The sequence below is a fragment of the Nostoc sp. PA-18-2419 genome (genome assembly GCF_005869855.1).
Lineage (GTDB): Bacteria > Cyanobacteriota > Cyanobacteriia > Cyanobacteriales > Nostocaceae > Nostoc.
Window position 1 is genome coordinate 173,014 of sequence record NZ_SZNH01000006.1, and the last position, 57,671, is coordinate 230,684.

Sequence of the window (57,671 nt, forward strand, 5' to 3'; positions counted from 1 at the left end):
ATACATTAAGTTTTATTTTTTGTGTCTAAATAGAAACAAAAATCTATTAATAAACTGCGATTAACTTATATTGTTTTCTTGTGTGGATGACAGTTCTTCAGCTAGGTTTTTCTGGAGTGCTTCCAATACTGCAATCGGGTCAGCTGGTTCCTGCATCAATTGGGCTTCAGAATCATGCCGATTTACTACATTAGGTAAATCGGTACGCAGTTCTTCTAATAAAGCAATAATCTTGGCAATTTTTTGCTCGGAGAGCAGGTTAAGCTGTAGCATTAATTGCGCTCGCTGTTCGGCAAAGTTTTCTTGGCGAGTTTGTCGCACTAGGACTCCGGTTGAAATCACCAATGCAGCTGCATCTAAGCCTTGACCTGACCAGCTAAATGAGGGCAGGTTGAATGGTAAAAAGCGATCAAAAAAACTGCTAAAAATCCAGATAGCCAGTATGACTAGCAAACTATAGAGAAATGTTGATCGCCCAAAGAATGTTGCGATCGCTTCTAGTATCCGTTGGTGGGTGGGAATATCTCGAACTTCCTGGCTATGAAGCGAACTAACCGCTTCAATATTTTTTGTAATTGGGTCTGGTAATGGAGCCGTGAAAACTTGATTTCGAGAAGTTTTGAAGTTGAATTTGTTAGCACGTTTGATGTATTTGTTAGCTGTATCGTCTGTGTTGTCCGTCATACAACAACTCCTGAATCTAGATGTTACTCGATTATTGCTTATATCCTGAAAAATTAATTATACAGGAGGTAGTAGATAGGACTTGAAACTACGTAAACTGGATTACCGTAGGTCTAGTCTGCCCAAGGCATCGCTCTTCAGGAAAAACTTTTTGGTTTACTTTATTAAGTGTCATTAGTTATTAGTTATTTTCACAAAGGACAAATGAGCAATATATTTAGGGAATTCGTCCAAAAAATAGGCAGTGGTAACCACACAGGCGAGAATTTAACTCGCGCCCAAGCAGCCACCGCTACTAAAATGATGCTGCTGGGTGAAGCTACACCAGCGCAAATTGGAGCGTTTTTGATTGCTCATCGAATCAAGCGTCCTACAGGGGAAGAGTTAGCGGGAATGTTGGATGCCTATGATCAACTCGGCCCAAAACTGCAACCAATCGTCTGTGAGCAGCCAGCGATCATTCTGGGCATCCCTTACGATGGTAGAACGCGCACTGCACCAATTAGTCCAGTAACAGCTTTATTACTCGCCGCAGCTGGACAACCAGTAGTAATGCACGGTAGCGATCGCTTACCAACTAAGTACGGATTACCTTTAATAGATATTTGGCAGGGTTTGGGAGTCGATTGGACTGTCCTACCCCTAGCAAAAACCCAGCAAGTATTTGCACAAACAAGAATCGGCTTTATTTATCTACCTCAGCATTTCCCCTTGACTACAAGTATTTGGGAGTACCGCGACCAACTTGGCAAACGTCCTCCTTTGGCGACAATGGAGTTAATTTGGTGTCCTTATGCCGGAAATGCTCACCTAATTGCTGGGTTTGTCCATCCACCGACTGAAGGGATGTTTCAGACAGCTTTAGGGTTGCGAGGAGTAACAAAATTTACATTAGTGAAAGGATTGGAAGGCAGCTGCGACTTACCACGCGATCGCACTGCAATCATCAGCTTATCTTCATCGCCAGCATCCCCAGAGATAGAACGATTGCACCTCGTACCGCGTGATTACGGCATTACTACCAAGAATGTACCCCTTGGAACTACTGAACAACTGGTGACAGATATTCAGGAAGTTTTAGCAGGTAAACCAGGAGAATTAATGCAAACCGCCTTGTGGAATGGCGGATTTTACCTATGGCGTAGTGGCATTTGCACTAATATGTCAGAAGCTTTAACTAAAGCAGAAGAATTAATAGCCAATGGTGCAGTAGCAGCTAAACTCCAAGAACTCAGCCAGTTAGTAAATTCGCTCTCAGCAGCATTTATGTCAGTGTAAACAGTTTAGTTATAAGTATGAATTTTCTTATTTCAAGGTGTCAACATAATTCGTAATTAATTACGAATTACGAATTACTGTCTTGGCAGCTCCTGCCGTGTCCTCGTCCCTTGCGGGTCTCATAGAGAGCGTCATTACGTAGCTTGCTTCTCGCCGGAGGCGAGTATTACGAATTACGAATTAGGAATTACTTACTTAGTGATTCCTCCAAAATAGATTTTTGTTGTAACCAATCTTGACCGACTTGAATGCTGATATCCGAGGCAAGGTTGCCAGTACTTTCTACACGTACTTCTCCAAATCCCAAAGTATTACGAATTGATTCAGCACTGTCACCATCTCCTTGTTGAGCGACGATATGAGTTACCTCTAAAGGTTCACCCCATGCCTTAGCTATATAGATATTGTGATAACCAAATTTTTCCAAAGCTCTAATTAATGGTTGCAGGTTAGAGCGATCGCCACCTGTACTATCTTGAATTGCTACACGTAAGGAACCTGGGTCAGTTACCTGTGGTTGTTGTTGCTCCTCTGATTCCAGACCAAAATGTGCAGCCATGAGTTTGGCAATACCATTTTTGTTAGGTAACCAATAGCTTGCATTAAACTCATTCTTCTCGCTAAAGCGACCCGGGAGCATTAACATTTGCATGTTGGAGCGATTTGTCCGCACTCCGAAACCCAATAGTGCCAATAACTCCTCAACCGTCAAGTTAGTGTCAATGTGTTCTTTGACTACATCAAGAACTTTAGGTAATTGAGCTACAGTAGCCGGATTGAGAGTCTGATCCATCAAAGCACGGATAACCATTTGCTGTCGCTGAATCCGACCAATATCTCCGAGTTCGTCATGTCGAAAACGAAGCAATTGTAGTGCCTGATCGCCGCCAAGATGTTGCTTACCTGCTTTCAAATTGATATATAAATGCTGAGAATCATCTTGGTACTTCATATCTTTGGGGACATACACTGTTACGCCACCTAAAGCATCGATTAGCTTCGCAACTCCCAAAACGTTAATTCGGACATAGCGATCAATTCCCACTCCACCTAAGAGGTTACTGACAGTTTTAGCAGTTAAAGCTGGCCCACCATCAACATTGGCAGCATTAATTTTTTTAACTCCATACCCCTCTATTTCTGTGCGAGTATCTCTGGGAATCGAGAGCATAATTATTTTTTTCGTCTCTGGATCAAATTTGAGCAAGAGCATCACATCAGAAAGACCATCAAAAGAGTTGACTTGGGGTAAGTATTTGAGATTTTTAGTTTCTTCAGGGGGATTTTGGATATCTGGTGGTAGTACACTCATTCCCATAATTAATAGATTAACCGGGCGAGTTAATTCGGAAAATCGTAGCACACCTCCAGAGATGCGATCGCCATCAAACACTGCTTCATCCTGTGGACTTAGCTGGGCTTGCTGCAAAGGCGTACTAGTTAAAGACACCGCCAACAAAGCCCCTGCTGTTGCTGACACCATCGCAATCCCACTCATACCTACCCAAAACCACAGCCAACGTCCAGATTTGGAGTTGCGAGAAATTTTTTTAATCGATTTTGAGGCTTTTCCCGATTGGTTTTCTTCCGCCGAACTTCTTTGAATGGTCACAGACTTCCTCACACTTATTCACTAATCAAATTCGGTAAATTTGCAGACGAAAAATATGCAGACAAATCAACCCATAATACCTAACTCTTAATTATTAGTGCTAACATTTTTAATGTAGTGTCAACCACAACACTTATAGCAGCATTTTTCCTTCTTTTGGGTAAATCTGGAAATGTTTTTCTGAAGTATGGCAATAATAAACTAGATTTGACTAGATAGTACTAATAAATTAATTTTAATTTTCCCAAAAGTAAGTAAAAATACTGTTAAAAGACATTCAAAAAATTTAAGATAAGTACTTGCCAACTACCCGTTCTGCGAAAGTAGTAAACCCTGGTAAACGCCCAGATTTGTTATGTATCAAGCGGAAAATCAACCAGACACTCACTAAAAAATAACCTGATGTGAGAAAGCTATTGAGGATAAATAAACGTAGCGTAAAAAAATCTGAAGTTGCTGCTCCAGTAACCAATAATAAATATCCTAATAGCCAAGTAAGTGCCAAAGTAATAGACAAACGACTAACAGCAAGTTGTTCCCGACTACCCTGGCGGCGATAGAGAGTCCACAGAGATGGGAAAAAACCGATAATCGGAACTAAGTATAGGAGTAACTCTGTTTTCGGGATTGAGGATTGGGAGTGTTGACTGATGAGTGTTGAGTGAGGAGTTATTCGCTCCTCTGCCCTTTTGCCTGCTTCATCTCTCCCAGTCCCCAGTCTCCAGTCCCCAGTTCCCATTTCGCCATCCCCAGTCTCTTTTGGTTGATAATTCTCCATTGGGCTTAGTTTAACTCCTAAACTAGAAGGATGAATAAGACTCGTATAGTTAGAGATAATAAACTGTAAAGAAAGATTTAATCTTGTTCTATTCCGCAATCAGCTGAAAATGCAGACACGTAAGCTACTTGACTGGTGGCAGACATTTACACCAATAGCGCGAATCGGGGCGATCGCGTTATTCGTTCCGCTGCTAGTTCTCAATGGTTGGGCAATTTCGGTGTTTTTTAATTATTTCCATTCTCTGATAGTCATTTTAGTCGGAGCCTCGGTGCTAGCATTTCTACTCAACTACCCCGTAAGTTGGATGGAGCATCAAGGTGCTAAACGAGAGCAAGTTGCTATTTTAGTATTTCTCTTGGCTTTATCGATTTTATTGGCATTGGGTGTGACACTTTTTCCTCTAGCCCTCACCCAAGCTCAGCAACTAGTGGCTCGCTTACCAGAGTTAATTGACTCTGGACGCTCTCAGCTAATGATTCTAAACGAAAAAGCTGATACTTTCGGCTTACCCATAAATCTCGATGCTTTGGTAGTGCAAATCAATGATCGCGTCAAGGGACAATTGCAAGCGATCGCCGGACAAGTCTTAAATCTAGCTGTAGTCACATTTACTAGTCTGCTAGATTTTCTCTTGACGATGGTTTTGACTTTTTATCTTTTACAGCATGGAGGTGAACTGTGGCAAAGTTTAGTGGAATGGCTACCTACTAAATTTCGAGACCCTTTCTCTAAAACCGTGCGCTTGAGCTTCCAAAATTTCTTCATCACCCAGTTGATTTTATCTACCTGCATGGCCTCAGCCTTGATTCCGAGTTTTTTGTGGCTGAAAGTACCATTTGGTTTGCTATTTGGCCTGACTATTGGCATCATGGCTCTCGTGCCTTTTGGTGGTTCTGTAGGCATCATCCTAACTACACTATTGGTGGCGCTGCAAGATTTCTCAATGGGTGTGAAAGTTTTGATCGCAGCAGTAATCGTACAACAAATTCTCGAAAATTTAATTGCTCCCCGAATTTTAGGTAGCTTTACTGGTTTAAACCCAGTTTGGGTATTAATTTCAGTCTTGACAGGAGCAAGAATTGGCGGACTTTTGGGTGTAATTGTGGCAGTACCCACAGCTGTTGTGATTAAGACTGCTTTGGGTGCGCTGCGTCCCGGAGGGCTGAGTGGTGAAACTGAAGAGGGTGCTAATGGGGAGATAACTGCACCGATTACTGCAAACGACCCCCCGAAAGCCGATGCCAAAAACACTCTCAGCATTTCGGAAGCGACATCACCTTAGTAGTGCTGCGCGTAATTCGTAATACTCGCCTGTGCATGATAAGCAAGCTACGTAATTTGTACGTATAGCAGGAGGCAGGAGGCAGTTCCCGTAGCGTGTCGAAGACAAGGCAGCTATGCTGGAGGTAAAACTATTACTATTCCTCGCTTTCACCCTTGTCATTATGTCTTAAAGAATGTGACTACGGCTATAATTACTATACTGCAAGCGTTTCATGATTTGGAATGAGTAATTTCTTTACGCGCCCGCTGCATTAGTCCAGCAAGGCAAAAGTAAAAAGCAAAGTTTAATTTTCAATTTTGCCTTGGTTACTGTGGCTCAACAATTGAACCCATAAATAAAATACTTCCTGTTTGATTATCCCTAATAGCACAAAAGAATGGACGGTCAACAATCATTCGGAATGGTTTTGGTTCCTGTCTGAAAGCTGTTGCTACTATTCCCACTGAGGTAGCCGCAGCCGCTTCAGTGCCCTCTTCATTCACTTCGACAAAAGTTTTATGCTTAACTTGGCTAATGGCAAAGTTTTTACCCATACCAGAAAAATTAGCTTTGTTGCTGAAAGCCTCCTCCATACCTAAAGCTTTCAAAGCACTGTTAAGTGTAACATCATATTCGGTTTTGAAGCGGGGTAAGCGAATAAATCCTTTTTGTTTGTTGAACTGAGTCATCCATTTTTCCCAGTTCTCAAGATTTAAGTTTTGAGAGAAGGCTTTGAGGTTAGAATTTTGTTTGGGTAGGAAGATATAAAAACTGATTTTCCCATCTTTGCCATAAGGTAAACTCACTGCTTGAAATTGTTCGTTTTCATAGTATTTGTATTCACCGTCTTGTGACATCATTGGGTATTGTTTTTGCCTGCCAGATGCGATGTTAAAAGGGTATTCGGCAGTTTTATTTTTGTCAAAAGCGTTACTCCAATTACCTTTAAAATATATGGCATTTATCAGAAACAACACTTGATTTGGGTCGATTTGTCCGACTATTTTATTGATTTTTCCATCTGTATTATCTTTGACCCAATTATTAATCGTGTTGACTGCTGTGGCATCTTGAAAGTTTAAATTGCTTACCTTGGCTTGATAGAAATCTTCTGCTCTTTTGAGAAACTCGGACTGAAATTTTATATCTTGATTTGCCCAAAGGGAGTTAGCAATCTTGAGTTGGACTTTCGGATCTTGATTGTCTAAAAGCTGCTTTAATATTGTTGCGTAAGCAGAGTTGATCTCTGACAAATTCATACCCTGTAATTCCAGAGTTTTTGCCATTGCTTGTTGAGTCGAACCGCTAGCGCCATTGTAGGTCATTGCTAAGGCGATCGCTACACTCGAAGGTGAGAGAAAAATATTTTTTTCTCCACCATCACTTTTATTAACTTCTGAAAAAAGCTTGAAGCTAAACTTATTGTTAGACTCAAGGATTTTAGTATCAGTATTGACTGTTTTTTTTTCCAATGGAGTTTCTGACTGAGGTAAACTAGATTGAGCAAGGGCACTTTTATTACTATCGATTTGAGAACACCCTAAAACACCGAAGATAACAACACTTGCAGCCGCTAGAACATAACGTCTACCGAGACTAACTCCGTAACGCCTTTGCAGAAAATTTTCTTTTACACCACTAAATTTTTGCCGATTCATTCTGCTACCTCACTTGCCAAAGATTGTTAATCTGTGTCTCAGGATTGACGTAAAACCGTGTCAATGATTAACTATTGCACCTGCTCTAATAGAAAAATGGCACTGTTACAGTTTTTGTAACAGCAAGTGAGTGGGCGTTAACTGATGAATGTTAAATATTAACCGTCAACAGTCATCAGTCAACATTTATTTTAATTAATAGGCACACTCCACCAAGCTAAAGCATAGGATTGAGTTGCTTCATTTAACTTTTGACGAAACTGAACGCGGATTTTGTAATTTCCAGTAGCAGCAACGGGACAAAAAATATGTTGTACACTATCGATTTGGCTAATTGAAGAACAAACAGCGCTGATATTTGAGTTTTGAGCTTCAGCTTTTATTAAGTAAAGGTTGAGGTTATTTAAACCGCGATCGCGAAAATTTTCACCCACATCATACTGCTGATTTTTATTGCGATCGTTAAGTTCTACCAATCGATCCCAACTCAGGGTAATAGCCACAAAACTACCCTGCTTTAACGGTTTTGCTAACGTATAATCAACAGAGCTTCCAACAATGATTGTGCGATAATCCCAACCAATAGGCGGCACAGCAGCTGATGGCTGCCATTGACCAGCATTAAATTGCTGATAAGCTCGAAATACATTTAAATGACCCGCTCCCATTTGGGCATCCAAAGGAATTTTTGGATCTTGATAAGCATCAGAAGCTAGCCAGTCTTGATTTTGTTTATCAATAAGCGTCCGAGTCATTCCCAAGCGCAAACCATCACCACTATCTTGGATTTTGTCTGCTGAATTGAGCAATACAGCTTTCATTACTTGATGATGGCGAGAATCTGTACTCCAATGCGGTTGTTTTGTGCGTATTTGTCGATCGCCGAGTTCCTGCAACAAAGCAACACTCGCGGTAACTTGAGGTGCTGCAAAACTTGTGCCGGTGACTTTATTCGATTTGCCATCAGGATTAAGTAAAGTAATGTTATTACCAGGAGCAACTATACTGATAGCGCGACGCCCATCAAGATCGAATTCCCTGCCGGCTAGTCGCCCACTCACTCCTTGATTAGCACCAGCCAGATTAGCAACATCTACTTTGTTAAAAATTCCCCCCCTGCGGGATGAGAAAGCGACGTTCATGCCGTTAAAGTTGTCTGTAGGAATAGGAATACCACCTTTTCCCTGGTTGCCAGCGATCGCATACAGAACATCATGAACGCGACTAGACCAGTCAACACATAAAGTTAATAAAGCATTGCCGTCTAAAGTAGCTTCTGGTCGAGGATCGCGGCTTAAAGGTTCACCAAAGCTAAAGTTAATTGCACGGACATCGCCACCATTTTGCAGAGCGATGTGCTGGGCTGATAAGCACTCTTCCGCCTGACCCATGTTTCTAGTTGAACCAACAGCAGACGAGTAAAGTCGCGCCCCCGGAGCAACTCCCGGTATGCCCTTGTCATGACTCACCATCACACCAGCAACATTGTAAGCATGGGGGTCAACACCGCTATTTGACTTAGCTGGACCATTGCGTAAGAAGACTGCTGCTAAAGATATGGCACGGTTTTTAGACACTGCTTTATCCCAGCCAAACATTCCTGGGCGGCCAATTTCTACCTGACCAATAGCAATCTTGCGACCGATTAAATTATAAGGAGTTTGGTGTAGTTTCAGAGCGTCAATACCGTTAGTTCCCAAGGGAGATTCTAAAACAGAAGCAATTACTGGCGCACTCAAACACGAAGCACTCAATCCCCAAATTATCCAGGTTAGTTTTTTAGTCATTTGTTATTTGTCATTTGTCATTTGTCATTTGTCATTGGACATCGCAGTGCTGTTAGCGGTAGCGTGACGTTTAGTCCGTTAGGAGTCATTATTCTCTCTGTCCCCGTGCGTCTCCACCTCCCCACTTCCCAACACCTAAAAAAGCTGGGATCAAAGTTATAATATCTGGCTCAATATTTAGTTACAATGTTTACAGACGAGGACGCTTGAAAACCCACTAGCCATGACCCAAAACCTATCTCAAAAGCCCATTGTAATTGCTCCATCTATCCTATCAGCCGATTTTAGTCGTCTGGGTGACGAAATTCGCGCCATAGATGAGGCTGGAGCAGATTGGATTCATGTTGATGTAATGGATGGTCGTTTTGTACCTAATATTACGATAGGTCCTCTGATTGTGGAGGCGATTCGTCCGATTACAACCAAGCCTCTGGATGTCCATTTAATGATTGTGGAGCCAGAAAAGTATGTAGAGGATTTTGCTAAGGCGGGTGCAGATCATATCACCGTACATTGCGAACATAATGCTTCTCCACACTTGCACCGCACCTTAGGGCAAATTAAAGAGCTTGGTAAAACAGCTGGAGTTGTACTTAATCCTGGTAGCCCTCTAGAACTAATTGAATATGTTTTAGATTTGTGCGATTTAGTACTAATTATGAGTGTTAACCCTGGTTTTGGTGGTCAAAGCTTTATCCCTGGTGTCTTACCCAAAATCCGCAAGCTACGTCAAATGTGCGATGAACGCGGTCTTGACCCTTGGATTGAAGTGGATGGAGGTCTCAAGGCAAATAATACCTGGCAAGTTTTGGAAGCAGGAGCCAATGCGGTGGTTGCTGGTTCAGCTGTGTTTAATGCCAATGATTATGCAGAGGCTATTACAGCAATTCGTAACAGCAAACGTCCTATTCCGGAATTAGCCAAAGTTTAATTCATTTTTGCATTGACAATACCCATAAAAATAGGTTGGGCAATCAATTTGCTCAACCTATTTTATTTTTTATAGAAAACTGGAAGTTATTCATTTTTTTAACTTCCAGTAATTACTATATAAATTGAAAGTTTATAAACTAGAGATAATCCAGGCTGGGAGGACTTAGGATTACAATAGTCGAAAGAGAAGCGTATAAGCTACTAGTTATACTAGCCACAACAAGAATTTTACCGTAACTTTTCTATTTCCATTCTTGGTGTTGATGCTAAGCGTTTGCTTTATTAACTAAAGCAACATCAACCACAATATAGAAAGCTTTATCAGCACTATTTCCACCGCCTGCAGTTCGATGAAAGTTGTATAAAGTTTGGTTTGGGGGAAGCCACCTCTCCAAATTCTCTTTGCTTTGACTTTCTCGGAAAAAGAACCACCAGTAGCAACGGTTGGTTGCATCGTTGGTCTTGGCTGAGGAATTATCTATTACATGAAATGCTGATTACTTTAATAATCAGTTTGATATATTTCATGTTAATAAATAATTATTGATTTTATTTTTTAAATTAACTTGCTTGCCAATACCTCTATTTCGGCTGAAGTTGTTATTTTGATTTTATCAATATTATCAGTATATATTTGCCATTTTGGCAGATTTATGAAAAATCTGCCATGCATTAAAGAATAGCATGGCAGTATTTTATAGCAATCCTTGCAGGAGAAAGTGAAAAATATCAGTGGTGGCTGTTGACTGTTAATAGGAGCTAGTACAGCAGAGCGGAAATGAACCAACCATTTTAAATGTCTGAAACCCATGCAAACAGCTAATTACGAATTCCTATCTTCGCAGCTCCCGCCGTGTCCTCTCCCAAGGGGAGATGCTTTAGCGCAACGAGCGTCATTACGTAGCTTGCTTCTTACCGGAGGCGAGTATTACGAATTACGTTAGCGAAGCGTTAGCGATAGCGACGGAGGAGCGTCGGAACGAGCGTCATTACGAATTACGCCTTACGGTACTAGTGGGTTGCGTATTTTCCAAGAGTTCTTTGCTTTTACCGTTCCTGTATGGTAAAAACTGGCTTTCACCAGCCAACAGCAGTAATATTTCACAAAAATTTAGGACTGCTATAGAGGCTCAATCAACTCTCAGGTAAAATCCCTTGATGCAAAATATTTTTTAATTGAATGTACAGTTTATCAAACAAATACCAAGGTATTTTTACTTTTATTTATGATTCAATTGATTGGTATTCGTTAATTTATTGCGCCAATCTCCGATCTAAATTTCCATTACAGATTTCTGTTTTTTGCTTTCCAACTACTTCTAGATAAGCTCTCTCTTTAATTTTAGTTAAGCAACTTGATGATACATTCTTTTCAGATATGGAATCATTGGGCTGTTTGAGCAGTTTTAGGTTTTCACTTTGCTGTTGGTTTATCCTGCTCGCTTGAGAATTTTCTTTGAGCAACCGATTATAAGTACGATATGGAATGTAATGAAGTGGATTATAACCAGCAAATCGCAGCATTAAAACACATGCCCAGGAATACTTTCCGGCAAGAATTGCTTCAACTACTTTATCAAATTGTTGAGGCTTCATTGCCTTATCTAAGTTACTACTAATACTAGCAATGTCTTGATTCATAGTCTTTAGGTCTCTTGGGTGAAGTAAAGTAGTTTGGTTTATGCGATTGTTGGTATTTTAATTGAGGCTAACAAACTGCATTGGCCTTTTTACAGCTGTTTAATCACTTTGGGGAAATAATTATAAGAGGACAACCTTAGATATTGACGATGAATAACAATCCATTAACACGTGCAAAGATAAATTTCCCAAATTATGATTGGCTCTCACAGCTTTGAAGTCTCAATGTAGCTATTAGTAGATACAGTTTTGTCCTCTTAACCTTTTTAAACTCCTAATTCAATAAATTTATCTGAATTTTTGCTTGTATCAACTATTACTATTAAAACCAAATCATTTCCGGCAAATTTACAAACTTTTTTTGGCTATTACAAAAAAATATTCATCACTCAGCATTTACAATGCAATTTGAATTTATACTATTTTTTGCTGCTAATCTCATTTGACAATATAGCAGATTTTTCAACTAATTTATCGAGTAAATTTAAATATTCACTTATAGATTGTGCAACTTTTAGTATTGTCCGTTTTGGGTAAGCAATGAGGGGTCTTACCCCTCAGACAATATCAATTTTAAACTCTTATTATTGTCTTATTGCTAGACAATAATAGCATTAAGTACAAGTTAAAATAATTTATATATTTAGGAGGATATAGAGGATTACTATAAATCAATAGATGGATTGATTAAAAATATTTTTTCTTCAAAGAGTAGGATAGTTTATTGTCTATTTAACTTTGTCAACGAATTTTTTAGTAGATAAATTAAGTAAATATATTAAAAATACTAATATTAAATAAAAAAGTTTTAATAATTAATATTATCTATAAATATTGAAATTATTTAATAGTTATATTAAGGTAAACTGTATTATTTTGATTAAAGTAATAATTTTATGATTAAATCATCTAATATTATCTATAAAATTGTATATTCATAAAAAAAATAAATTAAGACAATATAGTAATTATATTTAATTGATAAAATTAATTGTATAGACAGGCAACTAGCAATAGATTTAGAATTATATATAAAATAATAGTAATTAATACTTTTTACAAAAAATATTAATTACTATCATTACCTGATGAGTACTTTATTTAAAGAGGATAGCTCGGTTTAACATTATCTCATTGCTTTAAGAAAAAAATAAGACACAATTTTTAAATCTTAGATTGTGCCAGCTTTGAGAGTTTATTTTTTAACGAAGAGGCTGAAATCAAAGTTTTTGGTAAAAGCTTAGTATCACAAGAGTTATAGAGTATAATTTCAAAAAAGTGATGATAGAAAGTTAAGTTTTAATGAAATTGGCGTTCCTAAATCAGAATTGTTAGTTTCTCAATGAGTGGGCGATCGCATTTTTCTGATTGCCAAACAAAAGGATAATAAATTTCTTGCCAATTACTTATATATGAATTATGATATAAATCCAACTTATTTCAACTCACTGCAACTGTTAGCACTTCATAATTGAGTGATGTCTGGGTTGGACTGCGCCAAGATAGCTTAAATTGTGGCATCAGCTTATTGGTACCTTTGTCCTGACTATAACCCTGGGAATTTTGGTAATATTTATGGTTAAAGCTAGTAATATTTGCATTTTTGAAACATATAGTCTTCAATTCTCAATCCTTCAACTCTTACCATTACTGAAATTTTTCTGCGCTTCCGGAACACTAGGAAAATAAAATCACAAATGTCAACTGTGACTTTTGCCGTTATAGGCAAAAACAAAGGAGTGAGAAGTTGTCAAATAACGTATTTGATTCGTAGTCAGTGGTGCGCCATTATTACCCCTGCTTGTGATAAAAAAGGATTAAGGAAAACTTTTGTTATTAGAAAAGGAATAATATTATGTTCCTTCAAGTAACCGTCATTGCAACTCTAGGGAAGCAATCCCAAAAACCTTGTGATTGCGTCTTTTTACTCCCAATGATATATTAAGGTTGATTTGCCGGACACAATATAACGCTCTTCCATTACTCTTGTAGAGAAGCAATCGTAAAGATTCTAGATTATGTTTTTCAATCTTGACCTACTTATAAGGGAATAAGTAAGTAATTTTTATTCTGCATCTTCCCTCTCTACCTGAAGTCCAGAACTGGTGTATTTTTGAAACATCATCTAAAAAATTAAATAGGCAAATCAGCAGCACTATTAATATTTTTTAGGATTAAGTCAGGACTACTACGTTTAATTAAGCCAGTTAGAACTTTACCAGGGCCAATTTCTATTACTTCCTGGATGCCGTTAGCTGGTAATTGCAGAGAAATTTCTCGCCAGCGTACCGAACCTGTCATTTGTTTGTTAAGGCGTTGTTTTAAAATTTCGGCATCAACAGAGGGAATTGGTTCTATATTCGATAAAACTGGGAGCAGAGCTGGTTTAAATTCTACAGATTGCAGGATGTCTTGAAATTCTGTAGCAGCAGCAGCTATTAAATGTGAGTGAAATGCTCCAGAAACTTTTAAAGGAATAGCACGTTTGGCTTTAACTTGAGACATCACCGCTTGTACAGCCTCGGTGGTACCTGAAATTACTACTTGAGCCGAACTGTTGTCATTTGCCATTACTACATCAGGCGTTTCGGCAATGACTTTTTCTAACTGTTCGCGGTCAAAGTTCATCAAAGCTGCCATCATACCGCCAGAGGCACTTTCCATCAGTTGGGCACGACGTTTCACCAAATATAAACCAGCCGACCACTCAAAGACACCTGCAATGTAAAGCGCAACATATTCTCCTAAGCTATGTCCAGCAACTAAATCTGGTTGGTGCCCTCTCTCCCTGAGAAGGTCAGCAAGAACGCTTTCTACCACATAAAGACTTGGCTGAGTATATAGCGTCTGTGATAACTTTTCTTCTTGAGTTTGACATATTTCTGTCACAGACCAGCCTAAAATTGCTTCAGCTTGGGCAAATTTTTCTTTAGCGGCAGGTATATCTAATAAATCTATTCCCATTCCCAGTGCTTGAGAACCTTGTCCGGGAAACACCCATGCAGTTTTAGTCATTCGTCATTAGTCATTAGTCAGTGGTCATTAGTTCAGTGGTCATTGGTCATTAGTCAGTGGTCATTGGTCATTAGGGAATAACAAAAGACAAAAGACTAATGACTAAATATTTATCTTCCCCATTGAAAAATTGCTGCACCCCATGTAAGACCAGCACCAAAGCCGGATGCTGCAACGATGTGATTGGGTTTGATTTTACCTTGGCGTACTGCTTCATCTAAAGCTAGGGGAATTGAAGCAGCGGAGGTATTGCCATACTGGGCGAGATTACTGATAACTTTATCTTCTGGGACATTTAGGCGTTGGGCAACGGCGTCAAGAATCCGTTGATTGGCTTGATGTAACAGTAGCCAATCTATTTGGTCAACAGTAAGGTTGGCTTGAAACAAGGCTTTGTCAATAATTTCCGGCACTTTTTGGACGGCAAAGCGGTAGACTTCTTTGCCGTTCATAGTAATCGGTTGGTAAGTGCCTTTAGTGACACTTATACCAGAAAGTAGTTCTTCAGATGAGCCTGTATAGCCAAGATTGAGATAATGGTTTTGAGTACCATCACTCTTAAGCGCAAATCCCAATAAGCGATCGCTTTTCGATGCCTGCAATACTACTGCTCCTGCACCATCGCCGAACAAGACACAAGTGCGCCGATCTTGCCAATCTACCCAGCGAGAGAGGATATCTGCCCCTATCAACAGTACATTTTGATAGACACCTGCTCTAATGTATTGGGCTGCTGTGACCAGTCCAAACACAAAGCCGGAGCAAGCTGCTGTCAAGTCAAAAGCTACTGCTTTGGTTGCTCCCAATTTAGCCTGTACTTGACAAGCACTACCAAACAAATCGTCAGGGGTAGAAGTTGCCAGCAAAATCAGATCTAGGTCTTCTGGTTTAATTCCCGCAGATGCGATCGCCTGATTGCTGGCAGCTGTAGCGAGTATACTTAATGACTCTGATGGTAGTGCTAATCGCCGTTGACAAATTCCTGTTCTTGTAGTTATCCAATCATTTGATGTTTCAACCAGTTCAGTCAATCTCTGGTTGTCTAGGGAGGTTGCTGGTACTGCTGAGCCACTTCCCGTAATTGCTATGCCTAAATTATGCACACCTAATCTCCCGAGCTATCAGCTTTTTGTCTTTTGTCCCTTGTCGGTTGTCAGTTGTCCTTTGTCATCTGTCATTTGTCCTCTCCTGCAAAGTTCAGCTTGCTCCAAGCCGGCGAGTCCTGACTTTGCGTTTTGTCCATTTGCAAATGACTAATGACCAATGACGAACGACGAATAACTAACCGCTCTCGCGCTCTAAGATATATTGGGACTGAATTCGTTGCAGTACCTGGTTGTCAACAGCTTCTTTTGCCATGCGAATTGCATTAAAAATTGAAGGTGCTTGTGAGCTTCCGTGACCGATCAAACAAACTCCTGCTACGCCTAAGAGCAAGGCTCCACCGTGTTCTGCGTGATCCATGCGCTGCTTGATCCGCTTCAAGTTGGGTTTTAAGAGTGCCGAGCCGATTTGACCGTGTAAGCCTTGGGGTAATTCTTCGCGCAAGATTTGCAGAATTACTTCTCCGACTGCTTCGGCAAATTTTAACAAGACATTGCCAACGAAGCCATCACAGACAATTACATCAAAATGACCCGAAAGCACATCACGCCCTTCGGCATTGCCAATAAAATTAATTTGAGAATTTTCGCGTAGCAGTTGATGGGCACGCACAGCTGCATCATTGCCCTTAGAGTCTTCTTCACCGATATTTAACAAACCTACCTTCGGTTCAGTTGTACCCAAGACATACTTACTGTAAGCTGACCCCATGACTGCAAACTGCTCTAAAAACTTCGGACGGCAGTCTACATTTGCGCCGACATCAAGTACCAGCACTGGCTTACCAGCTACGATAGTGGGAAAAACAGTCCCGATGGCTGGGCGGTCAACTCCTGGTAATCTTCCTAAGCGGAGCAAGGCTGATGCCATAGCTGCACCAGAGTGACCTGCTGAAAATACCGCATCTGCCTGTTGCTGCTTGACCAAATCCATCGCCACATTAATAGAAGCGTTCCGTTTGCGTCTAACTGCGTTTAAAGGCTCCTCATCCATTGCGATCGCTTCTTGTGCAGTCACGATCTCCACCTGCCCTAAATTTGTTTTTGGCGGTAAGGCAGCTTCAATTTGTTGGGGATCACCAACCAACAATATATCTACACCCAATTCTTCCCTTGCTCGCAATGCGCCAGCAACAATTTCAGCGGGTGCGTGATCCCCTCCCATTGCGTCAATTGCGATCCGTACACGAGTCGATCCCATTGCTTAGAGCTTCTAGAAACCTTACAAATTTTACCAGATGGCTTTACCCAAAAAGCTTAACTTTGAAGATAGCCAAACTACTTTTGTTAATATTGCAACATTTTTAGTGGCAAGCTCAAGATAGCACGAATTGTTGGCGATTGGACATGGGGCATGGGGCATGGGAAGTGTAGAGAGATAGGGTGGTGAGGTGGTGGGGTGAAATTCTCTCCCCATTGCCCCTAATCCCGACTTCGTGGGGGCCCCAAGTTCCCCATCTCCCTACTCCCCAGTTCCCAATACCCAGTCAACTAGCGTTCTAACACCGTAGCCAGTTGCCCCAGCGCCGTTGTAGCCGTTTTCTTTATCTGTCCACACTGGGCCGGCTATGTCTAAGTGCGCCCAAGGAGTTTCTTTGACGAATTCTTTGAGGAAAAGGGCGGCGGTAATGGAACCACCAGGACGCGGCCCGGTATTTTTCATATCGGCAATGCCAGATTTCAACCCTTCAAAATATTTTTCTTCCATTGGCATCCGCCAAATCTTTTCCCCTGATGTTTGAGCGGCTTTTTCCAGTTCGGAAGCTACTGCATCATCAGGAGTATATAATCCAGCAATGTCCTCACCCAAGGCGATGACGTTGGCACCTGTGAGGGTGGCTAAATCAACGATCGCATCTAATCCTAATTTGTCGGCATACACTAAGGCATCTGCTAGTGTCAAACGTCCTTCTGCATCGGTGTTGTTGACTTCGATTGTTTTGCCGTTTGATGCTGTGAGGATGTCTCCTGGGCGCATGGCGTGACCGCTAATCATGTTTTCGGTCGCTGCTGAGATAAAGTGAACTTCCGAATCTGGCTTGAGTTGAGCGATCGCTTTTGCTGCGCCCAAAGTTGCAGCCGCACCGCCCATATCAATTTTCATGGTTTCGATACCACTACCAGCACCTTTAATATTAAGTCCACCAGAGTCGAAGGTTAAACCTTTGCCAATAATTGCCAGTTTCTTTTTGGGTCTACCTTCTGGCTTGTAAGTTAGGTGAATAAATTTTGGTGGCAAATCAGAAGCTTGGGCTACTCCCAAAAAAGCACCCATACCCAACTTTTCACAGTCTTCTCGTTCGAGAATTTGCAACTGTAAACCGTATTCATTAGCGATCGCTTGAGCCGTTTCTGCCAAAGTAATTGGTGTTACCGCATTGGCTGGGGCTGCTACTAACTGCCGTGCCAAGATTACCCCAGAAACGATTTGCTGGGCGCGGTTGATGGCTGCTTCTTCTCCACTAAAACCTAGTAATTCTACGGTTTCTAATTGTGTTCCTTTATCTTCTGGTTCTGATTTAAAGCGAATATCTTGGTAAAGTGCTAATTCTACACCTTCAGCGATCGCTTGGGCACTTGCGGCTGCATCGTTATTCCACAACGGAAAACTAAAACCGAGAATTTTGCTTTTTTGCTTTTTGGCTACTCTGGCTACCGCCGCTGCCGCGCGTCGCAAAGTATCTAGTTTGAGTGCTTCTAGTTTTCCTAAACCTACTAGAATAACTTTCCGAACTCCGCTACCAGTGCCCACACGCGTGAAGATGGTGCTGTTAGCTTTACCCTTAAATTCCTCTTCAGCAATCAGTTCTTTCAAGACTCCGGAAAACTTTTGATCTAAAGTTGCCAGTTCTCCGGTTAACTCTACTGCATCTTCAAATAATCCAATTGCCAAACTATCGCCCGCCCACTCTAGCAAAGGCGTATTACTAGGTTGAATTGTCATTTTGGGATTTTATTTAAATATTCGTTCTTGTACCAGTATTGCTCAAAATTTTTGTTTCATGGTGAGGGGGCTGGGGATTAGGGGCAATGGGGAAGGTAAGGTCTCCTCTGGGGATAAGGGGAGATGGGGAGAGAATTTCACCCTACCACACCACCACCCGATCTCCGTCCCTATGCCCCAATCGCATTAGGATCGATGTCAAATTTATTAGCGATCGCACTGATTAGTTCTTGTTCAACTGGTGTAATCTGATTATCGAACTGGGCAATTTTAGAACACTGAGCTAATAATGGGATGGCAAAATCACGGCTTAGCTGATTGAGCAGTGTATCTAAAGGCTTAGGTGATTTGATGTTTTCGGCAATGGCTTTTAGAGAGGTGGGACTTAAATTTACAGCTTGCAATTCTGGCAAAATTTCTTGCCAAGTTTTTTCCGGATGACTAGCCAGGATCGCGTGAACTAAAATTTGATCCATAACGGCTTGTTGAGCGATCGCACTTTGGAGATACTCTTCACTTTGTTGTTTTAAGGTTGCTAATGTCTGTGGGGAAGCTAGAGAAGTTGATTCATCCAATTTGGCTTCATAAAATCGACAAGCAGCATACCCCAATGAATAGATCATCGTCGCATTTGAACTAACGGCGATCGCGGCACCAGCAAAGGGCACATTTCGCAATAAGCCTAATCCCGCAGCTTTTAACAAACGACTTCCACCCAAGGCCAACCCAAAAATTGCCAAAACTTCACCTTTGCGGGCTGGATCTCTTAAATCTAACCCATAGTCACATGCAATCTCATAAACCATTTCCGACTGCAATTTTGTTGTTGCTGCTAAATCAATTGCTAAAAATGTCAGTGCAAATCCCGGTAAAATACTCGTTGCCAAACCAATCCCCCCAGCTCTTGCTGCTTTGTCCATCATGATACGATGAGCAATTTGGCTGGGTGATTCATTGGGATATTGTTGCTTGAGCTTATTTACGGTCACTTCTGCTTTTTCTAAATCAACAATATCAGTGGCACCAAACAACCAATTTAGATTTAATACTCCAGATAGTTTTCTAACGAGCCAATTTTCGCTGAGGTGATTTAGGACTTGACCGCTGGTTTGAGTTGTTTGCTCAATGAACTTGTGTGTTTCTTTCGCTGTCGCTTCTCCCACCCCTATTACTGTGGCTAAAACTACTTGGCCTGTCTCAACAACAGTTTTGCTCAAAGACTCTAATATAGACGGATCGTTTTCTAGTGATGATTGAACCGGAATTGTTAGTTGTGAAGTTTTTGTGGGTGAATTAACTAACTTGTTCGTCTCTATCTGTTCGGGTTTGTTTGCCATTGCTTGCACCATCGTGTAAAGCCTCTCTTTCTTGGTTGTAGCGAAAGTGTGAATGGCTTGACATCTCCCAACAAGTACAACTTAAATAAAATTTTTCAAGATGTAAAGTTCAATGTATATATTTATTTGCCTCACCCTTTAATAGGAAATTAATTATACAAATTACTATTGCACCTTATCTTTTAAGTACTTATAAATTAATTGATTGTGCTTTTGCCAATGAAATAAGTAGGTCAATATTGAAAAACTTAAGTTGGTTGACTGCTGATGGTTAATAGTCAACAGTCAGCACGAAAAAATATTAGGTAAATTAACATTGGCTCACACCTTTGGAGTTGTCATCTCAAATCGTTCCCCAATCTTTGTATACTCAACTGGCCCACCTAAGCGCGTAATTGGCTGCATCTTTACAGTATCAACTAACCCTAAATCTTGGCGGTATAAGTCTTCACGTACATGAAATCGTAAAACTCGACCCAATACCATCACATTATTAGTTCCTTCGACTGGAACTATTTGTGTTACTTTGCACTCCATCGCCACAGGTGAACTTTCAATCCGCAATGGTCGGACATCTGTAGCAGGAATAGCTTTTAAGTTTGCTTTTTCAAACTCGTTAACTTCATAGGGAAATTCTGTAGCTGTTTGAACCATTGCCTGAGATAGTGTTTCATCTACCACATGACACACAAATTCATCAACTTCATGAATATTACGTAACGTATCTTTTTCTTTCGGCTCACGTCTATGGTATGCGATTGAGAACATAATCGTTGGTGGAAAACCTGCTACTGCATTGAAAAACGAATATGGAGCAAGATTAGGAATTCCAGAGGCACTAATTGTAGACACCCATGCAATTGGACGAGGAGCAACGATGCTTGTCAATAGATGATAAGGAGCAGGGTCTTTCATTTCCTGCGGCACAAATGATAACATAAAGTTCTCTAAGAAATGCGGGTAGTTGAGAGTATTTACTCAATAGCTGACAGGCGATTTGCACTCCTAAAAATGCGATCGCCCCTCAGTCTATCCTTTCACCTCTTGCTCTGTAACGATGTCAGTTTTACTTTCTAAAAAGTCGTTAGCCTTAAGGATTTCATAGAGATTGATATTTTGCTCTAGCAAGCAAGCGTGTCCGCAATTGGGCAGCACCATAATCTTGGTATTTGGTACGATATTTGCTATCCGCTTGACTTCAGTCACAGAAGGCAAAAGCCGATCGCTAGCACCGGCAATCAACAAAACTGGTTGCGTTAAGTGGCGTAATTGCTCCTCATCAATATCAAATTCCCGCAGTAAAGATAATCGCCAAAGAACGGTTTCTGAGGGAACAGAACGCATAGTTCTTAAGAGTTCGTGGCGATCGCTACGAGAAATCCGTGGCAAAGATGCTAAAAACGGCAATAGTCCGAGTGCGCCAATATCGTATAATCCCGATGGCACTAAGTAAGTAATTTGCGATGCCCAGTTCAACCAAGGACGAAGTCGAAAGGCTGAAGCTGGATTAATTAGAATAATTCGTTTAAATAACTGCGGTGCTTTGATTGCTACTTTCATCGCCAAGCAACCTCCAAAGGACTCACCGCATAAGTAAACTGGCCTATGAGAACTTTTTTCTAGTTCGGAGTGGATCAAGTCTAATACATTGTTCGTCAACACATCCCAGGTAGTGAGGTCTTTTCGAGGGATTGCGAAACAGCGGACATCAAAGCCAACTTCTAATCCAGCGGTCTGCGATCGCAATAATTGACCTGTCCCATCCATTCCTGGTAAATAAACAAACAACGGATACTCTGGCTGTAATCGTTTAGGTGTAAGGAAACAAGGCTTGAGTTCAACTTCTGGGGTAGTCATTGGTCATTGGTCATTGGTCATTGGTCATTGGTCACTAATTAATGGTATAAAAATTTTGAAGTGTTGGAAGTTCCTAGGAAGTACGCAGCTTTAGACCAACAATAAAAAACGTTTCACAGCCGACTGCAAGTCGTGGTGACAATCCAAAATTGGATTGGTCTAATAGCAACCTTGACGCAGTAAGTTACTAACTTCTTTTTGGCAATGTTTGGTTACTTCTGCCACAACAGTTCTGGCTTGTTTGCCACGATATCTTTTTTGATGTTGGGGAGTAATCCAATAAGGGTGACCAATTAATACAGCAACCCGACGATAAATTACCAAAGGATGCCAACCTGATTGGTTGAATAAGGGTTCTGAAGGATCGAATAAACTCAATAGCCGCAGGGGAAAGCCAGAAGTGTTTACTTCTTCTAAAGAAGCGATGGCGATCGGCAAAATTGCTAAATCCTCCACATCAGCCCTCAACGCTAAATGAGCAAATCCTCGCTGAAATTCACCCACCATGTTTGGCACAGTAAATTTTACCATTGGTTCTGTTCCTTCAGGAAATACTCCCACCATCTGCCGAGACTGCAATAGCATCTGTGACTGCACAAAAAAGCTTTGTTGGCGGTTTTGAGCTTCTTCCAAAGGAAAACACCCTAGTTGCTTAGTAACAATCTCCCGCATTATCGGCACTTGTCCCATGTAGTGATGGCAAGCAAATCGAATTGGATTCGATAACGCCGCCATTAAAATCGGTGCATCCATAAAGCTGCGATGATTGCTGACTACCAAGACGCTAGCATCTTGGGGAATGCGATCTTCGTAATAGCGAAACATTTGTGTTGAAAGCCCCGCCAACAAAGCTTGCGAAATCAGCTCAGGAGTATTTACACTCATACTTCATCAATAATATTTTCCGATAAATGTGGCAGTTTAGCTTAATTTAATTTTTACATTTCTTTACTACTACCATGACCGTCTTAAGATAGAAATGTCTGAATATACAAAGCTGAGCGGATTTTCTGCATTCTGAGTATATGTATTCCTAAACACAAGAATATGTTATCAAAAGTATTTCCAAAACTAGTTGTTAATTTCTGGATTTTAGGCAAAAATCAGCTGAATTAATGCATATTATCAAACAATTGCTAAGCAGAGAAATTTGCTAATATTAAGGTGTAGTTGGAAAAAATAGGAATAATGTTATATAATGACGTGGTTTTGCTAAAGAAAAATATAATATGTAAAACGTTTTAATAAGTTGATTTTATTTTGCATGAATCTAGTGAATAAAACACAAAAGACATTTGCACTAACAACACCCCTATATTATGTTAACGATATACCTCATATAGGCAGCGCTTATACAACGATCGCCGCCGATGTAGTAGCCAGATTTCATCGGCTATTGGGGCATCAAGTACTATTAATTACGGGTACAGATGAGCATGGGCAAAAAATTCAGCGATCGGCAGAAATTTTAGGTAAAGCCCCACAAGATTTTTGCGATGAAATTGTGCCTAGTTTTGTGAGTTTGTGGCAGTTGCTTGATATTCAATATGATCGCTTTAGTCGGACTACTGCGCCTCGTCATGAAGCGATTGTGAAAGAATTCTTTGAGCGAGTATGGAAATCAGGCGATATCTACCAAGGACAACAACAAGGCTGGTATTGTGTATCTTGTGAAGAATTTAAAGAAGAACGAGAACTTTTAGAAGGACACCACTGTCCAATTCATACTAATAAAGAAGTCGAGTGGCGAGACGAACAAAACTATTTTTTTCGCTTATCTAAATATCAAAATAAACTGACAGAACTTTATCAGTTAAAACCAGATTTTATCCAACCAGAAACTCGGCGCAACGAAGTCCTAAGCTTTGTTAATCAAGGTCTGCAAGACTTTTCAATTTCACGGGTGAATTTAGATTGGGGTTTTCCAGTACCAACCGATCCCAAGCACACACTTTATGTGTGGTTTGATGCACTACTCGGTTATGTAACTGCATTACTTGAACCCAATGCAGAACCAACTTTAGCCAATGCCTTAGAGACATGGTGGCCAATTAATTTGCATTTAATTGGTAAAGATATTCTGCGCTTCCACGCAGTTTACTGGCCAGCGATGCTGTTATCAGCTGGTTTACCCCTCCCAGACCGAGTATTTGGACACGGGTTTTTGACTAAAGACGGTCTAAAAATGGGCAAAAGTCTGGGTAATACTCTCGATCCTGTAGAGTTAGTCCAACGCTATGGTAGCGATGCCGTTCGTTATTACTTCCTTAAGGAAATCGAATTTGGCAAGGATGGAGATTTTAATGAAGTTAGGTTCATTAATTCTCTGAATGCAGATTTGGCAGACAAATTAGGTAATTTGCTCAATCGCACCTTGAGCATGGTCAAAAAATACTGCGCCCAGAATAATGTACCATCAATCGGCAACGAAATAATCTCTGAAGAAAATCCTTTAAAAACAATTGGTTTACCTCTGGGGGAACAGGTAAAACAAGCCTATGAGCAGCTAGCTTTCAATCAAGCCTGCGAATCTATCCTTTTACTGGTGCAAGCTAGTAATAAGTTTATTGATGAACAAGCTCCTTGGTCATTATATAAGCAAGGACAGCAGCAGGAAGTCGAAAAAGTTCTGTACGCAGTACTAGAATCAGTTAGACTAGCAGCTTATCTATTATCACCAATTATTCCGAACATCAGTAGCGATATTTATCAGCAATTGGGCTTCGGAATAAACTTTAATGATCGCATCCAAAGTTCGCTTTATGCTCCTTTTGCCACCCATGCAACTTGGGGGGTACTATCTAGTAAACAACAGTTGGGTACACCTCAACCAATTTTTAAACGTATAGAACCCCCAAAAAACCATTAATCCATATCAAACTCTAATTTTGTTCAATTTCTAATTTTCTGGGAAAAATTTATCGGGGCTGAAGTTAATTAGCTCCGGATCATTATCATAAACCGCTGTGACTAGAATGTAAAACTTGGTAATTTGTATCAAAAATAACAGGGATAACAACTGAGGTATGACAACAATGTTGAATAATTTAGAAAATGACTCGATATTTACACCAGAACAAGTTTTGGAAAATCGGGGTCGAGTCGCCATATTTATAGATGGTTCAAATTTATTTTATGCTGCACTACAATTAGGAATTGAAATTGATTACACGAAGCTGTTGTGTAGATTAACTGGAGGTTCTCGGTTACTGCGAGCTTTCTTCTATACTGGTGTAGACCGGACAAACGAGAAGCAACAGGGATTTTTGCTGTGGATGCGTCGCAATGGCTATCGAGTCATTGCAAAGGACTTGGTACAACTGCCAGATGGCTCTAAAAAAGCTAACCTGGATGTAGAAATAGCAGTCGATATGATGGCGTTAGTCGATTCTTATGATACCGCAGTTTTAGTTAGCGGTGATGGCGATTTGGCGTACGCAGTCAATTCTGTAAGCTATCGTGGTGTCAGGGTAGAGGTAGTGAGTTTGCGTTCCATGACCAGTGACAGCTTAATTAATGTAAGCGATCGCTATATTGATTTAGAAGCCATCAAAGAAGATATTCAAAAAACCCCTCGTCAAAGCTATCCATATCGACCACTATCGAGTATGGGATTTTTGGAAGACCCAAGAACTAGCGAGGGACATTTAGAAATCCAAGAATGAAGTATCAGTTTAATCATAAAGCAACAGAGATATTGGGGCAAAGGGCAGAGGGCAAGGGAGAGAAATTTTCTCCCTCACTCACTCCCCGACTTTCCTCTTTCTTGATTTTGCTTTTGAGCTTTTTTTTAGTAACTGGATTAGTCAGCTGTGGGGGGAAATCTCCCATAGCTTCTCAAGCAAATACTGCTGATTCATCTGACGAAGATAGTAAATTGACATTCTTTGATGTCACCTTAGAACAAGCAGATGAAGTGGGACGGCCAATTTGGAAAGTCCAAGCAAAACGGGCGAAATATACCAAAGAAAAGCAAATTGGTCAGGCTGAAAATCCTTATGGAGAACTGTACCAAGATGGCAAAGTCGTTTACCAAGTCAAAGCGGATGTAGCAGACATTGAACAAGATGGAAAGCAGCTATTTCTCAAAGGTAAGATACTTGCCACAGACCCGAAAAATGGTGTTGTCTTGCAAGGTAATGAACTAGAATGGCGTCCCCAAGAAGATTTGTTGATTGTCCGCAACCAAATTAACGGTACTCATAAACAACTACAAGCAGTAGCGCAAGAAGCGCGAGTAAAAACTCGCCAGCAGCGGATAGAATTTTCTGGAGGAGTAGTAGCAAATTCCGCCGATCCCCAATTGCAAATGCGAACCGAGCATTTGAATTGGAATATTAAAGAAGAAAAATTAATTGCCGATCGCCCCGTACAAATAGACCGTTATAAAAATAATCAAATTAGCGATCGCGGCAAAGGAAATTCTGCCGAAGTCAACTTAAAAACTAAAATTGCCATCCTCCAACAAAATGCCCAATTAGATTTACTAGACCCACCATTACAAATTGCTAGTAACTCTATGACCTGGAACATGAACGCAGAAACCGTCACCACAAAGTCTTTTACGCGCATGTTCCAGCGTGTGGAAAAAGTCACCGTTACAGCTAATCAAGGTGAAATGAAAATACCGCAAAAAACGGTTTATTTAACAGGTAATGTCAACGCCGTTGGTCAGCGTCGCCAATCTTTAAATTCTAATACGTTAACTTGGTATTTAGACAATAAATTAGTTGAAGCTCAAGGAAATGTAGTTTATCGACAAATTGACCCACCATTAAATTTCATCGGCGAAACAGCCGTTGGGAATTTGCAGACAGAAAATATTGTTGTCAAAGGTGGTAATTCTGGCGGTAGGGTAATAACAGAGATTATTCCCCAAGAAAGAGCGAATCGTCAGTAGAGAGTAGGGAGTCGGAGGATGGGGAGCAGGGAGCAGAGGGGAAAAAAGCAGGTGTGGGAAGATGGGGAAGAAATCTTTCCCCCCACATACTCCCCACACTCCCCACACTTCCCACACTCCCCATACTTCCTGCATCCTGCCCCCTGCCCCTTGCCCCGATGCCTCTCCCTCATCTCCCCAATTTGGCGTCAACTACTAGGCTAGGATCTTAGTACTATAAGTCCTTTGATTACCCATGAATGGATCGAACCGATTAGATAAAGAATCGTTGCCAACATCCGAGCAAGCAGAACACTCTCATAATCAGGATACAGACCACGAACATCTAAATCATACTTCTGGGCATAGAGAATTAGGTCATCCTCATGTCCATAGCGAAGAGTCATTACGACGAATTGTTAATCGGCTGTCGCGGATAGAAGGGCATATTCGTGGTATTAAAACAATGGTGCAACAAAGTAGCCCTTGTCCTGATGTTTTATTACAAATAGCCGCAGTGCGGGGTGCATTAGATCGGGTAGCGCGAATTGTTTTAGATGAACATTTAACCGAGTGTATTCTCAGAGCCGCAAAAGAAGGCAATATGGAAGTTGAAATTGAACAATTAAAAGCCGCTTTAGATCGGTTTTTGCCTTAAAAGTAAGAAAAATATCGCAGAATTCATAACAAAAACAGGCTTTAGTCACTTCACCAAGTTGACATAGGGTCACGTTAGTTTTGATAAAAGTTACTTATCTGCCCCTATTGTCCATCTCCATTTCCATTAATTGTCAGAGTGAATAAGAGTGGTTTTTTTAATTAGCAACACATTCTTAATTTTGGATTTTAAATACTTTTAAAATTTAAAATCCAAAATCTCAAATTTTTACAGTTGCCGTACTAATGGCTGACCATCTTTGACTTCACCAATTAATACTAAATCGACGCAGTTAACGAAAATACCATTTTCCAGAACGCCAGGAATATTATTCAGCGTCTTTTCTAAGTTGACTGGATCTTCAATAGAGTCAAATCTGACATCTAAGACAAAATTACCTTGGTCAGTGATAACGGGGCCAGCTTTTTTGACACCCATACGCAGTTCTGGTTTACCACCAAGTTTTTTGATGGCATTGGTTACAGGAGTAATTGCCATTGGAATCACTTCCACGGGTACAGCAAAACTAGAACCCAAGCGGTCTACTAACTTACCGCTATCTACTACGACAATAAACTGTTCTGCTAGATAATCTACAACTTTTTCGCGGGTATGTGCTGCACCACCGCCTTTAATCAAATTCTTTTGGGGATCGACTTCATCCGCCCCATCAATGGCAATATCAATGTGGTCAATAGCGTCCAAGGTGGCGAGAGGAACACCATACTCCTTCGCCAGCACTTCTGACTGAAACGAGGTAGGTATACCAATGATATCTTTAAGTTCACCAGACTTGAGGCGATCGCCCAAAAACTGAATTGTGTATGCTGTAGTTGACCCTGTACCCAACCCCACAATGGAACCCGACTTTACCAAGGCGGCGGCGGCTTTGCCAACTTCTTGCTTCATCAACTTTACGGGATCTGCTGCTGCGGTCATTCCCAAAACTCCTGAAAAACTGACTATAGTCCATAGTAGTGGTCAGATAACACCAAAAGATGAAAGCTAAAAAAACAAGTTTTTACTGATTTTTACTTGCTTAATTAGGACTTCTAAAAAATAAAACATTCTAGTATCCGGAACGAAAAAAATAACAATGCAATTATTAGTATATTAATATACTAATTTTATGAATAAGCCCCAATACACCGATCCTACTTTTGAGCAATTTTTCGTTAAGATTGCCCCGGAAGTAGTTAATAGCTTCACGGTGGAGCAATTAGAAGCCATAAAAAGGAGTTTTAGCTCTCGTGTTGGACTCGTCATCCTTTAGACATAAGAGTTTCAGTGCCAATTCCCGGATTAAGGTTTTATGTGGTGTTGCTAGCAGGTTCAGAACGTCGCTCTAAACAGCGTTTACGCTATGAAAAAGGTTTATGTCCTTTTTGGACTCCTGCCAATATCCTGTTTTTTATAGGATTTATAATAATTCTATCGACTTGTAGCTACATTATACTTTCTTCCCTTACTCCCATATTTCCCTTGTATTACCCTACTTCAATTCCTTGGATTTACGATAAATCAGAATGCGAACACACTAGTAGAATCTGGCATGATGGGAAGTGCTGGGATTCTGAACACAGTCCTAATTTTTAAAATTTATCACTGCCTAAAAGCAGACAAGACCTCACTCAATTGAGCTTTCTAAGGTGTGCGTCGGAAGTTGGAAGTTCAGTTGCATCTATTTTTCTAACATAACAACTTTTGAGATAGCAGTGCCACACCCGTCAATCTTGCGGCTTCTAGCTGGGTAGAGCATTAAAGCCATACCTAACGTAGCTACGCAACATTACCCAGCCTCAATTCGTCACTAACTGAGACCAAATTTTGCGTTAACTTCAATAACGTAGTTTTTTAAATTAACATTATCGCTAAAAGTGCTTATTTATGATGCGTCACCTTTCAATTACTTTATCTTTATTAGCACTACTACAAAACTTGCCAGCAATTGCTCAGGCTCAAGTGTCACAATCGACTTCTGGAACACCATCTGATTCTATTCAACAGGTAGTTGCTCTCAAATGGATGACAAATTTTTCCGATGGCAATTTTTATCCAGAAAGATTAGTGAGTAGAGCAGAATTAGCCTCAATTATGGTCAAAGCATTTCGCTTAGATAAAAGACAAGCTGTTAGCAAAGAAAATTTAGCAATTCCAGATGTTCCTGCGTCCTATTGGGCATTTAATGATATCCAAACGGTGTTAAAAACTGACATCATGAAAGGTTATCGAGGGAATCAATTTTTCCCTAATCAAAGAGTGACTAGAGCAGAAGCTTTTGCGATTTTCGCTCAGGCTTATGGCGTATTTCAGTTTTCCGATGATACCGTTGATGAAATTCTCGCTGTATATCCAGATGAAAAGTCTATCCCATCTTGGGCGAGAAAAGCGATCGCCACAGTAGTAAGTGAAGGATTTCTAAATACAGATGCTCAAAACAATATTTCCCCATTAAAGCCTGTCACCCGTGGGGATATAGCTGATGTATTGAGTAAATATTTGCAACGCCAAAAACAACAACCTGAAACACCAGACGTTCCGATTATTCCAAATAGCCCACAATCTCCTTAGCTGAATTTTTATATCACCTTTGATTCTGACCTCTATATTTGTCTAAAATCTGGCGCATATATGCCGCAGTAGACTGCGTTGATTGGGTTGGCTGCTGCAAGCCATAATTCCCATAAGTAGACTGTGGTACTTGGGTTGGCTGCTGCGAGCCATAATTCCCATAAGTAGACTGTGGTACTTGGGTTGGCTGCTGCAAGCCATAATTTCCATAAGCAGACTGTGGTACTTGGGTTGGCTGCTGCAAGCCATAATTCCCATAAGTAGACTGTGGTACTTGGGTTGGTTGCTGCAAGCCATAATTCCCATAAGTAGACTGTGGTACTTGGGTTGGCTGCTGCAAGCCATAATTCCCATATCCCATACGGCTTGTGGGCGTAACAACACCTTGATTCGGACTTTGGCTAGAGTAAGGTGCAATATTATTAGTGGGTACAACAGAATTGACTGGAGGTGTTACTGGTACTTGGCCACTGTTTAAATTAGTGTAGGGATTTGGTTGTAAGTTTGTACCCGTTGACGTGTAACCTGTCCCAGGATTTATCCCAGTAGTTGGTAGAGAATTTTGAGTGGGTAAACTGTTCATCGGTGTCATCAACCTTGATCCTGTGTCAGAGACACGTCCTGAAGCATTTAACCCAGTAGCATTAATCCCATTCGAGTTAGACTTCTGGTTTGTCGAATCGGTGAGTGCTGCTTGCAGAGGGTTAGTGGAGACAGAATTTTGATTGTTATTGGTTTGATTAGTTAATCCAATTCMCAGACTAGAAGATGTTTGTTGCCCTTCTTTTTCAGACGTCCCATTAAAAGAATTGAGACCAAGAAACTGGCTATTACTATCAACCGTTCCAGTACGCAATAAATTTTCTGTTTGGGTGATAAAGGGATTTTTCAGGGTTGAGGGAGGTTCAGAATTAACTACTTCTGAATCAGGTTTTGATTTGCTATCACTAATAGACTTTTGTTTATTAATTAAATCATCTAATAAGCCTTTGCTCTTTTTTTGCTCATCCTTTTCCTTGGAAGAATTTGCCGTTGCTGAGAGAGTTGCTTGGTCAAAGTCATTAAACAAAACTGGCAAGTTATCAATATCCGCTGCAATAGCTTTGTCTTCTTCTGACAAGGAAGAGTCAGCAGGCTTTTGTGAGGCCACTTGATTTTTTGGCTTATAAGCAAAAATATCTGGATTTGACCAGTATTCCCAAGTTAATAGTCCGACTCCAGATAAAAAAATTGCAGTTACCCAAAAACCAGGTCGACTTAGATTCCATAACCTGGCTCTGAGATAGCGTAAGTAGGCGGGAGGATAATGACGATGTGGCATGGGTTTAGTAATTAATTATTTACTCAAATCGGTAAAACTTGACAAAAGCAGCGTTGCTGTTTGATATTTTTGCTTTTTTCAACAGCAAATATTTTGAACGTAAGTTTAGATGGTCATTTCATCCTAACAACTCAAGAAGTTATTAGTCATTAGCAATTGATACTTAGTAGTCAAAAATTTACCTTTTAACTCTGTGTTCTCGGCGTCCAGTCAGTTTTGTTCACCTGAGTCTTGGTGTAGCTATCTATTAGCACACAATTAGCTGAGCTGCTGCTCTTATGCAGTTCAAGCATCTCAGATACAGAGAAGGAGACTTAGGAGACTAAGCCCTGAGAATAGAGGCGCGCCACTTGCTACGCTTCTGTTGACAAAGATACACTCGTGTTTGCGAGGGCGTCTACAAATCTGTTAATCCGCAAGGGTGCAGTGGCTTGGTTACATAGTCTCTCTTTTGCAGAGGTGGGTTTTGTTTATTGTAGATGGAATTTCTTACCGCTATTTTTACTATTTAAAGCTTTGTATCAAAATAGCTAATTTTCGTCTTTGACTGAAATGCGATCGCCCAAATTATCATATAGTAAAAAATCTAAACTATATAGGAAATTTGTATTTTGTTATTTCTTTTTAGAAAGAATATATTTTTTTACTAAACAGTAAGTTTTTTGCAAATAGGTATTTATTAAGTATTTATAGATAATTAGATGAATCAAGCGTTTATTTCTTACTCCCGCAAAGATAAAGAGTTTGTTAAAAGGCTTTATGAAGCGCTCAAAGAACACAACCGAGAAGTCTGGGTGGACTGGGAGGGAATTCCGTTTACGGCAGATTGGCGCAAAGAAATTTACCAAGGAATTGAAGCTGCTGATAATTTTATCTTTGTTATTAGTCTGAATTCAGTTGTTTCTGAAGTCTGCGTTGAAGAGATTGAACACGCTCACAAGCACAATAAACGTTTAGTGCCAATCGTGTGGCAGTATGCTGAGGGTGTTCATCCCGAATTAGCAAAAATTAATTATATCTTCTTTGAAGAAACTAATGATTTCAATATAGCTTTGCAATCATTACTCGATACGCTTGATACAGATTTAGCTCATGTTAAAGAGCATACCCGCTTACTCGTAGTGGCGTTGGAGTGGGAACAGAAAAAACGCAACAGTAGTTACTTGCTGCAAGGTAGTCAACTAGAAGAAGCAGAACAATGGTTCACTAAAGGAGCAGGAAAAAAGCCCTTAATTACACCACTCCAACAAGAATACATTGGCGAAAGTCGCAAAGCCCAAAGGGCACGTCACAGAAGAAGATTAATTGCTTTGAATTCAGGGTTTGTGATTTCAACAGGATTGGCTATTTTTGCAGCAATTGGCTGGAAAGAAGCTGACCGCCAGCGGATAGCAGCAGCAAAATCGGAACTTCAAGCTCTAATTTCAGCGTCAGACGGACGTTTTACGGCAAACAGAGATACCTTTGATGCCTTAATAGAAGCTTTAAAAGCTGGGAAAAAACTCAAAGAACTAGAAAAAGCCAAAGTTACGATTCCAAATGAGGAACGAGCAAAAGTGATGACTGTGTTGGGACAGGCGATTTATTGGGTAAGAGAACGCTCACGCCTCCAGGGACACAGCAATCTGATCCAAAGCGTTACTTTTAGTCCTGATGGAGAAATTCTTGCCACCGCTAGTGCAGACACAACAGTGAAACTCTGGAACAAACACGGTCATTTGCTCAAAACTTTACAAGGGCATCAGGGCGAAGTTATGAGTTTAAGTTTTAGTCCCGACAATCAAATACTCGCTTCTGCGAGTTTAGACGGAACGGTGAAACTTTGGAATCAAAACAGCAAGAAACCTAAAACCTTTAAGGAACTCGATAGGGGAATTCGGGCTGTCAGTTTTAGCCCTGACGGTAAAACTCTGGCTTCTGGTGGTGACGACAAGATGGTGCGACTTTGGAAAAAAGATGGTCAACAATTCAAAACTCTCAACGGGCATCCAGGTTCAGTTTTTAGCGTGAGTTTTAGCCCCGACGGTCAAGCATTAGCCTCTGCTAGTATCAACGGCAACGTGAAACTCTGGAACAAAGAGGGTAAGGAACTAAATACCCTAAAAGAGGGTGAAAATACAGTCACTAGCGTGAGTTTCAGCCCGGATAGTCGTACCCTTGCCTCTGCAAGTAGAAACGAAACTGTGAAACTCTGGAATTTAGAGGGCAAACAGGTTAAGAGCTTAAAATATAGCGCTCCCATCTATGGTGTAAGTTTCAATCCTGTTAATCAAACACTGGCTACAGCAAATGGGGATAGCACTGTGACACTCTGGAACAGAAACGGTGAGAAACTTACTACCTTCAAGGGACATAGTGGCCAAGTCAATAGCGTGAGTTTTAGCCCGGACGGTCGTACTATTGCCTCTGCTAGTGATGACAAGACAGTAAAATTATGGCAAATTAACAATAATTGGCTAACTGTTCTTAACGGACATAAAAATGATGTCAATCATGTAAGTTTCTCACCTGATGGTCAGGCGATCGCTACCGCCAGTTCTGATGGAACTGTGAAACTCTGGAATCGGCAAGGTAAGGAAATCAAATTCATCAAGGCAAATAAATCTACAATCTGGGATGTACGTTTCAGCCCTAATGGTCAAACGCTTGCTACTACCAGTTATGACGGAAAGGTAAGACTATGGAATCGTCAAATAAAGGAGCCTATCACCCTCATACATGGGGGCGGTCGCATATATAGTGTGAATTTTAGCCCTGATGGAGAGACGATTGCTACAGCAGGTGATAACAACACAGTGAAACTCTGGGACAAACAGGGTCATAAGCTGCAAACCCTTGACCATACCTTACCTATTTATAGCGTGAGTTTCAGTCCAGACGGCAAGATGATTGCCACAGCCAGTGAGGATAAAACAGTGAAACTCTGGAAAAAACAGGGTCAGTGGCTTGTGTTTAACACTCTGAAGCAGGATACTCCTATCTCCAGCGTCAGTTTCAGCCCAGACAGCAAAATGATTGCTATTGGTCGTGATGACGGCATAGCAAAACTCCAACCGCTAGACGGTGGTGAGATTGTTAGCCTGAATGGTCATAGCGCTGCGATCGAGCAAGCAATTTTCAGTCCTGACGGTCAAATCGTTGCTACCGCTAGTGATGACAAGACAGTGAAACTTTGGCATAAAGACGGTAGATTGATTATAACTCTGATTGGGCATAGCGCTGAAGTCAATGGTATCAGTTTTAGCCCTGACGGCAAGACTCTTGTCTCTGGGAGTAAAGATGACACAGCGATTTTGTGGAATGTAGAAAATCTAACTCTAGATACTCTAACAGTACAGGGGTGCGATTGGCTGCACGATTATTTAATTAATAATACTAAGGCAAAAAGTGATGCTTACGGTGCTACCGATGCAGAAAACCATCTTTGTGATGATGGTATAACTCGGAAATACTCTTAATTAAGCATATATTATAAATAATCGCTTAATAGATTATCTGTGCTAGTTTTTACAGTTTATGATGGCTTATAGTTAACTTACCTGTTTAGCTGTGTAAACTATAAGTCAATCTCACTTGTGGGAAAACAGTAATATGTTCTACTTTAATTTTACTGAAATATCAATTTTGTGCATAAAAATTACCGTAGGACTAGATAAATATAACAAGATAAATATCTAAGGAAGTTATGGTAGATAAAAAAGGAATAGGCTGGGTACCAGATTACCCTGATGTTAGAGATTACGATGTAACTAAAATTGATAATAAATTAAAGCCCAAATTTGAAGAGATACAAATAACTAATGATTCTCAAGGATTAGTAACTCAAAATGTTATAAATCAGGTTTTAAACTTATTACAAAGCCTGAATGATATCAAAATGTCGGAGAACCCAAATAACGAAGGTGCTTCTCTAAGTAAAAATACAGATAAGCCATTTTTACCCGAAAATTTAGCCCAAGAAATTGATGAAATTAAGAAAACAATCGGTGGAAATTTTCAGTTGGTAAAAGGAATATCTGTACAAGAAAAAACCTTTTTAGCTTTTGGATGTATAAGTTATCAAGTATACGAATTTCAACAAAAATTATTAGATTTTAATAACTATTTAAATATAGCAGATTTTAATGATTTAAAAAACTCTCTTCAAGAATTACAAGAAGTCTTTAAAATAAAACATGGAGATAATACTTGCTACATTGAATGTGGATATTTTGGAGTAAATACTAGAAAAGCTATCAAAAAATTTAAGGAAAAACTTAGATTACCAAATGATAGTATTGTTGATACAGCTACACTTGAAAGATTAAACCAAATTTTAGAAATATTACAAAGTTTAAAAAATCAAGAAAAAAAATTAGACTTTCAGGAAATATTAAACTCTGCTTTTCAAGAATCTAATCAACAACCTCAAAAGCCTAAACTAAAGGATAATCCCCTGCCTACACTGAGGATGGGAATTGAAGGTGAAAATGTCAGATATTTACAGGAGCTTTTGAGTCATATAGAAGAATTTAATTTTAAGCCAACAGAGTGTTTCGGTTCATCAACAAAGCAAGCAGTTATAAATTTTCAGATTAAATATAAACTTATAGTAGATGGTATTGTTGGTCCACAAACCTGGCGAATATTACATGAATTAATTAGGCTAAAAAATCAGGAGTGGAAACGCTCAGTTATTACTCATTCTTCACCAATACCGATTCAACTTTATGAAATAATTTTAAAGATTTTTAAAATTGATGAATTTATTCAACTTAAAGAATTAAGTGAATATAGTGCGGTAAACTTATTTAGCAAAAAAGAGTTTTATTTAGACGCAGATACTGATACTATCAACCATCACCAGTACTTAAAACAAACAATTGATTTAATAGTCCAAGTAGTTGCTCAAATCCTTTCTCCAATAGTTCAACATAAAAATCTTGAAAAGGCTGTAATAGATGTGTTGCAGCAACTTGACAAATGGTTTGAAAAATATTACAAAATTTATTTGATAGGTAACCAAAAAATCAAACTCGATCCAATATTATCTGAGACTTCTGAAAATATAGAAACAATTATTAAATATATTTTTTCGCAACTTCAAAAGCAGACTTCACCTGATAATCTTACTAAAATATCTCGTAAAAGAGAACAAGAAAACGAATTTTTTAAAGAGTGGGATTCAAATCCAGTATCTTCACATCTGGCTATTTCAACCATTTTAAATTTAAAACTAGCAATTAGAAATATTCCTCAAATAATTACTGACGAATACAACAAAAAATTATCAGATATCTTTGTAAAAAACTCTTTAGCAAAAATAGATGAAATATTTAAATCTATCAAATATCTAGAAAACCAAGATTTATTGAGACACTTAAACACTCCTTTACAAAGCAACAAAGAAGATGATAGACTAAGTAAAAATGAAGTAAACAGCCAAAGAATTAAACAAGAACTTCTGAGAACAGTTATTAAAATTTCACCAGAAAACTTATCCCAAGAGTTGGAAAAACAACCTAACTTTAAAAGCGATGTACAACTTCCAATAGAATGGGATTTGCATAAAAGCATACAAAATAAGAGCAAATATACAACATATGTATTAATGCCTGAATTTGTAGATTTAAGCTTCTGGTGTTCGCCTATTGAAAACCAAGGCTCATTAGACTCATGTACAGCACAGACTGGCATTGCTTTAATGGAGTATTTTGAGAAAAGAAGTTTTGATAGGTATATCGATGCTTCTGCACTCTTCCTTTATAAAGTGACACGCAATTTAATGCATCGCCAAGGTGATGTAGGAGCTTCTCTTCGGGAAACAATGAAGGCCATGGCATTATTTGGCGTACCCCCAGAAGAGTATTGGCCTTACGAAGAAGACAAGTTTGACCAAGAACCTACTCCCTTTTGCTACTCTTTCGCTCAAAGTTATCAAGCCCTGAAATACTTTCGCTTAAATCCTGTGGGGACTCAATATGATATATTGCTATTTCGGGTTAAAACGGCTTTAGTCGCAGGTCTTCCCTGTGCGTTTGGGTTTAGTGTTTATCATTCCATCGACGACGACTCAAATCCAACAGGTCATATTCCATATCCAGTTGGAACAGATAAACTCAAAGGAGGCCACGCTGTTGTTGCAGTTGGCTACGATGACCATAAGGTTATAAAGAATGCTGATGGTAAAGTATCACTAGGAGCGTTACTAATTAGAAACTCTTGGGGAGTAAATTGGGGCGAAGGCGGTTATGGTTGGCTTCCTTATGACTATATATTGGAAGGGCTGACGGCTGATTGGTGGTCACTACTAAAATCTGAGTGGTTTGAGACAGGAAAATTCGGGTTAGGAACGAATGGCTGGACGCCTGATTTGGGACTTGAGAAACGTACCACACCTATAGAAAGCCATTCATCCGATAGTAGTGATAAGAATTAACTTTAATGAAAAGAGTAGGGATAAATCCTCGTTGCGAAGTAATTAAACTAAATTAACTACTGAGATGGATATGCTAGTACAGATTTAATTGATTAATCAACTCTAACTCCTTACTCCTGAATCGAAAAAATGGTTCCAGCAAGACGAGTTTATTTTTTATTAGTATTGGGAATTGCGATCGCCTTTATCCTATCCCTTTTTCTGACAATTTTTGCAACCATCGCCATCACTTTGCTATTTGATGTCGTAGTTTTGACATTAATGGTTGTGGATGGTTTACGGGTGCGGCGTTATCGCGTCCAAATTATCCGCGAATTACCGTCGCGATTATCCATAGGGCGGGATAATCCAGTTGTGTTAAAAGTGACATCAAAAAATTCAAACGCTCAAATTAAAATCCGCGACTATTATCCAACAGGTTTTAGTGTATCTGTACCTGCACTAGACGCCACTATTCCTAGTAACAGCACCCAGGAATTAACGTATACTGTGAACCCGACACAACGGGGAGAATTTCCTTGGGGAAATATTCAAGTAAGACAATTGGGACTTTGGGGATTAGCTTGGAATGATTGGCAGATTTTGCAAAGTTTGCCAGTGAAAGTTTATCCTGATTTAGTAGGATTGCGATCGCTAACAATTCGCTTAACATTGCAATCATCGGGAGCAATGCGCCAAGCTAGGCAAACGGGTATCGGTACAGAGTTTGCTGAACTGCGGAATTATCGCACTGGTGACGATTTGCGGTTTATTGATTGGAAAGCTACTGCCCGTCGGGTTGGTGCTTATGGTAACTCGCCACCACTGGTGAGGGTTTTGGAACCAGAACAAGAGCAAACTTTGCTGATTTTACTTGATCGCGGCAGGTTGATGACCGCAAAAGTCCAAGGTTTGCAACGATTTGATTGGGGTTTGAATGCAACTTTATCCTTAGCTTTAGCGGGTTTACATCGAGGCGATCGCGTTGGTGTTGGTGTCTTTGACCGCCAAATGCATACGTGGATTCCTCCAGAACGCGGTCAACTTCATTTGAATCAGTTAATTGATAAGTTGACTCCGATTCAACCTGTGTTATTTGAATCTGATTATTTGGGTGCAGTAACAAATGTTGTGCAACGACAAACTCGCAGGGCGCTGGTGGTAGTGATTACAGATTTAGTTGATGTTACTGCTTCTATGGAACTGCTGGCTGCACTTTCCAAACTAGCACCCCGTTATCTGCCATTTTGCGTAACTCTGCGAGATCCACAAGTCGATAGTCTAGCAAATACTTTTAGTGAAAATGTTACGGGTGCTTATGTGCGTGCAGTGGCATTAGATTTATTGGCACAGCGACAGGTGGCATTTGCTCAGTTGAAACAAAAAGGTGTATTAGTGTTGGATGCACCAGCGAATCAAATTGCGGATGAGTTGGTTGAACGATATCTGCAATTGAAGGCGCGAAATCAACTTTAAAATGGTAATGGTTTTAAACGCAGAGGAACACAAAGTAAGCGCAAAGGTACGCAGAGTATTTTTAATCCGAGTGTTTCTGAAGGTACAGCAGATGGTTTGTATTTTTATGGGACTGCATCAGAATTAAAGCCAAATAACACAGAAAAGATTCCGAAGGTAATTATAAATAGTGTAAAAAGATAATATAATCGCACAGATGATGATTCTTTAAATGATTCACCCGGGAAAATATATCAGTGTCAACCTCAAGAAGCTTGGGTGACTGGAGAAGGATTGCCGATTGGTAATTAATTAGTAGATACGAAAATTCAGATATTATTAGAATAGCTACGGCAGTATGTCAACAGTTGAAACAATATCTTTTGATTTTGCTATATCATGCCTCAAAGATAACTTGGTGAGTTGGGATGGAGAAATTAATTAAAACAGTACTATTTTGGCTGTGTACAACTATCATAATTTTGAGTTTGATGGGGTGCGATCGCTTTATTGGTAATTCTGGAGATGTAGTTGAGCGAGTGAGTGATGGTGATACTATAGTACTAAAAGATAGTAATGGAAAAAATTTTACTGTGCGCTTTGCTTGTGTAGATGCGCCAGAAATAGCTCATTCTAATAAGGAAAAACAGAGTAAAGTTAGTAGCGATCGCAATCAATTTAGTTGGGGTAGAAAAGCTCAAGAACGGGTGCAACAACTCGTGCAGCAAGGAGGTGATCGCGTGACTTTAAATATTACTGATAGTGACCGCTATGGACGTAAAATTGCAGAAATTCGCTTAAAAAATGGCACTTTTATCCAACAGGTATTGTTGCAAGAAGGCTTAGCAAAAGTGTATCGTCCCTATTTAAATAAGTGTCCTAGTAGAGGCATAATTCAACAAGCCGAAGCTAAAGCCAAAGAACAACGGGTTGGCGTTTGGAGCGATCGTAAATTTATCAATCCTTGGGAATATCGTAGTTTATATAAGAAATGAGTCAAAATAATTCGTAATTCGTAATGACGCTCGTTCCGACGCTCCTCCGTCGCTAACGCTTCGCTATCGCTACCGCTTCGAAGACAGTAATTCGTAATTATTACTAATTATTCGGTCATTAGTTTTTCTTCCCATCTCCCCTTATCCCCAGAGGGGGCTCCACCTTCCCCATCTCCCCAGTCCCCATTAAGGCTGATAGCGTAGGCTAAAATAAAATCCATCATCCTGAGCGTTATTACCACGATCGCTCAAGTCGATAAATGGAAATCCATAATCGAGTCGTAAATTCAGATTATCAATTCCAAAGGCTTGATTCCATAATAATCCTAAGCCTGCACCAATCAGAAAAGTTTGATTGGGTAGCGGATTGGGATTATTTGACTTATTCCAGACCGCTCCCATATCAACAAATGGTGCAAGTTGAATTGTGGATAATCCAGATTCATTACGTTGCACTGTGATTCTGTCTTCAAGCGCCACCCGAAATCCATTATCTCCTGAGCGGATATTTTGGCGATATCCTCTGACTGATTGTCCCCCGCCAATGACGAATTGCTCGGAAGGTAAGAGGCTATCTGGTGTTAGCTGTAAGTCTCCTTGGACGAGCAATAATTGATTGTTGCTGAGTCGCTGTACGCGCTGTACTTGCAATAGCCAACTGAAAAAGCGACCATCGGGTATGGGGTCATTGTTGATTGTGGCATCTAAGATGTCAATGCCAAAATTAAATTGCGATCGCAAGAACCAAGCACCTTGGGGTTCGCGTCTGGTATAATCTTGAGCAAACTTAATGACGCTGGTACGGCTAATTCCATTGGCATCGGGGCCGACACCAAAGGGAGTTGCAAGGTTATCGAAGAGAAAAGTTTGACCGTCTTGATAGGTAAATCCTAACGATAAGGCAAATTCTTCTCTGGGCGATCGCATTAATGGTTGGCGATAATTGATTTCATAAAGATCCTGGTTTGCCCGAATGTCAAACGCATCGAAAGGTGCTTCAGTAATCTGATTACGATTAAATGCAGCTCTAATCTGCACTTTGCCATCCATAGCATTCACCGGAACCTGATAGCTAAAATCGAAGATATCAGAACCACCGCTGAACGAGTGGAAATAAGAGCCTGCAAATTCATCTCCCATACCAGTTAAATTGCGATCGCGCAGTTCAATACCAAATCTTTCTGCACCAATCGCAGGAGGCGAATAATTATCTACACCCAAGCTACCAGTTAAAGGATTTGCCTCTTCGACTCTAACAACCAGAACACTTTCACCAACTCTACCCGTGGGACGCAGACGTGCTTCTACATTCGTCAACAGGGGATCGAGTCGCAATAGTTTCAGTTGGTCTTCCAGCTTACCAATATTCAGAGGTATACCAGCACCCAATTTGACGCGACTGCGAATATAAGATGGCTTTAATCGCCGCGTCCCTTCAATATCTATCTCTGATAAACGTCCTTCAATTACCCGAATTACCACAACACCATCGGCGGTGCTAGCTTGCTGAGTGTCTGGAATCGCTCTGGAATTTAAATAACCTTTATTGAGGTAAAGTTGGGTAACGGCGTCTGCTGCTTGTCTGATTTCTTCTAAAGTCAAGTCTCGTTCTTCAAACGGCTTGAGAACTGGATTCCAGTCCTTTTCAGTAAAAACTGTGCTATCTACAACCTGGATTTTGCGGACTCGAATGCGTTGTGGTGTTTCTAGTTGTAGTGGAGATGATTGGGGGTTTGGTGCTGGTTGATTAGGCTCAGTTATCGGGGAAGGTTCTGGAGTTTGTACTATTTGTAACTCTGGTGAACTACTATTTGCAGCCGAGTTTGGTGTAAAGTTATTAGCTATAGCTCTGGGTGCATTGACAGTTACAATCCAGACCGCAGGCAGAATTAACAAGCCACACTTGAAACCGAAACTGTGCTGATTCCATTTACGATTTGCCAGACTTTGCCAAGTGTCTAACTGACCACAGAGATAGACAATTTTTGGTTGAGTCATTGCTTTAGGTTTAACACTAGTTTCTGTTCCTTTTTTCATTGATCCTCGGTGGGGTGGCTGAACAGTTATCAATTATCTGTTCACTGATAACTATTGACTGTATTTTGGGTGGATGAATATCTGAATATCATATTTTTGATATTCAAATTTAAGAAAATTTGTAACTAAAAAATAATAAACAGCAATGATTACTTAAGTGAAAGCCCTGAGGATTATATTCTAGTAACAGGTAGAAAACTGGGATTACTTCGATGTCACCACTGATTTCCATTGTCATCGCTAATTACAACCGGGAGGCTTACCTTCAAGAAGCGATCGCCAGTGTCTTAGCGCAGACATGGCAAGATTTTGAGCTACTAATTTGGGATGATGGCTCTTGTGATGGTTCGGTGGCGATCGCCAAAGCATTTGCTCAGCAAGATAGGCGAGTGCGGGTAATCCCAGCAGCTCATCAAGGAGTTGCTGCGGCTTGTAAGGCAGCAATTAAACAAACTACTGGTAGTTATATCGGGATAGTTGACAATGATGATATCCTCGCCCCTACTGCCCTAGCCGAAACCGCTACAATACTTAATCGCTACCCAGAAACGGGATTTGTTTATACTGACTACTTAAATATCGATGCAGACGGCAAAGTTCTCGATTACGGTCATCGCTGTGATATTCCCTACTCAAAAGAAGGACTGTTGCTCAACTTCATGACTTTTCACTTCCGGCTGATGCGTCGTTGTGTTTACGACCGAGCAGGAGGTATCGATGCGTCCTTTAATGATACTTGCTATGATTACGATTTGTGTTTAAGACTTTCCGAAATCGCCCAAGTGCGGCGAGTTAAACAGCCACTCTACTTCTACCGAATTCATTCCCAAAACATCTCTATTACTAGAAGAACAGAACAAATACTTTGGTCACAGAAGGCGATCGCCCAAGCACTTTGGCGACGTGGATTAGCAGATAAGTTACAAATCGATGTTGAATTGTCCACAGGTCGCTTCATCTTGCGGCACAAAAAATTTTTACTAGCCAGTATCGCCGCTTCAGTATTAGTTATTGCCCCACTGCTGAGTGCTATCAGTCCCAAATTAGCCCAAGCACAGCAAATTGTTCCTGCGGCTGATGGTACAAACACAATTGTAACTCCCAACGGCAACCGACTTGATATCACTGGCGGCACTACTTCTAGGGATGGCGCTAACCTCTTCCACAGCTTTCAACAGTTTGGAATTTCACCAGAACAAATCGCCAACTTTAAAGCCAGTCCGGCGTTGCAAAATATCTTGGGTCGAATCACAGGCGGTAATCCTTCGATCATCAATGGCTTAATTCAGGTAACTGGTGGTAATCCTAATTTGTTCTTGATGAATCCAGCCGGATTTATTTTCGGAGCAAACGCCAGCTTAAATGTACCTGGTGCTTTCACGGTGACAACAGCTAATGGAATAGGTTTTGGCTGCAGTTGGTTTAACGCCATCGGTGTGAATGACTACATTAATTTAGTGGGAAACCCCAATGGATTTGCCTTTAGTACTAGCCAACCAGGAGCGATCATCAATGCAGGGAACTTGGCAGTCGGTACTGGGCAGAACTTGAATTTATTGGGTGGTACGGTGGTAAATACTGGGCAACTTTCAGCACCAGGAGGCCAGATTACCGTCACATCCGTACCAGGTCAAAATTGGGTGCGTCTGAGTCAGCCAGGAAATCTACTGAGTCTGGAAATTCAGCCTCTCGCTTCTAATAGCAATCAACCCAATAACTGGACAATTCCCATTGCATCTTTACCAGAATTACTCACCGTTGGTAACACGGGGTTAACTGCCAATGCTGATGGAACTGTGCAACTCACAGGCTCTAATGTCAAAATTCCCCCAACTCCAGGTACAAGCATTGTTTCTGGCAAAGTTGATGCATCTAGTCAAACAGGCGGAACAATAAGTGTTTTGGGTAAGCGAGTCGGGGTGATTGATGCTAATATTAACACCTCTGGAACCAATGGTGGCGGTACTGTACTAATTGGCGGTGATTACCAGGGTAAGGGGACTTTACCGAATGCAGAGCAGACTTATGTTAACTCCAACTCCGTAATTAATGCCGATAGTAATTTGCATGGTAACGGCGGACGTGCGATCGTTTGGGGGAACGACACAACCCAGTTTTTTGGTAAGATTTCGGCTCGTGGAGGAGCAAATTCCGGAAATGGTGGTTTTGTAGAAGTATCAGGCAAAAATTTCTTGACCTTCAACGGTGTGGTAGACACTTTTGCGCCTAAGGGGAACTTTGGCACATTATTACTAGACCCCAGTACATTAACTATTATCGATGGTGCAGCCGGGACAGGTGATTTTGATGCTACGGCTGGCAATATTGCTTTTGGCAATGCAGATATTGGAGCGAATACTGTTTCTTGGGGTGCGATCGCAGCTTCGGGTGCAAATATCAACTTACAAGCCACAGGCAATATTACCATCAATGACATCATCGGAGCTACACCTGGAGTAACTACTGCTGACGGTATTGCGACATTAAACTTGGGTACTGGTGGTAGCTTCAACCTCTCYTCACAGAACGGTTCTGTAAACTTTGTTGACCCTACCAACACAATTAAAACTAACGGAGGAGCAATAAACATTTCCGCAGGTAGCCTATTACTAGGAAATCTAGATACAACTACTAATTTTTCTGGCAATAGCGGTAATGTCACCTTATCTGCAATTGGTGACATAACTGCGGGCAACATTATCGCCAGTGGTCAAGGCTACTCCGCAGCTAATATTACAGTCCAAAGTACTAGTGGTGGGATTACTTTAAATAACCTCGATACTACTAATAATTTAGGGTTTAATATTAATAATCCGGCTGGAACAGTGAGTTTAACTGCCGCAGGCAATATCCTCACAGGTACGATTAATTCTTCTTCTAATAATGCTACTACCTCAGGTACGGGTGGCAGTGTAGTAGCAACAAGTACAAACGGCAGTATCACCATAGAGGCAATTAACTCGTCTGTAATCAAGGATGGAGGTGGCGATTTTAGTGGCACCGCTGGGGCAGTTACCTTAACTGCCAGAGATAATATCACTGTTAATGATGCCATTAATGCCTCAGCTAGTGCCTTCCAAGTCGATGGGACTGCAAATACTACAGGTGGCAACGTTACTTTACAAACTACTAATACTGCTGGTAGCAATATTCGTTTTACCACCATCGACACTCAGTCCATAGCATCAGATTTTGGTTTTGATAATCAAAATACTACTCAAGGTGGCAATGTGCAAGTGGTAACCAACGGACTGATTCAAGGATCGGGGACGGGTATTACCATCGCAACTGGTGGATATGTTCCTGGTGAAACAGGCTTTGTCGCTCAACCTAATGCGGGAGGTACTGTCAGAATTCAACACGATGGTGGGCCAAATAATGTGCCATTTACCGTAGGTGATGCGAGTGTCAATGGCACAGCAGGGTCAATTAATACAGGCGACAATTCCATCAATCCTTCAAATAGCTTTCCAGTCTTGCCTAATGGCGGAGATGCTAGCGGTACTCCAACTGGTATCACCATTACTTCCGTCAACACCCCACCGACATTGACAACAAACACGCTCCTCTCATCCAATGCTCAAATCAATCAAACCTTAAGTTTCACATTTTCTGCCACTACTAGCGATGTCAATTTAGATAACACCACCGTTGTCATTGATGCTATCCAAGGGGGAACTTTGAGACGAGGCGATACGGTTTTAGCTGCGGGTGACACATTAACTATAGGTGAGACACTAAATTACACACCACCAACTGATAGCACAGGGCTAATCAATGCATTCACAGTTAAAGCTAGCGATGTTGTTTCATCCTCAACACCTGTACAGGTAGCAATCAACGTTAGGCCGCCAAACAACAGGACAGATCCTGCCCCTTGCACATTCCAGTGCAATCCACCAAATAAACCGATTAACCCTGGCTCGAATAATCCTAATATTAATGACCCCGTTCTGAATACCGATGCTACTCCGGAAGATAAATTTACAGATGATTTTGGCGACTATTTAGGCATACGCAATCCTAAAATAAAAACATTGGATGATGCCAAAGAAATTGCTCGCAAAATTGAGGAGGCTACTGGTGTAAAACCTGCATTTATGTATGTTAGTTTTGTCCCAGTGGAGATTATACCAGAGAGAACTAAACAGCTAAATACTTTATCAGAACAAAATAGTGACCAATTAGAAATAGTACTAGTTACTGGAAAAGGTGATCCCATTCGCAAGCGCATAAAAGAAACTACCAGAGCTAAAGTTTTACAAGTGGCTCAAGAATTTCGCGACCAAATTGTTAGTCCACAAAACCGTCGCCGCACTGGTTATTTGCGTTCATCTCAACAACTTTATCGCTGGCTGATTGCGCCAGTCGAGGCAGATTTACAAGCCAGAGGAATTAACAATTTAGTCTTTCTACCAGACATTGGTTTACGTTCAACTCCAATGGCAGCGCTTCACGATGGTAAACAATTTTTGGTGGAAAAATACAGTATTGGCTTGATGCCCAGTCTCAGCTTGACTAACACCGTCTATACAGACATTAGAAAATCTCAAATTTTAGCGCTAGGGGTGTCTCAAAGTACTCAAGGGCAAGATCCTTTACCAGCAGTTCCCGTTGAAATATCAACACTGGTGTCCAAACTCTGGCAAGGTAAATTATTGTTGGACAAGCAAGCCACCTTAGACAATCTCAAAAATGTCCGTCGTCAACAACCTTTCGGCATTATTCACATGGCAACCCATGCCGATTTTGCGACTGGCGGCTTGAGCAATTCTTATATTCAATTGTGGGAGGACAAGTTACGCTTGAATCAGTTACGGCAGTTGCGGTTAAATGAACCCCAAGTAGAGATGATGGTGTTGAGTGCTTGTAGAACAGCCTTAGGGGATGAAGAGTCAGAACTTGGGTTTGCGGGTTTAGCAGTGCTGGCAGGTGTGAAAACTAGTGTTGCCAGTCTTTGGTCGGTTAACGATTCTGGGACAGCAGCATTGATGACCAAATTTTATGAGAATTTAAGAACAGCACCGATTAAGGCAGAAGCTCTGAGACAGGCTCAAGTAGCTATGGCTAAAGGACAAATTTACGTCAAGGATGGTCAAGTCCAAGGTTTGGGAGCAGTCGGAAATTTGCCTTTGCCTGCTGACAGTATTGATGAACCTGACCAATCACTTATGCATCCTTATTATTGGGCTGGATTTACGATGGTTGGCAATCCTTGGTGAAGCAAGAAAATTAAACCTTTTGGCAATAAAGCAACAAACCTTGAGAGGATGTTTGAAAAATCTATTATGCAGCTATCTTCTGTATTTGCAGAGAATTCTGCTTGAGTATATCGGTGATTGTGTCGGCAGGAGCAGGGATACCAAAGTAGAATCCCTGACCTTCTTGACACCCACGCTTTTGTAAATAGTCAAGCTGTTGTTGAGTTTCTACTCCTTCTGCTGTAATTTTCAACTCAAGGCTTTTAGCTAATGCAATGATGGCATTGGTGACGGCGGCGCTATCAGAATTTGATGTCACATCTTGCACAAATGAGCGGTCAATTTTGAGCATGTTCACAGGAAAGCGCTTCAGATAGTTGAGAGAAGAATAACCAGTGCCGAAATCATCCAAAGCTAGCCATACTCCTAGTTCTCTTAATTGTTTTAGGATTTTAACCGAATGCTGAATATTAGCCATTAAGGAGCTTTCAGTGACTTCCAGTTCTAGGTAAGATGGTTGCAATCGTGTCTCTTGTAAGATTTGTTTGACAACTTCAACTAAATTTAGTTGCTCAAATTGTCGAGCCGAAAGGTTAACTGACATGCGAATTGGCGGCAGTCCAGCAAGTTGCCAGTCCCGATTTTGGGCGCAGGCGGTTCGCAACACCCATTCACCGATAGGTATGATTAAACCGTTACATTCGGCAATAGGGATAAACTTTGTTGGAGAAACTAAACCTCTGGTAGGATGCTGCCAGCGCAATAGTGCTTCCATTGCTGTGACTTCTCTGGTGTGCAAATCAATCAGCGGTTGGTAATAAACTACTAGTTCGCCGCGCTCCAGTGCGCCACGTAATTCATTTTCCAATGCTAATCGCTCTTGCAACTGAGCGTTAATTTCTGGTGAATAAAACTGGTATTGACTAGACCCTTGCTGTTTTGCTTGATACAGTGCTATGTGAGCCTTCTGCAATAGTTGCTCGACACTATTACGATCGCCTAAGTCACTAATTCTAATACCTATGCTGGCTGTGATGTGAATCTGCTGACCATCTATAAAGAAGGGTTTAGCTAACGTACTTTGTAGGATTTTTGTTAAACTGACTACATCCTCAAAGGATAAGATATTTATGTGAGCGATCGCAAACTCATCTTGACTCAAACGTGCGAGGATATCTGTTTTTGCTATACAGCTTGTCAAACGTTGGGCAACTGCTCTTAATAGGTTATTTGATGTTTCATGGTTTAACCCATGACTGATGGCAGTGAAATTATCAATCGCTAGCGAGAGAATAGCAATCAATTGCTGGGTATTTTGAGATTGTGACACGTTTTGGTAAAGGCGATCGCCAAATAAATCTCGATTCGGTAACCCAGTCAAATTATCATAATTGCTAATCTGGTTAATCAACTCATCTAATTTGTGCAGAGTTTGTGAAGTATCTGCCATCAATGTGCCTGCTTCATCGCCAAATTCTGTGGGCAGTTGTGGTAATTCTTTATTTTGCAAATAGTCTCGCAATGCCACAGATGTCATAATTACCGGAGCAAGTAAATAGTGTAATGCACAAAGAGTAGCTGCTGTCCCTACTAGGGTTGCCAAAAGAGCATTCAGCAGCACTTGAATTGTGATTTCCCAAGAATAGGAGTTGGAAATCAGGAAATTGAAGATTAAAGTCAAAAGTGGTATGTGAGTTCCCAAAAAAGCCACTACCATAATTTTGGTAGTATAACTTTTTTTGAGTAATGGAAGTTCAGCCAGAGAAGAGTATAGAAAAAGTTTCTGATTGAGCTGCATAAATGTTAGTTCAGAATTGAGAGTCAGCAAATGGTTTACTACTAAATTTTTGGTAATTTAACGAGAAAACGGCAATTTTTGTATAGTTATTGCAAGTTACTCACACTTAAAATTACAATCGGAAACTCAGTTGGTGTGCTTGGATGTCAGATTGCTCTACTTTAGCTCTTGGTATCTTCTTTTCACAATAGTTATCAATTTATTAAAATAGTTTTTCCGTCTTCATCGAAAAACTAATTAATTATCCAACTCGTTATAATTACTTAGGTAATTTCAGCAAATAAATTATCTCGTTTGATGTTGATAACCGATGACTAACAATTAACTCTTCCCCTCTTCCCCAGTTACCAATGACCTATTATCAATTACCAACAACACCAACCATATCGTAAATAATTAGCCGAACTTGATGTTACTTCTGAATTGCTGAACTGGTGAATTCACTAATTTTGCTGTAATTTCAAATCAGCGATGCAATGATGTTAATAGTCATGGCTAAAATTGTGGTGTTGAAAAAGAAAGATAATATGCCATGCAGTAGGGTCAAACGTCTCATATCACTTGATGTCGTCTGCACATCTGAAACTTGGCTAGTCATGCCAATCACAAAAGAATAATATAAAAAGTCCCAGTAGTCTGGAGATTCGGTATTGGGAAAATCTAAACCTTTGCTAATTTCTTGATGATTAGAACTAATATCTTGGTAATAAATATGTGCGTATTGTTGTGCAAACATAGTATGCACCAATAACCAGGAATCGAGAATCGTCATAATTGAAAGTATGACGTGTATAATAAGGAAAGTTGTTGAGTGCCCTTTTTTATCAGTTAGCAGAAACACAATGGCTAACACACTAGCACAAGCTGCGGCGATCGCGAACAAGAATATCACTAAACGTCCTTCGTATTCTCTCTCGGCATAACGGCGGGTTTTTTCTGGTGTAGCCTCGAGCATCTTCCACCAGGTTAAGGCTAAGAAAAAGTCAGCACCACAGTTCCAAGCACAAAGAATGCGCGTCGCTAAGTGCAGCCAATGTGGAAGTATTACTGAAACGAATGCAGCGACTCCAACAGCAATCATCAGTCGGGGTCGGTGGTCAATGCGTTTGGAAAATTCAAAATTCAAAATTTAAATCAATTAAATGTAAATATACTGCCAATATACCTTTGTTAGACTGAGTGTAAAACTTTGCGTCATCCTTTCTTAATGGTAAATGGTAGACTAACTCAACATCGGTGATGCGATCGCTTTATGATGCGGTAAGTATCGTCTAAGCGAAGACAGATTATGACGCCAACAATTTCAATTAACGATTCTGGGCGCTTGCAACTCTCACCTTTAGAAATCCCATCTCGTTTACTGTTGGGGCCAGGCCCCTCTAATGCTCATCCCACAGTTCTCCAAGCGATGAATACTTCACCAGTTGGGCATCTTGACCCCGCTTTTCTCGCACTGATGGATGAAATCCAGTCGTTACTACGCTACGTATGGCAAACAGAAAACCCCCTTACCATTGCAGTTAGTGGTACGGGAACAGCCGCAATGGAAGCAACCATCGCCAATAGCGTGGAACCTGGTGATGTAGTTTTGATTGGTGTAGCAGGTTACTTTGGTAATCGCCTTGTGGATATGGCTGGACGTTATGGTGCTGATGTACGAACGATTACCAAGCCTTGGGGACAAGTTTTCAACTTGGAAGAATTACAAACTGCTCTCCAAACTCACCGTCCAGCTATTCTAGCTCTGGTTCATGCCGAAACTTCCACAGGCGCACGCCAACCTTTAGAAGGAGTTGCTGATTTGTGTCGTGAATTTGGCACTTTGCTACTAGTAGATACCGTAACCAGTCTTGGTGGTGTTCCTATCTTATTGGATGCTTGGGGAGTTGACCTCGCTTATAGTTGTAGCCAAAAAGGCTTGGGTTGCCCGCCTGGTGCTTCGCCTTTTACCATGAGTCCGCGTGCAGCCGAGAAATTACAACAGCGGCGCACGAAAGTTGCCAATTGGTATTTAGATATGTCTTTGTTGAGTAAATACTGGGGCAGCGAACGCGTTTATCACCACACAGCACCAATTAATTTATACTATGCATTGCGGGAAGCACTGCGTTTAGTTGCTGAAGAGGGATTAGCAAACTGCTGGCAGCGTCATCAAAAGAACGTAGAATATCTCTGGCAAGGGTTGGAAGACATAGGATTGAGTATGCACGTTGAGCGGGAATATCGACTACCAACCCTTACCACTGTTCGCATTCCCGCAGGAGTTGATGGTAAAGCGATCGCTCGGCAGTTACTCAATGAACATAATATTGAAATTGGCGGTGGTCTTGGCGAATTAGCTGGTCAAGTCTGGCGCGTGGGACTGATGGGCTTTAATAGTCGTAAGGAAAGTGTTGACCAACTTATAGCAGCACTAGAGCAAGTTTTACCTAAGTAGTTTCGAGGTGATTAGGTGCGTTAACAGTCGCGTAACGCACCTGAATATTAAAGGTGATCGCGCTAAAATTTATCTATGTTATGGATATCAGATATTTAGGTAAATGGTATTACTGCGAGAAAAAACCAACAACCACCAGAGGCAAAAGTATTAAGACAGATATAATCAAAACAAGCGTTGCTGGCTCAATTTTTATTTGGTTATTGTGTGGATCGCGCATTTGGGATTCTCTTAATCAATTAATTATGTTGGCTCATCTGTAAAAATTTTTACTACTTTTTTCAAGGTCTATTTGATTAATAAATGTAAATATTTTAGCTAGTTGAGTATCTGAAATTTACATCTTTTTTATTTTCAAAACTCTTAATTCTTAAATTCATTGCCCCATTAGTTTATTTTTTCCAAGGGAGTTTAGTACCCATTTCTGTAAATGCTGAAAAAATCAAATAGAGAATAAGTAACCCTACTCCAGTAAAGAAAGCTAATAAATCGTTATCCATAACTAAATTTAAGTTGATTCGTTGCTTCGTAAATATTCAATTGCGGCCTCTAATTTTGAAGGATAACTTTCAGCAAATCTTTCAAACCAAAGTCCTTCGGTCAAAAATGGATCTATTTTAGCTAACCATTCTTTTGCCTCTACTTTTAAAGCCTCCATTTGTCTGGCTTTTAGTTGTTCTTGTCGAGTTCGTTCCTGTTCTAGTTCTTGCTGTCTTTTTAATTCCTCAGTAGCATCTTTTTCTGTGAAATCAGCCTTAACTTCTGCTAAAAGATTATCTATTGAAGATGCTGATTTTGACGATGGTCGAATCAACGATTTGGCTGTAGTTAATTTTGGAAGCTGCTGTCTAGGTTGCACTTGTTCGTATTCAGTTTTCAGTTCGGCTAACAGCTTATCAATAGAATCCATTTGTACAATTCCTATAAAACGGACAGCTATATTCTCTTTACAATTTTTGAACCACAAAAAAATAATTTTGAAAGAAAGTTTTAATTTAACTATTATTTTAGATAGTTAAAAACTCTCTATTACCTAATTCTTTTTTACTTAATTTTACTAGTCATTAATTGCATTTAGTAGCACTTCTGATAAACTCATATCTTCCATATCTTCCATAGTAACTGTATCACAGATATCAAACTTAGCACCAGCTCCTTGGAGTTCATCATCTAACACTTTGAGAAAACGGGTAGCTTGCTGATCTGTACCTACTTGAATAAAAGAAATGGCTAATTCTTCATCTCGCTCCATGCGGCGAGAAGCTTCAATAATTACCCTCATAACTGCTTTGCGATCGTCTGGTTCACCATCAGTAACCACTAAAATTGTTTCACCATTGGGCTTAGTTTGAGCGGCTCCTTTGCGTTGAAAATAATCATCAGTTGCATGTTTTAATACGCCTGCTAAGTCAGTTGTACCAGAGGGATCGTTTTCCCGAAAAATTTGTGCTACCTTGCTGGCTGTCACATTTTCGTAGCGCTTAAATTTACCAGAAAATACATAAATAGTAATCCCATCTGGGTCAAACTGCTCGCATTTACTAGCTAAAGCTAAAGTAGATTCCTGTGCTGCTAGCCATCTGCTTCTACCACCCTTTTGATCTGGGGTAGCCATGCTGCCACTTTTGTCAATAATTAAGGTGTAATCCCGATTTTCTAACATTTATATATTCCTCAAATATTTCGTCATAAATTCTAATTCTTGAATCAGTTTTTGACCAGATTCAATATCCTCCAAGATGTTCATATCTTCCTTTAGGAGATAAAACTGATAAAATTATCTTTTTTCAGTCGATTATGGCGTTAGTTAATACATCTACAAGGCTCATTTCTTCAAGGTCATCTAAAGTAACTGTATCGCAAATATCAAATTTTGCGCCAACACTTTGTAATTGGTCATCTAAAGCTTTTAGAAATTTAGTTGCTTGGGCATCTGAACCTACTTGAATAATTGAAATTCCTAATTCTTCATCACGCTCCATCTGACGAGTAGCATGAATAATAACTTCAAACACAGCTTTGCGATCGTCTGGTTCACCATCAGTAATGATTAAAATTGTTTCTCCATTTGGCTTGCTTTTACCAGCGGCTTTACGTTGAAAGAAATTATTTATTGCATCTTGGAGTACGCCTGCTAAGTTGGTTGTACCGGCAGGATCGTTTTCGAGATATATCTGTGCGACTTTAGCTGAGGTTACATCATCGTAGCGTTTGAATCTACCGGAAAACACGTAAACAGTAATCCCATCTGGGTCAAACTGTTCTGCCTTTCTTGCCAAAGCGAGTGTAGATTCTTGGGCTATTTCCCATCTAGTTCTACCACCCACCTGGTCGGGTGTGGACATACTACCGCTTTTGTCAATGATTAGTGTATAGTCGCGATCGCTCATCATATTTATTCCTGTGATTGCCCTGTGGTTCTAGTCTAACTCCGTTTTTTTACTAGTAACCAAGGGTTTTAAGCTTTTGTATCAATTATCTCATTTAGCAAAACTGCGTTACAGCTGATTAATAGAGATGAATGCCATTGCCTGGTGTCTTTGTTGGCGAAATTTCCCCAGTAAATGATTATTTGATAATTATTAAATAAGTATTAAATTTTAATAAAAAGTATTAGTAAATTATCTCAGTATAAGTGGTGACACATCTGAAAATACCAAAACTTAAAGATTAGCTTATTTGTTGCAACTGTATTGAGTCTGGGAATAATAAATACTACTTATGCTGACACATAGTTAGCTAAGCAGCTTTTGTTTAGCTTGGTTTTAGACATAAACTCGGGTATGAACCATCCCAGATTCCTAAATAATCGCGCACAAAAACAAAACATTCATCAGCCTCACTTCTCTTTAGCGTTTCTGCATCTGATGATTAATAGCATACTTGACCCAATTTTCGTCAAAGACCGTCAACATCACTGGGTACTAATCAACGATAGCTTCTGTGATTTCGTCGGTCACAGCCGAGAAGAATTAATTGGCAAGTCAGATTATGATTTTTTTCCTCGAACGGAAGCTGATATTATTTGGGAAAAAGATGAACTAATTTTTACTACAAAGATTTTTGATGAAAATCAGCATATTTGTACTGATGCTGAGGGTAGAACTCATCTCATTTATATAAAAAAGTCTTGCTTTGAAGATGAAACTAGTAATAAATTTCTGGTAGGTAGTATTCGAGACCTTATTTTGCAAAATAAAGCTAATGAAGCAGGCAACGTTAGTAATATTACTGATACAACAAAACTAACACAAACTTGTGAGATACTTTGGGAAACCGTCGAAGAACTGCGCCAACAAAACAAAGAACTAACAATCGCTTATCAAACAGCAGAATCAGAACGTCGGCGTTACCAAGATGTGGCGGATAGTTACTTAGTCAAGGATAGCCAACAGCAAGCCAAATTAGGTGAACGTCAACAAATAGAGCAAGATTTACACCGTATTAATGCTGTGCTGCAAGCCCAGCAAGAAGCTTCGATTGACGCAATTTTAATTATTGATGAAAATCGTCAAGTTGCATCATATAATCAGAAATTTTGTCAATTATGGCAAATTCCGCCACAAATTATCCAAACAGGCGACGATCACCAACTGCTGGGATGGGTACTAGACCAATTAATCAATCCAGAGGAATTTCTGTCTAAAGTGGAGTTTCTTTATCAACATCCAGAAGAAAGTATCCGTGATGAAATTTTACTCAAATGTGGAAAAACTTTTGACCGCTATTGTGCGCCTGTATGTAGATATGAAGCCGTAGAAGACTATTACACTAGGATTTTGTATTTTCGCGACATTACCGAATATAAGCAAGCAGAAACAGAACTGAAAGCTTCACAGCAAAGACTGGCCTTGCTGATTGAACAAACACCTTTAGCCATTATTGAATGGAATACCAACTTTGAAATTCAAACATGGAATCGGGCAGCAGAAAAAATCTTTGGATACAGCCCAGAGGAAATGCTAGGAAATCCTTTTGAGATTATAATTCCGGAAAATGTAAGAAAACACGTAAATAAGATTGCTACTGCTTTGTTAACACAAAAAGGAGGCAGTTTTAGTGTTAACGAGAACGTCACTAAAGATGGTAAGACAATGGTCTGTGAGTGGTATAACAACCCCTTAGTAGATGCTGATGGTCAGGTGATTGGCGTTGCTTCGATGGTGTTGGATATCACAGAAAGCAGACGAGCAAAACAAGCCTTACTAGAGTCAGAAGAACAACTACGACAACAAGCTGAAGAACTTCAACAAGCACTTGAGGAACTTCAACGCACCCAAATTCAGTTGATTCAAAGTGAAAAGATGTCGAGCTTGGGTCAATTAGTTGCAGGAGTGGCACACGAAATTAATAACCCAGTGAATTTTATCTACGGTAACCTCAACCCTGCCAATGAATACACCCAAGATTTACTTTCACTTTTGGAACTCTACGAAAAATACTATCCTCAACCCGTGCAAGAAATTCAGAATTTTGTAGAAGCGATCGAACTCGACTTTTTGAAGTTAGATTTGCCACAAACACTCAACTCCATGAACATTGGTGCAAACAGGATTCGCGAGATTGTGCTTTCTCTGCGAACTTTTTCCCGCTTAGATGAAGCTGAAATGAAAGCAGTTGACATCCATGAGGGGATCGATAGTACTTTGATGATTTTGCAAAACCGCTTCAAGGCTAACGACCACCGCCCAATAATTGAAGTAATCAAAGAATATGGCAAACTACCTTTAGTTGAATGTTACGCTGGGCAGCTAAACCAAGTATTTATCAACATTTTGACAAATGCGATCGATGCTTTAGAACAGCGAGTAGAGAATGGGGAGATTATAAAAAACCTTCCCACACCCCCAATGCCCTGTTTACCTACTCTATGCCCAACTCTGAAGATTCAGATTCGTACCGAATTATTGGAGCAAAATCAGGTAACAATTGTAATTGCCGACAACGGATTGGGAATACAAAAAGATGTACAAAAACAAATATTTGATCCGTTTTTTACTACTAAGCCCATCGGCAAAGGTACGGGAATGGGACTTGCTATCAGCTACCAAATTGTTACAGAAAGACATAGTGGTTCCTTACAATGTATTTCGCAACCAGGACAAGGAACTGAGTTCATAATTAAAATTCCCTTAAACCAGGGTATGTCAAGATAATTCGTACTCAATCGGCTAATCTGCCACAGGACAAATGACTAATGACAAGTTTAATTATGAATTAGTAATTTTCTATACCTCTAATTCTTGAGCAGGTTTGATTTGCTCAAGAATTTCCCAGATTTGCTGTAACATTGGCTCTAAACCGATGCGGGTAACTGCTGAAATTAAAAAAACCGGGGCGTAGGAGAGATGATTTAGTTGGGTAGCTAATGCCTCCAAATCGACAGTTTCGCGATCAACTGCATCAACTTTATTCAACGCCACAATTTGCGATCGCTCTGCTAAACCTCTTCCATAAGCTTTTAATTCTTGCTGAATTGTATTATAGTCTCTAACCACATCATCACTGGTGGCATCAATTAAGTGCAGTAGCACCCGTGTGCGCTCGATATGACGCAAAAAATCGTGTCCTAGTCCAGCCCCTTGGGCAGCTCCTTCAATTAATCCGGGAATGTCAGCGAAAACAGTACCATCGCCAGTAGGTTTTCTGACTACACCCAAATTAGGGATCAGGGTAGTGAATGGGTAGTCTGCAATTTTTGGACGTGCAGCTGATAAAGATGAAATTAAAGTCGATTTACCAGCATTTGGTAAGCCAATAATCCCGACTTCTGCCAAAAGTTTCAACTCAAGACGTAATTGCTTTATTTCCCCTGGTAATCCTGGGAGAGCGTATTCGGGGGCGCGATTACGGTTACTTAAAAAATGCTGATTTCCCAGTCCACCTTTACCACCTTGAGCAACAAGCAAAGTTTGCTGAGGCTCAATTAAATCCCCGAACAATTCGCCTGTTTGGGCATCATAAACGGCTGTACCACAGGGAACTTCAATCATCAAATCTTTGCCATTAGCCCCAGTACAATTATTCG

At 40.3% G+C, this 57,671-nt stretch carries 39 protein-coding genes and 1 pseudogene (1 of these 40 running past the window's edge); 16 read left to right on the forward strand and 24 right to left on the reverse strand.

All coding sequences use genetic code 11. The annotated features are described in order from the left end of the window. Positions 1-60: 60 nt before the first annotated feature. Positions 61-684, reverse strand: a complete 624-nt coding sequence (locus FCR06_RS08800) for a DUF1003 domain-containing protein (protein WP_138498667.1) — start codon at positions 682-684, stop codon at positions 61-63. A 204-nt stretch (positions 685-888) separates the two neighbouring features. Here FCR06_RS08800 and FCR06_RS08805 point away from each other — a divergent pair, with 204 nt between their 5' ends. Next, entirely contained in the window at positions 889-1,962 is a 1,074-nt protein-coding gene (locus FCR06_RS08805) for an anthranilate phosphoribosyltransferase family protein (RefSeq protein ID WP_138498669.1), read from the forward strand. Between the two features lie 187 nt (positions 1,963-2,149). Here the strand turns inward: FCR06_RS08805 and FCR06_RS08810 are convergent, their stop codons facing one another. Both FCR06_RS08810 and FCR06_RS08815 read right to left on the reverse strand, forming a co-directional pair. Next, entirely contained in the window at positions 2,150-3,574 is a 1,425-nt protein-coding gene (locus FCR06_RS08810; RefSeq protein ID WP_138498671.1) for an LCP family protein, read from the reverse strand. Positions 3,575-3,860: 286 nt separating this feature from the next. Continuing rightward, positions 3,861-4,352 carry a hypothetical protein gene (locus FCR06_RS08815; protein WP_223280080.1) on the reverse strand — a complete coding sequence of 164 codons (492 nt, stop codon included), beginning with the start codon at positions 4,350-4,352 and terminating at the stop codon, positions 3,861-3,863. Positions 4,353-4,461: 109 nt separating this feature from the next. On the opposite strand from FCR06_RS08815, the gene FCR06_RS08820 reads away from it, so the two are divergent. Next, positions 4,462-5,637 carry an AI-2E family transporter gene (locus tag FCR06_RS08820; RefSeq protein WP_138498673.1) on the forward strand — a complete coding sequence of 392 codons (1,176 nt, stop codon included), beginning with the start codon at positions 4,462-4,464 and terminating at the stop codon, positions 5,635-5,637. A 308-nt stretch (positions 5,638-5,945) separates the two neighbouring features. Here the strand turns inward: FCR06_RS08820 and FCR06_RS08825 are convergent, their stop codons facing one another. Beyond that, positions 5,946-7,277: a serpin family protein gene (locus FCR06_RS08825; RefSeq protein ID WP_138498675.1), complete on the reverse strand. Its 1,332-nt coding sequence runs from the start codon at positions 7,275-7,277 to the stop codon at positions 5,946-5,948. Positions 7,278-7,468: 191 nt separating this feature from the next. Next, on the reverse strand, positions 7,469-9,064 hold the full coding sequence (locus FCR06_RS08830; RefSeq protein ID WP_138498677.1) for a S8 family serine peptidase: 1,596 nt from the start codon (positions 9,062-9,064) through the stop codon (positions 7,469-7,471). 223 nt (positions 9,065-9,287) lie between these two features. Here FCR06_RS08830 and rpe point away from each other — a divergent pair, with 223 nt between their 5' ends. Further along, positions 9,288-9,995 carry a ribulose-phosphate 3-epimerase gene (gene rpe, locus FCR06_RS08835; RefSeq protein ID WP_138498679.1) on the forward strand — a complete coding sequence of 236 codons (708 nt, stop codon included), beginning with the start codon at positions 9,288-9,290 and terminating at the stop codon, positions 9,993-9,995. 288 nt (positions 9,996-10,283) lie between these two features. Here the strand turns inward: rpe and FCR06_RS32490 are convergent, their stop codons facing one another. The 10 genes and pseudogenes from FCR06_RS32490 to FCR06_RS08880 form a co-directional block, all read right to left on the reverse strand. After that, positions 10,284-10,451, reverse strand: a complete 168-nt coding sequence (locus FCR06_RS32490; protein ID WP_189523358.1) for a hypothetical protein — start codon at positions 10,449-10,451, stop codon at positions 10,284-10,286. 803 nt (positions 10,452-11,254) lie between these two features. After that, positions 11,255-11,638, reverse strand: a pseudogene (locus FCR06_RS08840) (HetP family heterocyst commitment protein); the annotation flags it as partial. A 2,133-nt stretch (positions 11,639-13,771) separates the two neighbouring features. Beyond that, complete coding sequence (gene fabD, locus FCR06_RS08845; RefSeq protein ID WP_138498683.1) at positions 13,772-14,653, reverse strand: ACP S-malonyltransferase; 882 nt, start codon at positions 14,651-14,653, stop codon at positions 13,772-13,774. A gap of 110 nt (positions 14,654-14,763) precedes the next feature. Further along, positions 14,764-15,756, reverse strand: coding sequence for a beta-ketoacyl-ACP synthase III (locus FCR06_RS08850; protein ID WP_138498685.1), 993 nt, complete (start codon positions 15,754-15,756; stop codon positions 14,764-14,766). 178 nt (positions 15,757-15,934) lie between these two features. Beyond that, positions 15,935-16,957 (reverse strand): phosphate acyltransferase PlsX, encoded by a 1,023-nt coding sequence (plsX, locus tag FCR06_RS08855; protein WP_138498687.1) that lies wholly within the window; start codon positions 16,955-16,957, stop codon positions 15,935-15,937. 261 nt (positions 16,958-17,218) lie between these two features. Continuing rightward, a complete protein-coding gene (locus FCR06_RS08860) occupies positions 17,219-18,700 on the reverse strand; it encodes a leucyl aminopeptidase (protein ID WP_138498689.1) in 1,482 nt (493 codons plus the stop codon). A gap of 170 nt (positions 18,701-18,870) precedes the next feature. Further along, positions 18,871-20,037 (reverse strand): hypothetical protein, encoded by a 1,167-nt coding sequence (locus FCR06_RS08865; protein WP_138498789.1) that lies wholly within the window; start codon positions 20,035-20,037, stop codon positions 18,871-18,873. A 321-nt stretch (positions 20,038-20,358) separates the two neighbouring features. Then, the gene (locus tag FCR06_RS08870) at positions 20,359-20,976 is read right to left on the reverse strand and encodes a flavin reductase family protein (protein ID WP_138498691.1); all 618 of its coding nucleotides are present in this window, start codon (positions 20,974-20,976) and stop codon (positions 20,359-20,361) included. 90 nt (positions 20,977-21,066) lie between these two features. Further along, on the reverse strand, positions 21,067-21,894 hold the full coding sequence (locus FCR06_RS08875; RefSeq protein WP_138498693.1) for an alpha/beta fold hydrolase: 828 nt from the start codon (positions 21,892-21,894) through the stop codon (positions 21,067-21,069). A 159-nt stretch (positions 21,895-22,053) separates the two neighbouring features. Continuing rightward, positions 22,054-22,779 (reverse strand): lysophospholipid acyltransferase family protein, encoded by a 726-nt coding sequence (locus tag FCR06_RS08880; RefSeq protein WP_138498695.1) that lies wholly within the window; start codon positions 22,777-22,779, stop codon positions 22,054-22,056. A gap of 379 nt (positions 22,780-23,158) precedes the next feature. Here FCR06_RS08880 and metG point away from each other — a divergent pair, with 379 nt between their 5' ends. From metG to FCR06_RS08900, 4 genes are all read left to right on the forward strand, one after another. Next, positions 23,159-24,763, forward strand: coding sequence for a methionine--tRNA ligase (gene metG, locus FCR06_RS08885; protein WP_138498697.1), 1,605 nt, complete (start codon positions 23,159-23,161; stop codon positions 24,761-24,763). 166 nt (positions 24,764-24,929) lie between these two features. Beyond that, positions 24,930-25,559 carry an NYN domain-containing protein gene (locus FCR06_RS08890; protein WP_138498699.1) on the forward strand — a complete coding sequence of 210 codons (630 nt, stop codon included), beginning with the start codon at positions 24,930-24,932 and terminating at the stop codon, positions 25,557-25,559. Beyond that, positions 25,556-26,794 (forward strand): LPS export ABC transporter periplasmic protein LptC, encoded by a 1,239-nt coding sequence (gene lptC / locus FCR06_RS08895; RefSeq protein ID WP_138498700.1) that lies wholly within the window; start codon positions 25,556-25,558, stop codon positions 26,792-26,794. The genes FCR06_RS08890 and lptC overlap by 4 nt, the downstream gene beginning before the upstream one ends. A 235-nt stretch (positions 26,795-27,029) precedes the next feature. Next, positions 27,030-27,431 carry a metal-sensing transcriptional repressor gene (locus tag FCR06_RS08900; RefSeq protein WP_138498702.1) on the forward strand — a complete coding sequence of 134 codons (402 nt, stop codon included), beginning with the start codon at positions 27,030-27,032 and terminating at the stop codon, positions 27,429-27,431. A 228-nt stretch (positions 27,432-27,659) separates the two neighbouring features. Here FCR06_RS08900 and rpiA read toward each other — a convergent pair whose 3' ends face one another. Next, positions 27,660-28,370 carry a ribose-5-phosphate isomerase RpiA gene (gene rpiA / locus FCR06_RS08905; RefSeq protein ID WP_138498704.1) on the reverse strand — a complete coding sequence of 237 codons (711 nt, stop codon included), beginning with the start codon at positions 28,368-28,370 and terminating at the stop codon, positions 27,660-27,662. Positions 28,371-28,560: 190 nt separating this feature from the next. On the opposite strand from rpiA, the gene FCR06_RS33450 reads away from it, so the two are divergent. Then, positions 28,561-28,704 carry a hypothetical protein gene (locus FCR06_RS33450; RefSeq protein WP_223280081.1) on the forward strand — a complete coding sequence of 48 codons (144 nt, stop codon included), beginning with the start codon at positions 28,561-28,563 and terminating at the stop codon, positions 28,702-28,704. Between the two features lie 617 nt (positions 28,705-29,321). Further along, positions 29,322-30,002 carry an S-layer homology domain-containing protein gene (locus FCR06_RS08915; protein WP_138498791.1) on the forward strand — a complete coding sequence of 227 codons (681 nt, stop codon included), beginning with the start codon at positions 29,322-29,324 and terminating at the stop codon, positions 30,000-30,002. Between the two features lie 13 nt (positions 30,003-30,015). Here the strand turns inward: FCR06_RS08915 and FCR06_RS08920 are convergent, their stop codons facing one another. Continuing rightward, positions 30,016-31,323, reverse strand: a complete 1,308-nt coding sequence (locus tag FCR06_RS08920) for a hypothetical protein (protein ID WP_138498706.1) — start codon at positions 31,321-31,323, stop codon at positions 30,016-30,018. A 701-nt stretch (positions 31,324-32,024) separates the two neighbouring features. Between FCR06_RS08920 and FCR06_RS08925 the strand changes: the two genes are divergently transcribed. The 4 genes from FCR06_RS08925 to FCR06_RS08940 all read left to right on the forward strand — a co-directional run bounded on the left by FCR06_RS08925 (position 32,025) and on the right by FCR06_RS08940 (position 40,170). After that, positions 32,025-34,781 carry a TIR domain-containing protein gene (locus tag FCR06_RS08925; RefSeq protein WP_138498708.1) on the forward strand — a complete coding sequence of 919 codons (2,757 nt, stop codon included), beginning with the start codon at positions 32,025-32,027 and terminating at the stop codon, positions 34,779-34,781. Positions 34,782-35,008: 227 nt separating this feature from the next. After that, positions 35,009-37,741, forward strand: coding sequence for a peptidoglycan-binding protein (locus FCR06_RS08930; protein WP_138498710.1), 2,733 nt, complete (start codon positions 35,009-35,011; stop codon positions 37,739-37,741). Positions 37,742-37,870: 129 nt separating this feature from the next. Beyond that, positions 37,871-39,196: a DUF58 domain-containing protein gene (locus FCR06_RS08935; protein WP_138498712.1), complete on the forward strand. Its 1,326-nt coding sequence runs from the start codon at positions 37,871-37,873 to the stop codon at positions 39,194-39,196. A gap of 407 nt (positions 39,197-39,603) precedes the next feature. After that, positions 39,604-40,170 carry a thermonuclease family protein gene (locus FCR06_RS08940; RefSeq protein ID WP_138498714.1) on the forward strand — a complete coding sequence of 189 codons (567 nt, stop codon included), beginning with the start codon at positions 39,604-39,606 and terminating at the stop codon, positions 40,168-40,170. Between the two features lie 186 nt (positions 40,171-40,356). Here the strand turns inward: FCR06_RS08940 and FCR06_RS08945 are convergent, their stop codons facing one another. Next, positions 40,357-42,207: a ShlB/FhaC/HecB family hemolysin secretion/activation protein gene (locus FCR06_RS08945; RefSeq protein ID WP_138498716.1), complete on the reverse strand. Its 1,851-nt coding sequence runs from the start codon at positions 42,205-42,207 to the stop codon at positions 40,357-40,359. Positions 42,208-42,419: 212 nt separating this feature from the next. On the opposite strand from FCR06_RS08945, the gene FCR06_RS08950 reads away from it, so the two are divergent. After that, entirely contained in the window at positions 42,420-47,429 is a 5,010-nt protein-coding gene (locus tag FCR06_RS08950) for a CHAT domain-containing protein (RefSeq protein ID WP_138498718.1), read from the forward strand. A 64-nt stretch (positions 47,430-47,493) separates the two neighbouring features. Here FCR06_RS08950 and FCR06_RS08955 read toward each other — a convergent pair whose 3' ends face one another. Both FCR06_RS08955 and FCR06_RS08960 read right to left on the reverse strand, forming a co-directional pair. Continuing rightward, a complete protein-coding gene (locus FCR06_RS08955; RefSeq protein WP_138498720.1) occupies positions 47,494-49,206 on the reverse strand; it encodes a putative bifunctional diguanylate cyclase/phosphodiesterase in 1,713 nt (570 codons plus the stop codon). Between the two features lie 460 nt (positions 49,207-49,666). Beyond that, the gene (locus FCR06_RS08960) at positions 49,667-50,332 is read right to left on the reverse strand and encodes a DUF1345 domain-containing protein (RefSeq protein ID WP_223280082.1); all 666 of its coding nucleotides are present in this window, start codon (positions 50,330-50,332) and stop codon (positions 49,667-49,669) included. 162 nt (positions 50,333-50,494) lie between these two features. Between FCR06_RS08960 and FCR06_RS08965 the strand changes: the two genes are divergently transcribed. Continuing rightward, the gene (locus FCR06_RS08965) at positions 50,495-51,643 is read left to right on the forward strand and encodes an alanine--glyoxylate aminotransferase family protein (protein ID WP_138498722.1); all 1,149 of its coding nucleotides are present in this window, start codon (positions 50,495-50,497) and stop codon (positions 51,641-51,643) included. Positions 51,644-52,151: 508 nt separating this feature from the next. On the opposite strand, the gene FCR06_RS08970 is transcribed toward FCR06_RS08965, so the two are convergent. From FCR06_RS08970 to FCR06_RS08980, 3 genes are all read right to left on the reverse strand, one after another. Next, on the reverse strand, positions 52,152-52,553 hold the full coding sequence (locus FCR06_RS08970) for a salt stress protein, Slr1339 family (protein ID WP_138498724.1): 402 nt from the start codon (positions 52,551-52,553) through the stop codon (positions 52,152-52,154). 147 nt (positions 52,554-52,700) lie between these two features. Next, a complete protein-coding gene (locus FCR06_RS08975) occupies positions 52,701-53,306 on the reverse strand; it encodes a vWA domain-containing protein (protein ID WP_138498725.1) in 606 nt (201 codons plus the stop codon). A gap of 124 nt (positions 53,307-53,430) precedes the next feature. Beyond that, positions 53,431-54,036 (reverse strand): vWA domain-containing protein, encoded by a 606-nt coding sequence (locus FCR06_RS08980; RefSeq protein ID WP_138498727.1) that lies wholly within the window; start codon positions 54,034-54,036, stop codon positions 53,431-53,433. 390 nt (positions 54,037-54,426) lie between these two features. Between FCR06_RS08980 and FCR06_RS08985 the strand changes: the two genes are divergently transcribed. After that, positions 54,427-56,799: a PAS domain S-box protein gene (locus FCR06_RS08985; protein WP_138498729.1), complete on the forward strand. Its 2,373-nt coding sequence runs from the start codon at positions 54,427-54,429 to the stop codon at positions 56,797-56,799. Positions 56,800-56,871: 72 nt separating this feature from the next. Here FCR06_RS08985 and obgE read toward each other — a convergent pair whose 3' ends face one another. Beyond that, positions 56,872-57,671 carry the 3' portion of a GTPase ObgE gene (gene obgE / locus FCR06_RS08990; RefSeq protein WP_138498731.1) on the reverse strand. Its footprint extends 223 nt past the window's final position, so 800 of the gene's 1,023 nt are visible here — the last part of the coding sequence; its start codon lies off the right edge, out of view; it ends in the stop codon at positions 56,872-56,874.

Excerpts from the sequence above, each read along its gene's own strand:
- FCR06_RS08800 (WP_138498667.1), bottom strand. The coding sequence starts at position 684 with ATGACGGACAACACAGACGATACAGCTAACAAATACATCAAACGTGCT.
- FCR06_RS08805 (WP_138498669.1), top strand. The coding sequence starts at position 889 with ATGAGCAATATATTTAGGGAATTCGTCCAAAAAATAGGCAGTGGTAAC.
- FCR06_RS08815 (WP_223280080.1), bottom strand. The coding sequence starts at position 4,352 with ATGGAGAATTATCAACCAAAAGAGACTGGGGATGGCGAAATGGGAACT.
- FCR06_RS08820 (WP_138498673.1), top strand. The coding sequence starts at position 4,462 with ATGCAGACACGTAAGCTACTTGACTGGTGGCAGACATTTACACCAATA.
- FCR06_RS08825 (WP_138498675.1), bottom strand. The coding sequence starts at position 7,277 with ATGAATCGGCAAAAATTTAGTGGTGTAAAAGAAAATTTTCTGCAAAGG.
- FCR06_RS08830 (WP_138498677.1), bottom strand. The coding sequence starts at position 9,064 with ATGACTAAAAAACTAACCTGGATAATTTGGGGATTGAGTGCTTCGTGT.
- rpe (WP_138498679.1), top strand. The coding sequence starts at position 9,288 with ATGACCCAAAACCTATCTCAAAAGCCCATTGTAATTGCTCCATCTATC.
- FCR06_RS32490 (WP_189523358.1), bottom strand. The coding sequence starts at position 10,451 with ATGCAACCAACCGTTGCTACTGGTGGTTCTTTTTCCGAGAAAGTCAAA.
- fabD (WP_138498683.1), bottom strand. The coding sequence starts at position 14,653 with ATGACTAAAACTGCATGGGTGTTTCCCGGACAAGGTTCTCAAGCACTG.
- plsX (WP_138498687.1), bottom strand. The coding sequence starts at position 16,957 with ATGGGATCGACTCGTGTACGGATCGCAATTGACGCAATGGGAGGGGAT.
- FCR06_RS08860 (WP_138498689.1), bottom strand. The coding sequence starts at position 18,700 with ATGACAATTCAACCTAGTAATACGCCTTTGCTAGAGTGGGCGGGCGAT.
- FCR06_RS08865 (WP_138498789.1), bottom strand. The coding sequence starts at position 20,037 with ATGGCAAACAAACCCGAACAGATAGAGACGAACAAGTTAGTTAATTCA.
- FCR06_RS08870 (WP_138498691.1), bottom strand. The coding sequence starts at position 20,976 with ATGTTATCATTTGTGCCGCAGGAAATGAAAGACCCTGCTCCTTATCAT.
- FCR06_RS08875 (WP_138498693.1), bottom strand. The coding sequence starts at position 21,894 with ATGACTACCCCAGAAGTTGAACTCAAGCCTTGTTTCCTTACACCTAAA.
- FCR06_RS08880 (WP_138498695.1), bottom strand. The coding sequence starts at position 22,779 with ATGAGTGTAAATACTCCTGAGCTGATTTCGCAAGCTTTGTTGGCGGGG.
- metG (WP_138498697.1), top strand. The coding sequence starts at position 23,159 with ATGAATCTAGTGAATAAAACACAAAAGACATTTGCACTAACAACACCC.
- FCR06_RS08890 (WP_138498699.1), top strand. The coding sequence starts at position 24,930 with ATGTTGAATAATTTAGAAAATGACTCGATATTTACACCAGAACAAGTT.
- lptC (WP_138498700.1), top strand. The coding sequence starts at position 25,556 with ATGAAGTATCAGTTTAATCATAAAGCAACAGAGATATTGGGGCAAAGG.
- FCR06_RS08900 (WP_138498702.1), top strand. The coding sequence starts at position 27,030 with ATGAATGGATCGAACCGATTAGATAAAGAATCGTTGCCAACATCCGAG.
- rpiA (WP_138498704.1), bottom strand. The coding sequence starts at position 28,370 with ATGACCGCAGCAGCAGATCCCGTAAAGTTGATGAAGCAAGAAGTTGGC.
- FCR06_RS33450 (WP_223280081.1), top strand. The coding sequence starts at position 28,561 with ATGAATAAGCCCCAATACACCGATCCTACTTTTGAGCAATTTTTCGTT.
- FCR06_RS08915 (WP_138498791.1), top strand. The coding sequence starts at position 29,322 with ATGCGTCACCTTTCAATTACTTTATCTTTATTAGCACTACTACAAAAC.
- FCR06_RS08925 (WP_138498708.1), top strand. The coding sequence starts at position 32,025 with ATGAATCAAGCGTTTATTTCTTACTCCCGCAAAGATAAAGAGTTTGTT.
- FCR06_RS08930 (WP_138498710.1), top strand. The coding sequence starts at position 35,009 with ATGGTAGATAAAAAAGGAATAGGCTGGGTACCAGATTACCCTGATGTT.
- FCR06_RS08935 (WP_138498712.1), top strand. The coding sequence starts at position 37,871 with ATGGTTCCAGCAAGACGAGTTTATTTTTTATTAGTATTGGGAATTGCG.
- FCR06_RS08940 (WP_138498714.1), top strand. The coding sequence starts at position 39,604 with ATGGAGAAATTAATTAAAACAGTACTATTTTGGCTGTGTACAACTATC.
- FCR06_RS08945 (WP_138498716.1), bottom strand. The coding sequence starts at position 42,207 with ATGAAAAAAGGAACAGAAACTAGTGTTAAACCTAAAGCAATGACTCAA.
- FCR06_RS08955 (WP_138498720.1), bottom strand. The coding sequence starts at position 49,206 with ATGCAGCTCAATCAGAAACTTTTTCTATACTCTTCTCTGGCTGAACTT.
- FCR06_RS08965 (WP_138498722.1), top strand. The coding sequence starts at position 50,495 with ATGACGCCAACAATTTCAATTAACGATTCTGGGCGCTTGCAACTCTCA.
- FCR06_RS08970 (WP_138498724.1), bottom strand. The coding sequence starts at position 52,553 with ATGGATTCTATTGATAAGCTGTTAGCCGAACTGAAAACTGAATACGAA.
- FCR06_RS08975 (WP_138498725.1), bottom strand. The coding sequence starts at position 53,306 with ATGTTAGAAAATCGGGATTACACCTTAATTATTGACAAAAGTGGCAGC.
- FCR06_RS08980 (WP_138498727.1), bottom strand. The coding sequence starts at position 54,036 with ATGATGAGCGATCGCGACTATACACTAATCATTGACAAAAGCGGTAGT.
- FCR06_RS08985 (WP_138498729.1), top strand. The coding sequence starts at position 54,427 with ATGAACCATCCCAGATTCCTAAATAATCGCGCACAAAAACAAAACATT.